52 protein-coding genes (1 of these 52 running past the window's edge) are annotated in these 57,127 nt (G+C 72.3%); 24 read left to right on the top strand and 28 right to left on the bottom strand.

Going from position 1 to position 57,127, the window contains the following annotated elements:
- The first annotated feature begins 33 nt into the window (after positions 1-33).
- The 13 genes from KUM38_RS36570 to KUM38_RS36510 all read left to right on the top strand — a co-directional run bounded on the left by KUM38_RS36570 (position 34) and on the right by KUM38_RS36510 (position 14,814).
- The gene (locus KUM38_RS36570; protein ID WP_217136193.1) at positions 34-720 is read left to right on the top strand and encodes a GntR family transcriptional regulator; all 687 of its coding nucleotides are present in this window, start codon (positions 34-36) and stop codon (positions 718-720) included.
- Positions 717-1,625: a dihydrodipicolinate synthase family protein gene (locus tag KUM38_RS36565; RefSeq protein WP_217136191.1), complete on the top strand. Its 909-nt coding sequence runs from the start codon at positions 717-719 to the stop codon at positions 1,623-1,625. Before KUM38_RS36570 ends, KUM38_RS36565 begins: the two co-directional genes overlap by 4 nt.
- Entirely contained in the window at positions 1,622-3,343 is a 1,722-nt protein-coding gene (gene araD / locus KUM38_RS36560; RefSeq protein WP_217136189.1) for an L-arabinonate dehydratase, read from the top strand. The genes KUM38_RS36565 and araD overlap by 4 nt, the downstream gene beginning before the upstream one ends.
- A gap of 96 nt (positions 3,344-3,439) precedes the next feature.
- Positions 3,440-4,372 (top strand): carbohydrate ABC transporter permease, encoded by a 933-nt coding sequence (locus KUM38_RS36555; RefSeq protein ID WP_217136187.1) that lies wholly within the window; start codon positions 3,440-3,442, stop codon positions 4,370-4,372.
- Positions 4,369-5,265: a carbohydrate ABC transporter permease gene (locus tag KUM38_RS36550; protein ID WP_217136185.1), complete on the top strand. Its 897-nt coding sequence runs from the start codon at positions 4,369-4,371 to the stop codon at positions 5,263-5,265. The genes KUM38_RS36555 and KUM38_RS36550 overlap by 4 nt, the downstream gene beginning before the upstream one ends.
- Positions 5,262-6,455 carry a Gfo/Idh/MocA family protein gene (locus KUM38_RS36545; protein ID WP_217136183.1) on the top strand — a complete coding sequence of 398 codons (1,194 nt, stop codon included), beginning with the start codon at positions 5,262-5,264 and terminating at the stop codon, positions 6,453-6,455. Before KUM38_RS36550 ends, KUM38_RS36545 begins: the two co-directional genes overlap by 4 nt.
- A complete protein-coding gene (locus KUM38_RS36540) occupies positions 6,452-7,297 on the top strand; it encodes a PmoA family protein (RefSeq protein WP_217136181.1) in 846 nt (281 codons plus the stop codon). The genes KUM38_RS36545 and KUM38_RS36540 overlap by 4 nt, the downstream gene beginning before the upstream one ends.
- The gene (locus KUM38_RS36535; RefSeq protein ID WP_217136179.1) at positions 7,294-8,823 is read left to right on the top strand and encodes a glycoside hydrolase 43 family protein; all 1,530 of its coding nucleotides are present in this window, start codon (positions 7,294-7,296) and stop codon (positions 8,821-8,823) included. The genes KUM38_RS36540 and KUM38_RS36535 overlap by 4 nt, the downstream gene beginning before the upstream one ends.
- A 73-nt stretch (positions 8,824-8,896) precedes the next feature.
- Positions 8,897-10,255 carry a sugar ABC transporter substrate-binding protein gene (locus KUM38_RS36530; RefSeq protein WP_217136177.1) on the top strand — a complete coding sequence of 453 codons (1,359 nt, stop codon included), beginning with the start codon at positions 8,897-8,899 and terminating at the stop codon, positions 10,253-10,255.
- A 147-nt stretch (positions 10,256-10,402) separates the two neighbouring features.
- Positions 10,403-11,200: a rhamnogalacturonan acetylesterase gene (locus KUM38_RS36525; protein ID WP_217136175.1), complete on the top strand. Its 798-nt coding sequence runs from the start codon at positions 10,403-10,405 to the stop codon at positions 11,198-11,200.
- A gap of 32 nt (positions 11,201-11,232) precedes the next feature.
- A complete protein-coding gene (locus tag KUM38_RS36520) occupies positions 11,233-12,567 on the top strand; it encodes a polysaccharide lyase family 1 protein (protein WP_217136173.1) in 1,335 nt (444 codons plus the stop codon).
- Positions 12,568-12,632: 65 nt separating this feature from the next.
- Complete coding sequence (locus KUM38_RS36515; RefSeq protein ID WP_217136171.1) at positions 12,633-13,754, top strand: pectinesterase family protein; 1,122 nt, start codon at positions 12,633-12,635, stop codon at positions 13,752-13,754.
- Positions 13,738-14,814 (top strand): dienelactone hydrolase family protein, encoded by a 1,077-nt coding sequence (locus tag KUM38_RS36510; protein WP_217136169.1) that lies wholly within the window; start codon positions 13,738-13,740, stop codon positions 14,812-14,814. Before KUM38_RS36515 ends, KUM38_RS36510 begins: the two co-directional genes overlap by 17 nt.
- Here KUM38_RS36510 and KUM38_RS36505 read toward each other — a convergent pair.
- From KUM38_RS36505 to KUM38_RS36490, 4 genes are all read right to left on the bottom strand, one after another.
- Positions 14,795-17,002, bottom strand: a complete 2,208-nt coding sequence (locus KUM38_RS36505; RefSeq protein WP_217136166.1) for a family 43 glycosylhydrolase — start codon at positions 17,000-17,002, stop codon at positions 14,795-14,797. The genes KUM38_RS36510 and KUM38_RS36505 overlap by 20 nt on opposite strands.
- Positions 17,003-17,305: 303 nt before the next feature.
- Positions 17,306-18,136, bottom strand: coding sequence for a pectate lyase (locus KUM38_RS36500; protein WP_217136164.1), 831 nt, complete (start codon positions 18,134-18,136; stop codon positions 17,306-17,308).
- Positions 18,137-18,221: 85 nt separating this feature from the next.
- Entirely contained in the window at positions 18,222-19,097 is an 876-nt protein-coding gene (locus tag KUM38_RS36495) for a hypothetical protein (RefSeq protein ID WP_217136163.1), read from the bottom strand.
- Complete coding sequence (locus KUM38_RS36490; RefSeq protein WP_217136161.1) at positions 19,094-19,699, bottom strand: SigE family RNA polymerase sigma factor; 606 nt, start codon at positions 19,697-19,699, stop codon at positions 19,094-19,096. Before KUM38_RS36490 ends, KUM38_RS36495 begins: the two co-directional genes overlap by 4 nt.
- 269 nt (positions 19,700-19,968) lie before the next feature.
- Here KUM38_RS36490 and KUM38_RS36485 point away from each other — a divergent pair, with 269 nt between their 5' ends.
- Positions 19,969-21,420: an NCS2 family permease gene (locus KUM38_RS36485; RefSeq protein ID WP_217136159.1), complete on the top strand. Its 1,452-nt coding sequence runs from the start codon at positions 19,969-19,971 to the stop codon at positions 21,418-21,420.
- A gap of 83 nt (positions 21,421-21,503) precedes the next feature.
- Here the strand turns inward: KUM38_RS36485 and KUM38_RS36480 are convergent, their stop codons facing one another.
- From KUM38_RS36480 to KUM38_RS36455, 6 genes are all read right to left on the bottom strand, one after another.
- Complete coding sequence (locus KUM38_RS36480) at positions 21,504-22,961, bottom strand: penicillin-binding protein 2 (RefSeq protein ID WP_217136157.1); 1,458 nt, start codon at positions 22,959-22,961, stop codon at positions 21,504-21,506.
- 96 nt (positions 22,962-23,057) lie between these two features.
- The gene (locus KUM38_RS36475; RefSeq protein WP_217136155.1) at positions 23,058-23,720 is read right to left on the bottom strand and encodes a response regulator transcription factor; all 663 of its coding nucleotides are present in this window, start codon (positions 23,718-23,720) and stop codon (positions 23,058-23,060) included.
- Positions 23,721-23,750: 30 nt separating this feature from the next.
- Complete coding sequence (locus tag KUM38_RS36470; protein ID WP_217136153.1) at positions 23,751-25,001, bottom strand: histidine kinase; 1,251 nt, start codon at positions 24,999-25,001, stop codon at positions 23,751-23,753.
- Positions 24,998-26,011 carry a hypothetical protein gene (locus KUM38_RS36465; RefSeq protein ID WP_217136151.1) on the bottom strand — a complete coding sequence of 338 codons (1,014 nt, stop codon included), beginning with the start codon at positions 26,009-26,011 and terminating at the stop codon, positions 24,998-25,000. The genes KUM38_RS36470 and KUM38_RS36465 overlap by 4 nt, the downstream gene beginning before the upstream one ends.
- 81 nt (positions 26,012-26,092) lie before the next feature.
- Entirely contained in the window at positions 26,093-26,566 is a 474-nt protein-coding gene (locus KUM38_RS36460) for a GNAT family N-acetyltransferase (protein WP_217136149.1), read from the bottom strand.
- Between the two features lie 3 nt (positions 26,567-26,569).
- Entirely contained in the window at positions 26,570-27,343 is a 774-nt protein-coding gene (locus KUM38_RS36455; protein ID WP_030224445.1) for an IclR family transcriptional regulator, read from the bottom strand.
- A gap of 142 nt (positions 27,344-27,485) precedes the next feature.
- On the opposite strand from KUM38_RS36455, the gene KUM38_RS36450 reads away from it, so the two are divergent.
- Positions 27,486-29,015, top strand: coding sequence for an aldehyde dehydrogenase (NADP(+)) (locus tag KUM38_RS36450; protein WP_217136147.1), 1,530 nt, complete (start codon positions 27,486-27,488; stop codon positions 29,013-29,015).
- A gap of 3 nt (positions 29,016-29,018) precedes the next feature.
- Here the strand turns inward: KUM38_RS36450 and KUM38_RS36445 are convergent, their stop codons facing one another.
- Together KUM38_RS36445 and KUM38_RS36440 are read right to left on the bottom strand one after the other, a co-directional pair.
- Entirely contained in the window at positions 29,019-29,681 is a 663-nt protein-coding gene (locus tag KUM38_RS36445; RefSeq protein WP_217136145.1) for a response regulator transcription factor, read from the bottom strand.
- A 90-nt stretch (positions 29,682-29,771) separates the two neighbouring features.
- Positions 29,772-31,490 (bottom strand): histidine kinase, encoded by a 1,719-nt coding sequence (locus KUM38_RS36440; protein WP_217136143.1) that lies wholly within the window; start codon positions 31,488-31,490, stop codon positions 29,772-29,774.
- Between the two features lie 219 nt (positions 31,491-31,709).
- Here KUM38_RS36440 and KUM38_RS36435 point away from each other — a divergent pair, with 219 nt between their 5' ends.
- The 4 genes from KUM38_RS36435 to KUM38_RS36420 all read left to right on the top strand — a co-directional run bounded on the left by KUM38_RS36435 (position 31,710) and on the right by KUM38_RS36420 (position 34,915).
- A complete protein-coding gene (locus tag KUM38_RS36435) occupies positions 31,710-32,306 on the top strand; it encodes a hypothetical protein (protein WP_217136141.1) in 597 nt (198 codons plus the stop codon).
- A 53-nt stretch (positions 32,307-32,359) separates the two neighbouring features.
- The gene (locus KUM38_RS36430; protein ID WP_217136138.1) at positions 32,360-32,968 is read left to right on the top strand and encodes a DUF1349 domain-containing protein; all 609 of its coding nucleotides are present in this window, start codon (positions 32,360-32,362) and stop codon (positions 32,966-32,968) included.
- Positions 32,969-33,055: 87 nt separating this feature from the next.
- Positions 33,056-33,766: a DsbA family oxidoreductase gene (locus KUM38_RS36425; RefSeq protein WP_217136136.1), complete on the top strand. Its 711-nt coding sequence runs from the start codon at positions 33,056-33,058 to the stop codon at positions 33,764-33,766.
- A 96-nt stretch (positions 33,767-33,862) separates the two neighbouring features.
- Positions 33,863-34,915 carry an aminotransferase class V-fold PLP-dependent enzyme gene (locus KUM38_RS36420; RefSeq protein ID WP_217136134.1) on the top strand — a complete coding sequence of 351 codons (1,053 nt, stop codon included), beginning with the start codon at positions 33,863-33,865 and terminating at the stop codon, positions 34,913-34,915.
- A gap of 167 nt (positions 34,916-35,082) precedes the next feature.
- On the opposite strand, the gene thpD is transcribed toward KUM38_RS36420, so the two are convergent.
- From thpD to KUM38_RS36395, 5 genes are all read right to left on the bottom strand, one after another.
- Positions 35,083-35,982, bottom strand: coding sequence for an ectoine hydroxylase (gene thpD, locus KUM38_RS36415; RefSeq protein ID WP_217136132.1), 900 nt, complete (start codon positions 35,980-35,982; stop codon positions 35,083-35,085).
- A gap of 6 nt (positions 35,983-35,988) precedes the next feature.
- Positions 35,989-36,387: an ectoine synthase gene (locus KUM38_RS36410; protein WP_217136130.1), complete on the bottom strand. Its 399-nt coding sequence runs from the start codon at positions 36,385-36,387 to the stop codon at positions 35,989-35,991.
- 35 nt (positions 36,388-36,422) lie between these two features.
- Complete coding sequence (gene ectB / locus KUM38_RS36405) at positions 36,423-37,694, bottom strand: diaminobutyrate--2-oxoglutarate transaminase (protein ID WP_217136128.1); 1,272 nt, start codon at positions 37,692-37,694, stop codon at positions 36,423-36,425.
- A 78-nt stretch (positions 37,695-37,772) separates the two neighbouring features.
- Positions 37,773-38,279, bottom strand: a complete 507-nt coding sequence (gene ectA / locus KUM38_RS36400) for a diaminobutyrate acetyltransferase (protein WP_217136126.1) — start codon at positions 38,277-38,279, stop codon at positions 37,773-37,775.
- Positions 38,280-38,719: 440 nt separating this feature from the next.
- Positions 38,720-39,820: an aminotransferase class V-fold PLP-dependent enzyme gene (locus KUM38_RS36395; protein ID WP_217136124.1), complete on the bottom strand. Its 1,101-nt coding sequence runs from the start codon at positions 39,818-39,820 to the stop codon at positions 38,720-38,722.
- Positions 39,821-40,006: 186 nt separating this feature from the next.
- Here KUM38_RS36395 and KUM38_RS36390 point away from each other — a divergent pair, with 186 nt between their 5' ends.
- From KUM38_RS36390 to KUM38_RS36375, 4 genes are read left to right on the top strand one after another with little or no spacing between them, the layout of a single operon-like run.
- A complete protein-coding gene (locus tag KUM38_RS36390; protein WP_217136122.1) occupies positions 40,007-40,858 on the top strand; it encodes an ABC transporter substrate-binding protein in 852 nt (283 codons plus the stop codon).
- A gap of 4 nt (positions 40,859-40,862) precedes the next feature.
- Positions 40,863-41,699, top strand: coding sequence for an amino acid ABC transporter permease (locus KUM38_RS36385; protein WP_217136120.1), 837 nt, complete (start codon positions 40,863-40,865; stop codon positions 41,697-41,699).
- Positions 41,696-42,487 carry an amino acid ABC transporter ATP-binding protein gene (locus KUM38_RS36380; RefSeq protein ID WP_217136118.1) on the top strand — a complete coding sequence of 264 codons (792 nt, stop codon included), beginning with the start codon at positions 41,696-41,698 and terminating at the stop codon, positions 42,485-42,487. The genes KUM38_RS36385 and KUM38_RS36380 overlap by 4 nt, the downstream gene beginning before the upstream one ends.
- A 21-nt stretch (positions 42,488-42,508) precedes the next feature.
- A complete protein-coding gene (locus tag KUM38_RS36375; RefSeq protein ID WP_217136116.1) occupies positions 42,509-43,600 on the top strand; it encodes an amidohydrolase family protein in 1,092 nt (363 codons plus the stop codon).
- Positions 43,601-43,752: 152 nt separating this feature from the next.
- Here KUM38_RS36375 and cobC read toward each other — a convergent pair whose 3' ends face one another.
- From cobC to cobM, 6 genes are read right to left on the bottom strand one after another with little or no spacing between them, the layout of a single operon-like run.
- Positions 43,753-44,820, bottom strand: coding sequence for an Rv2231c family pyridoxal phosphate-dependent protein CobC (cobC, locus tag KUM38_RS36370; protein WP_217136114.1), 1,068 nt, complete (start codon positions 44,818-44,820; stop codon positions 43,753-43,755).
- Positions 44,810-45,715, bottom strand: coding sequence for a sirohydrochlorin chelatase (locus KUM38_RS36365; protein WP_217136112.1), 906 nt, complete (start codon positions 45,713-45,715; stop codon positions 44,810-44,812). The genes cobC and KUM38_RS36365 overlap by 11 nt, the downstream gene beginning before the upstream one ends.
- On the bottom strand, positions 45,712-46,299 hold the full coding sequence (locus KUM38_RS36360) for a precorrin-8X methylmutase (RefSeq protein ID WP_217136111.1): 588 nt from the start codon (positions 46,297-46,299) through the stop codon (positions 45,712-45,714). The genes KUM38_RS36365 and KUM38_RS36360 overlap by 4 nt, the downstream gene beginning before the upstream one ends.
- Entirely contained in the window at positions 46,296-47,978 is a 1,683-nt protein-coding gene (gene cobJ, locus KUM38_RS36355; protein WP_217136110.1) for a precorrin-3B C(17)-methyltransferase, read from the bottom strand. Before cobJ ends, KUM38_RS36360 begins: the two co-directional genes overlap by 4 nt.
- Positions 47,975-49,210: a precorrin-6y C5,15-methyltransferase (decarboxylating) subunit CbiE gene (gene cbiE, locus KUM38_RS36350; RefSeq protein ID WP_217136109.1), complete on the bottom strand. Its 1,236-nt coding sequence runs from the start codon at positions 49,208-49,210 to the stop codon at positions 47,975-47,977. Before cbiE ends, cobJ begins: the two co-directional genes overlap by 4 nt.
- Positions 49,207-50,025, bottom strand: coding sequence for a precorrin-4 C(11)-methyltransferase (cobM, locus tag KUM38_RS36345; protein WP_217136108.1), 819 nt, complete (start codon positions 50,023-50,025; stop codon positions 49,207-49,209). Before cobM ends, cbiE begins: the two co-directional genes overlap by 4 nt.
- Before the next feature lie 95 nt (positions 50,026-50,120).
- On the opposite strand from cobM, the gene KUM38_RS36340 reads away from it, so the two are divergent.
- Entirely contained in the window at positions 50,121-50,849 is a 729-nt protein-coding gene (locus KUM38_RS36340; protein ID WP_217136107.1) for a ZIP family metal transporter, read from the top strand.
- A gap of 17 nt (positions 50,850-50,866) precedes the next feature.
- Here KUM38_RS36340 and cobI read toward each other — a convergent pair whose 3' ends face one another.
- The 5 genes from cobI to cobN form a co-directional block, all read right to left on the bottom strand.
- Complete coding sequence (gene cobI, locus KUM38_RS36335; protein ID WP_217136106.1) at positions 50,867-51,598, bottom strand: precorrin-2 C(20)-methyltransferase; 732 nt, start codon at positions 51,596-51,598, stop codon at positions 50,867-50,869.
- Positions 51,595-53,073 carry a cobyrinate a,c-diamide synthase gene (locus KUM38_RS36330; RefSeq protein WP_217136105.1) on the bottom strand — a complete coding sequence of 493 codons (1,479 nt, stop codon included), beginning with the start codon at positions 53,071-53,073 and terminating at the stop codon, positions 51,595-51,597. Before KUM38_RS36330 ends, cobI begins: the two co-directional genes overlap by 4 nt.
- On the bottom strand, positions 53,067-53,666 hold the full coding sequence (gene cobO, locus KUM38_RS36325) for a cob(I)yrinic acid a,c-diamide adenosyltransferase (protein WP_217136103.1): 600 nt from the start codon (positions 53,664-53,666) through the stop codon (positions 53,067-53,069). The genes KUM38_RS36330 and cobO overlap by 7 nt, the downstream gene beginning before the upstream one ends.
- Positions 53,666-55,666 (bottom strand): putative cobaltochelatase, encoded by a 2,001-nt coding sequence (locus tag KUM38_RS36320; protein ID WP_217136101.1) that lies wholly within the window; start codon positions 55,664-55,666, stop codon positions 53,666-53,668. The genes cobO and KUM38_RS36320 overlap by 1 nt, the downstream gene beginning before the upstream one ends.
- Positions 55,667-55,835: 169 nt before the next feature.
- Positions 55,836-57,127, bottom strand: the 3' portion of a protein-coding gene (gene cobN, locus KUM38_RS36315) for a cobaltochelatase subunit CobN (RefSeq protein WP_217136098.1). The gene runs 2,359 nt beyond the window's last position; the window shows 1,292 of its 3,651 coding nt (coding positions 2,360-3,651); its start codon lies off the right edge, out of view — the gene reads right to left on this strand; it ends in the stop codon at positions 55,836-55,838.

The following is a 57,127-nucleotide window of genomic DNA, read 5'->3' as shown; positions in this document are numbered from 1 at the left end:
CGCGAGATCCGACGCGAAATCCGAGAGGCGCGCATGACCTCTGTGCCCACGCCGATCCCCTCCCGCACGCAGTACGTGCGGGAGGAGATCAAACGCCGCATACTCACCGGCCGGTTCACACCGGGCCAGGCCCTGGTCGAGACCGACCTCGCCGCACAGTTCGGGGTGTCCAAGACCCCGGTGCGCGAGGCGCTCAAGACCCTGGCCGGCACCGGTCTGGTCGTGATGAGCCAGTACAAGGGCGTCACGGTGCGCATGGTCGACGCGGACATGGCACGCGAGGTCTACGACGTGCGGCTGCTCCTGGAACCCGAGGCGCTCAAGCGCGCCGTGCGCCGCGGCGCCTCCCTGGACGCCGCACGCGACGCGCTGACCCGCGCCGACGAGGCCGGTGACACGGCCGAACGGTCGCTCGCCAACCGCGAGTTCCACCGCGCCCTCTACGTGCCCTGCGGCAACCCGCTGCTCAGCCGGATGCTGGACGAGGTCCGCGACCAGGCCGCCCTCGTCTCGGCCGTCGCCTGGGCCGCCGACCCCTCCTGGGAACGGGAGGCGAGCGAGCACCGCGAGATCCTGCGGCTCGCGCTCGACGGTGACGCGGACGGCGCGGCCCGCGCTCTGCACTCGCACATCGCGTCGTTCGTGCGACGGGCCTTCCCCGAGGTCGAAGGGGACTTCGAGGCGGCCCCGGAAGCCCAGAAAGAGGACGGTCAGGCATGACAACGACGTTCGAGACCCAGCGGGCGGCCCTGGCCGACGTGGTGGCGATCCCGGTGACCCCGTTCGCCGAGGACGGCTCCGTCGACCCAGGCACCTACCGGGCCCTGCTGCGTCGTCTCCTCGACGGTGGCATCACGACCCTCACCCCCAACGGCAACACCGGCGAGTTCTACGCCCTGACCCCCGACGAGCGCCGGCTGGTCACCGAGCTGACCGTCGAGGAGGCCGGCGACCGCTCGGTGATCCTGGTCGGCGTGGGCCACGACGTGCCCACCGCCGTCGCCTCCGCACGGCACGCCCGGGAACTCGGCGCGCAGATGGTGATGGTGCACCAGCCCGTCCACCCCTACGTCTCGCAGAGCGGCTGGGTCGACTACCACCGCGCGATCGCCGAGGCCGTGCCCGAGCTCGGCGTCGTCCCCTACATCCGCAACGCCCAGCTCACCGGCGCCCGGCTCGCCGAACTCGCCGACGCCTGCCCCAACGTGATCGGCGTGAAGTACGCCGTGCCGGACGCGGCGAAGTTCGCCGCCTTCGCCCGCGACGCGGGACTGGAGCGGTTCGTGTGGGTCGCGGGGCTCGCCGAGCCGTACGCCCCCTCCTACTTCTCGGCCGGCGCCACCGGCTTCACCTCGGGGCTGGTCAACGTCGCCCCGTCCGTCTCGCTGAACATGATCGAGGCGCTGCGCTCCGGCGACTACCCGACCGCCATGAAGGTGTGGGAGCAGATCCGCCGCTTCGAGGAACTGCGCGCCGCCAACGGCTCCGCCAACAACGTCACCGTCGTCAAGGAGGCCCTCGCCTCCCTCGGCCTGTGCCGCCGCGAGGTCCGCCCACCGAGCAGGCCGCTGCCGGAGAGCGAGCGCGCCGAGGTCGCCGCCATCGCCGCGGGGTGGGCCATATGAAGTCCCCCGAGCAGCTCCGCAGCCACCAGTGGTACGGCACTGACGGACTGCGCTCCTTCAGCCACCGCGCCCGCACCCGCCAGCTCGGCTACCTGCCCGAGGAGCACCTGGGCAAGCCGGTCATCGCGATCCTCAACACCTGGTCCGACATCAACCCCTGCCACGTCCACCTGCGCGACCGCGCGCAGGCCGTCAAGCGGGGCGTCTGGCAGGCGGGCGGCTTCCCCCTCGAGTTCCCGGTCTCCACCCTCAGCGAGACCTTCCAGAAGCCGACCCCCATGCTCTACCGCAACCTCCTCGCCATGGAGACCGAGGAGCTGCTGCGGTCCTACCCGGTCGACGGCGCCGTGCTGATGGGCGGCTGCGACAAGTCCACGCCCGCCCTGCTGATGGGCGCCGCCAGCGCCGACCTGCCGACGGTGTTCGTGCCGGCCGGGCCCATGCTGCCCGGACACTGGCGCAACGAGGTCCTCGGTTCCGGCACCGACATGTGGAAGTACTGGGACGACAAGCGCGCCGGCCTGATCGGCGACTGCGAGATGCAGGAGCTGGAGAGCGGCCTGGCCCGCTCGCCCGGCCACTGCATGACCATGGGTACGGCGTCCACGCTGACCGCCGCCGCCGAGGCCCTCGGCGTCACGGTCCCGGGCGCGTCCAGCATCCCGGCCGTCGACTCCGGGCACGACCGGATGGCCGCCAAGGCGGGCCTGACCATCGTCGACCTGGTCCACAAGGACCGGAAACTGAGCGACATCCTCACCGCGGACGCCTTCGAGGACGCGGTGACGACCGTCCTCGGACTCGGCGGCTCCACCAACGCCGTCATCCACCTGATCGCCATGGCCGGACGCGCGGGCGTCAAGCTCACCCTCGACGACTTCGACCGCATCGCCCGCACCGTCCCGGTGCTGGCCAACGTGCGGCCCGGCGGACAGACGTACCTGATGGAGGACTTCCACTTCGCGGGCGGACTGCCCGGGTTCCTCTCCCGGATCCCGGACCTGCTCCACCTGGACCGTCCCACCGTCTGCCACGACACGATGCGCGAGCAGATCGCCGGCGCGCAGGTGCACAATGACGACGTCATCCGGCCCCGCGACAATCCGGTCGCGGACGAGGGCGGGGTCGCCGTACTGCGCGGCAACCTCTGCCCGGACGGCGCCGTCATCAAGCACATCGCCGCCGAACAGCACCTGCTGCGGCACACCGGCCGTGCCGTCGTCTTCGACGACTACAAGCAGATGCAGCGGACCATCAACGACCCGGCGTTGAACATCACCGCCGACAGCGTGCTGGTCCTGCGCAACGCCGGCCCCAAGGGCGGCCCGGGCATGCCCGAGTACGGGATGCTGCCCCTGCCCGACCACCTGCTCAAGCAGGGGGTGCGGGACATGGTGCGGATCTCCGACGCCCGCATGAGCGGGACGAGTTACGGCGCGTGCGTCCTGCACATCGCCCCCGAGTCGTACGTGGGCGGACCGCTGGCCCTGGTGCGCACCGGTGACTCGATCACCCTCGACGTCGAGAACCGGACCCTTCGGCTCGACGTCGACGACGAGGAGCTGGAGCGCCGCCGGGCGCAGTGGACGCCGCCGCCCGTGCGTTACGAGCGCGGCTACGGCGCGCTCTACAACGAGCAGATCACGCAGGCCGACACCGGCTGCGACTTCGAGTTCCTCGCCCGTCCGGGCACGGTCCAGGACCCGTACGCCGGCTGACCGGCCGCCCCTCCCGGACTCCGCACACCTACGAAGAAAGCGCTTCACCCGCTCACGCACCACACAGCACGACGTACCGAGAAACGGAGAACAGTCATGGCCCATGCCGCAGCCGTGGCGAAACCGCCCAGGCCACCCCGGCGGCGCCGTGCCTCCGCCACGCCCCGCAGGCTCCCGTACCTGCTGATCGCGCCGGCCGCCCTGCTCATGCTGGGTTTCATCGCCTACCCGGTCATCAGCGTCTTCTACTACAGCCTGCAGAACTACAACCCCACCAAGCCCTGGCGGAACGGCTACGCGGGCTTCGACAACTTCACCCACATCTTCACCGAGGACCCGCTGTTCTGGGACACCCTCGTCTTCAGCGCCAAGTGGGTCTTCGTCGAGGTCGGACTGCAACTGCTGTTCGGCCTGGCCCTCGCCCTCATCGTCAACCAGACCTTCGTCGGCCGCGCACTGGGCCGCGCCATGGTCTTCTCGCCGTGGGCCGTCTCCGGCGTGCTGACCTCCGCGATCTGGGTACTGCTCTACAACTCCCAGACGGGCATCACCCGTTACCTCGCGGACATGGGCATCGGCGACTACGGCGTCAGCTGGCTGTCGGACACCTCCACCGTCTTCCCGGCGGTGGTCGTCGCCGACCTGTGGCGCGGTGTCCCCTTCTTCGCGATCCTCATCCTCGCCGACCTCCAGTCCGTCTCGAAGGACCTCTACGAGGCCGCCGAGGTCGACGGGGCCAGCCGCATCAAGCAGTTCTGGCACATCACGCTGCCACACCTGAAGGACGCCATCATCCTGTCCACGCTGCTGCGCGCGGTGTGGGAGTTCAACAACGTCGACCTGCTCTACACGCTGACCGGCGGCGGACCCGCGGGCGAGACCACGACACTGCCGCTGTACATCGCCAACACCTCGGTGGACGCCCACAACTTCGGCTACGCGTCGGCCCTGACCACGGTCGCGTTCCTCATCCTGCTCTTCTGCTCGATGGTCTACCTGCGGCTGAGCAAGTTCGGAGGCGAGAAGTGATCACCAAGGAGGCCACCGTGGCCGCCCCTGCCCCCGCGCGCACCGCCCCCGAGCCGCCGCGGCCGAACAAGAAGCGCCGGGCCTGGGACGAGGCCCCCCGCTGGCAGATCTACCTGCCGCTGGGCATCTACCTCGTCTTCACCCTCATCCCCTTCTACTGGATCCTGCTCTTCGCGCTCCGCCCGGCCGGCTCCACCTCGCTGGTGCCCTGGCCGATGACCTTCGTCCACTTCGAGAAGGTATGGACGGACCGCAGCTTCGGCACCTTCTTCTACAACAGCGTGCTGGTCGGCGTCGCCACCCTGATCATGACGACGCTGGTCGCCCTGGCCGGCGGCTACGCCCTCGCCCGGTTCGACTTCAAGATCAAGCGGGGCTTCATGCTCGCCCTGCTCTGCTCCCAGTTCGTGCCCGGCGCGCTGCTCCTGGTCCCGCTGTTCGAGATCTTCGCCGAACTGCAGATGATCAACTCGCTCGGCAGCGTCATCATCGCCGAGACGGTCTTCCAGCTGCCGCTGTCGATCATCCTGATCAGCAACTTCATCAAGAACGTGCCGTACTCCCTGGAGGAGGCCGCCTGGGTCGACGGCTGCAACCGGTTCAAGGCCTTCCGGGTGATCGTCCTGCCGCTGCTGCGGCCCGGTCTGATCGCCGTCGGCTCCTTCGCCTTCGTCCACTCCTGGAACCACTTCCTGTTCGCCCTGATGTTCCTCAACAACCAGGAGAAGCAGACCATCCCGGTCGGCCTCAACACCCTGATGAGCGCGGACAGCGTCGACCTCGGCGCGCTCGCCGCGGGCGGCATCATCGCGGCCGTCCCCGTCGTGCTCGTCTTCGCCTTCATCCAGAAGTGGCTGATCACCGGGTTCAGCGCGGGGGCGGTGAAGGGATGACCGCACCTCGGACCGCACCCCGGACCGCGCCCGGCACCCCCCTGCCCGTCGTCCTCGCCGGCGCCCGCGGCCACGGCCGCTGGCACGTGGCGAACATCCGCCGCCTCGAAGCGGAGGGACTGCTGCGGCTCGCCGGGATCTGCGAACTCACCCCGCTCACCGAGGACGAGTTCGGCGGTGAACTCCCCGAGCAGTCCGCCGACTTCGGCGCGCTGCTGGAGTCCACCGGCGCCCGGATCGCGGTGATCTGCACCCCGATCCCGACCCACACCGACCTCGCCCTCGCGGCGGCCGAGCGGGGCGTGCACATCCTGCTGGAGAAGCCGCCGGCGCCGTCGTACGCCGAGTACCGCCGGATGGCCGACGGGGTCGCCGCGGCCGGGGTGGCCTGCCAGATCGGCTTCCAGTCGCTGGGCTCGCACGCCGTGCCCGCGATCCGCGAGCTGGTCGCCGAGGGCGCCGTCGGCCGGGTGGTGGGGATCGGCGGAGCCGGTGCCTGGGTGCGGCCCGAGGAGTACTTCCGGCGGGCGCCCTGGGCGGGCCGGCGCCGGCTGAACGGCGTCGACGTGGTCGACGGCGCGCTGACCAACCCGCTCGCCCACGCCGTCGCCACCGCCCTCGCGCTCGCCGACAGTACCCGCGCCGAGGACGTCGCCGGCATCGAGACCGAGCTGCTGCGCGCCAACGACATCGAGTCCGACGACACCTCCTGCGTACGGATCACCACCACGCGGGGCGGCTCGGTCACCGTCGCCGCGACCCTGTGCGCCGAGCGGGCCGACGAGCCGTACGTCCTGGTGCACGGCACCACCGGCCGGATCACCTTCTGGTACAAGCAGGACCGCGTCCTGCTCCAGCGCGCGGACCACGGCCCGGAGGAGACGCGGTTCGACCGGACCGACCTGCTGGAGAACCTCGTCGCCCACCTCACCGACGGCACCCCCCTGCTGGTCACCCCGGACGGGACGGGCGCCTTCATGCAGGTCGTCGAGGCGATCCGCAAGGCCCCCGACCCGGCCCCGCTGCCCGACGGAGCCTGGCGGCACGTCCCCGGTGAGAACCGACGGGTCGTGCCCGGCGTCGACGGCCTCGTCGCGGCCGCCGCCGACACCCTGTCCCTCTACTCCGAGCTGGGCGCCCCCTGGGCGCTGCCCGCCCACCACCTGCCGAAAGAGGTGAGCACCCGATGACCGGCAACGACTCCGTGGTGCTGCGCGTCGCGGGCCGGCCCGTCGGCCGGTACGTCACCCGGCCCGAACTGCCGGCCCGGCTCTCCCCGCGGCCGTACCTGCACCCCGTCACCACCCTGGCCGGCACGGCGGTCACCGAGCTGAGCCCCGCCGACCACGCACACCACCTCGGCGTCGGTGTCGCCGTTCCCGACGTCGAGGGGTTCAACTTCTGGGGCGGACGCACCTACGTCCGCGATCAGGGGCCGACCGAGCTCGACAACCACGGCTCCCAGCGGCACACCGCCTACCAGCTGCGCGACCCCGACGGGTTCGTCGAGGAGCTGCGCTGGATGGCCGCGCCGGGCGAGCTGCTGCGCGAGCGCCGCACGGTCGCCGCCACCGAACTCACCGGCGCCGCCTGGGCGCTGGACTTCACCTTCTCCCTCACCAACGTCACGAGCGCGCCGCTCTCCGTCGGCAGCCCCGCCACCAACGGCCGCCCCGGAGCCGCGTACGGCGGCTTCTTCTGGCGGGCCCGCAAGGAGGAGACGGCCCCGGACGTCTTCACCGCCTCCGCCGAGGGCGAGAGCGACGTGCACGGCCGGCCGGCCGACTGGGTCGCGCTCACCGGATCCACCTGGACGCTCGTCTTCGCGGGGGCCACCGAACAGACCAGGCGGGACCCCTGGTTCGTGCGCACCGCCGAGTACCCGGGCGTCGGCTCCTCCCTCGCCCACACCGCGCGGCTGCCGCTCCCGCCCGGGGAGACCGTGGTCCGCCGGATCGTCACCGTCGTCGCCGACGGCCGCCTCGACCGGAGCGCGGCCGCCGCCCTGGTCCGCAAGGCGGTGAGCCCGTGACCGCCGAGCAGACGGACACCGCCTACCGCAACCCGGTCCTGAACGCCGACTGGTCCGACCCGGACGTGATCCGGGTCGGCGACGACTTCTACCTGACCGCCTCCAGTTTCGGCCGCGCCCCCGGACTGCCCCTGCTGCACTCCCGCGACCTGGTCAACTGGACCCTCGTCGGCCACGCCCTCGAACGCCTGGAACCGGAAGCCGAGTTCACGACACCCCGGCACGACTGCGGGGTCTGGGCCCCGTCCCTGCGCCACCACGACGACCGGTTCTGGATCTTCTGGGGCGACCCCGACCAGGGCATCTTCCAGGTCAACGCCCCCGAGATCCGCGGCCCCTGGACCCGGCCGCTGCTGGTGAAGGCCGGCAAGGGCCTGATCGACCCGTGCCCCCTGTGGGACGACGAGACCGGCGAGGCCTACCTCGTGCACGCCTGGGCCAAGTCCCGCTCCGGCGTCAAGAACCGCCTCACCGGCCACCGGATGCACCCGCACGGCACCGAGCTCCTCGACGAGGGGAAGGTGATCGTCGACGCCGACCGCATCCCCGGCTGGTTCACCCTGGAGGGCCCCAAGCTCTACAAGCACGACGGCTGGTTCTGGATCCTCGCCCCCGCCGGGGGAGTGGAGACCGGCTGGCAGGGCGCCTTCCGCTCCCGCGCGTTCTTCGGGCCGTACGAGGAGAAGGTCGTCCTGGAGCAGAAGGACACCGACGTCAACGGCCCCCACCAGGGCGGCTGGGTGCGGACCCCGTCCGGCGAGGACTGGTTCCTGCACTTCCAGCAGCGCGGCCCGTACGGCCGTGTCGTGCACCTCCAGCCGATGAGCTGGGGGGCGGAGGGCTGGCCGGTGCTCGGGGACGACGGCGCCCCCGTCGCCGGACACCGCCGCCCGGACCTGCCGCCGCAGCCGCCCGCCGCGCCGGCCACCGACGACGACTTCCCCGGCGGACGGTTCGGCCGCCAGTGGACGTGGACCGCCAACCCGAAGGAGGGCTGGGCCACCCAGCACTCCGCCGACGGGCTGCGGCTGACCTGCGTCCGCTCCGCCGACGCGCACGACCTGCGCAGACTGCCCCACGTCCTGACCCAGCGGCTGCCCGGCGACCCGTGCACCGTCGAGGTGGAGCTGCGGCTCGACAGCGAGGAACCCGGGGCACGCGCCGGGCTCGCGGTCCTCGGGGACGCCTACCGCTGGATCGGGCTCCAGCGCGGCGCGGACGGAACGGTGCACCTGGTGCACCGGTTCGCCGAGACGGTCGCCGAGAGGGAACGCGACGCCGACCACCCGCGGCCCGCTCCCGGCGGCCGGGCCCGCCTCCGGGTCGACGTCGGCGCCGGGGCCCGCTGCCGCTTCTCCTGCGACACCGGGGACGGCTTCCGCCCCTCCGGCCAGGTCTTCGCCGCCACTCCCTGGCGCTGGGTCGGAGCCCTGCTCGGCCTGGTCGCCGTGGCACCCACCGGCCAGGGACACGCCGGTACCGCCACGTTCACCCGGTTCAGGATCAACACCCCGGCGCACGGCTGAACACCGCCGGACGGTCCTGACAGACCCCCCACAACTTCATAGTCCGTTGGATCCAGAAGAAGAGAGCCGACCAATGAAGATCAGCATTCTCAGAAACAGCAGAGGCGGACGCCGCGCGTCGGCCGCCGTCGCCCTGGGTGCCGTGCTCGCCCTGACCGCCACCGGCTGCGGCGACGACGGCGGCGGCACGGGCAGCGACGGTGCCGAGGGCGACGGCAAGGGCAAGATCGTCTTCTGGGACAACAACGGCGGTGTCCGCACCGACATCTGGAAGCAGGTCATCGCCGACTTCGAGAAGGCGAACCCGGACATCGACGTCCAGTACGTCGGTATCGCCTCCACCGAGTACCAGTCCAAGGTCGACACCGCCATCCAGGGCGGCGGCCTGCCGGACGTCGGCGGCATCAGCGCCTCGATGCTCGCGGGCTTCGCCGCCCAGGGAGCGCTCGACACGCTGGACTTCCGGCTGGCCAAGTCGCCGCTGAACGGCAAGCTCAACAAGGACATGATCGAGTCGATGCGGGCCGCCGGCGGCGGTGACGACAAGCTGTACTCGATCCCGACCTCGGCGAACAACGGCGTCCTGTACTACCGCACCGACCTGTTCGAGAAGGCGGGCCTGGAGGAGCCGACCACCTGGGACCGGTTCTACGAGGCCGCCGAGAAGCTGACGGACAAGGGCAAGAACGAGTTCGGCTACACCATCCGCGGCGGCGCCGGCTCCATCGCCCAGGCCCTGGACGCGATGTACGGGCAGTCCGGCATCACCTCGTTCTGGGACTCCTCCGGCAAGAAGACGACGGTCAACGACCCGAAGAACGTCGCGGCCCTGGAGAAGTACGCGGGCCTGTTCAAGAAGGCCACCCCCGCGGCCGACCTGAACAACGACTTCACCAAGATGGTCGCGCAGTGGGACTCCGGCACCATCGGCATGCTGAACCACAACCTCGGTTCGTACCAGGACCACGTCAAGGCGCTCACCACCGACAAGTTCCGCGGCATCCCGCAGCCGACCGGGCCCGGCGGCAAGCGGGTCCAGGTCTCCAACCCGGTCGACGGCGTCGGCCTGTTCAAGAGCTCCAAGAACAAGGAGGCCGCCTGGAAGTTCATCGAGTTCGCCACGTCGGCGCAGTCGAACTCGAAGTTCAACGAGTCGGCCGGTCAGGTGCCGGCGCACGCGGACGCCGCGAAGGACGAGTGGATCAGCAAGGCGGAGCCCACGAAGCTGGCCGCGGACGCGCTGAGCGACGGGTCCACGACCATCGTCCAGCTGCCGTACTACCTGCCGGACTGGAACACCATCTCCAAGGCGGACAACGAGCCGAACTTCCAGAAGGTCCTGCTCGGGGACATGAGCGCGAAGGACTTCCTGGACACGATGGCCGACCAGCTGAACGAGGCGCAGGCCGAGTGGCAGGAGCAGATGGGCTGATCAGCGGTTTCGCCGGGGGCGGCCCGTTTCGTTTTCGGCCGCGGGCCGTCCCCGGTTGCCCGCGCCCCCGCGGCGGAGCCGCACATCGATACAGTCCCGCGCCCCTGGAGGGGCGCTCCCGTCACCCCTTGTCGAAAGGCACAGCCTGTGTCAATCACACGTAGACAGGTTGCCGTTGCCGGGATCGGCGTTCCTCTCGCTCTCGCCATGACCGGGACCGCACAAGCCGTTCCCGGTCGGCGTTCCCGCACCCTCCACATCGCCGGTGATTCCACCGCCGCGCAGAAATACGCCGACGCCGCGCCCGAGACCGGGTGGGGGATGGCGTTGCCCTTCCTGCTCCACCGGCATCTCACGGTCGCCAACCACGCCGTGAACGGGCGGAGTTCCAAGAGCTTCGTCGACGAGGGGCGGCTCGAGACGATCCTCTCCTCGATCCGGCCCGGTGACTTCCTCCTCGTCCAGTTCGCGCACAACGACGAGAAGACCGCCGATCCCACCCGCTACACCGAGCCCTGGTCGACGTACCAGGAGTACCTGCGGATGTACGTCGACGGGGCCCGGGCCCGCGGGGCGCGGCCCGTGCTGGCCACCGCCGTGGAGCGGCGGCGGTTCGACGCGGACGGGCGCGCCGTGCCGAGCCACGGGGAGTACCCGGCGGCGATGCGGGCGCTGGCCGCCGAGGAGCAGGTCGCGCTGCTCGACGTCCAGGCGCTGTCGCTGGCGCTGTGGCAGGAGCTCGGGGCCGAGGAGACCAAGAAGTACTTCAACTGGACGGCGGCCGAGCAGGACAACACGCACTTCAATCCGCCGGGCGCGATCGCCGTGGCACGGCTGGTCGCCCGGGAGCTGCTGCGCACCCGGGTGCTCGCGCCGCGCGACGTGCGCCGACTGGACGACGAGATCCCCCCGTCGTGGATCACCTGGCCGGAGGCCGTCGCGTAACACCCCTGGACCACTCAAAGGAGAGCCGCACCATGAGCACATTCGGATGGCATGGGCATGCCACAGTGAGAGCCGCCTCGCTGGCCGGCTGCACCGCCCTCGTGCTGGCCCTGACCGGCACCGGCGCCCAGGCCCACTCCCCGTCGCACCACCGCCACGACCCCGCCCGGCAGACGCTGGGCGCGGGTGACGGCTGGGCCTCCTACGGCACCGGCACCACCGGAGGCGCCGCCGCCGACCGCGAGCACGTCCACACCGTGCGCACCTGGGCCGAGTTCAAGGCGGCCCTGGCGGACGGCGGAGACGCCCCGAAGATCATCAAGGTGAAGGGGACCATCGACGCGGTCGCCGAGGGCTGCGAGGCGTTCGCCGCGCCCGGCTACGACTTCGACGCCTACCTCGAGACGTACGCACCGGAGACCTGGGGCCTGGAGCAGGACCTGAGCGCCGAGCCCGACGACAGCCCGGAGGGGCTGCGCAGGGCGTCCGCCGCCGCCCAGGACACGGCGATCAAGGTGAACGTCCCCTCCAACACCACGATCATCGGCGTCGGCCGGAACGCCGGCATCAAGGGCGCCAGCCTGCAGATCAAGGGCGTGGACAACGTCATCGTCCGCAACCTCACCCTCGAGAGCCCGATCGACTGCTTCCCCCAGTGGGACCCGACCGACGGCAGCCAGGGCAACTGGAACTCCGAGTACGACACCGCCGTCGTTCACGGCTCCACCCACGTCTGGCTGGACCACAACACGTTCACCGACGGCGAGCACCCCGACAGCGAGGCCCCGGCCCACTTCGGCATGCTGTACCAGCAGCACGACGGCGAGCTGGACATCGTCAAGGGCGCCGACTACGTCACCGCCTCCTGGAACGTCTTCACCGAGCACGACAAGACGATCCTCATCGGCAACAGCGACGGCGAGTCCACCGCCGTCGGCGACCGGGGCAAGCTGAAGGCGACCTTCCACCACAACCTGTTCTCCGGCCTGGTCGAGCGCGCGCCCCGCGTCCGCTTCGGCCAGGTCGACGTGTACAACAACCACTTCGTGGCCACCGAGGGCTACTCCTACAGCTTCGGCATCGGCAAGGAGTCCCAGCTCGTCGCCGAGCACAACGCGTTCACCCTGGCGAAGGGCATCAGCCCGGCGAAGATCCTCAAGCGGTGGAACGACTCGCCGGTCACCGCCGCGCACAACCTGGTCAACGGCGAGCGGGTCGACCTGATCGCCGTGCACAACGCGGAGATCCCGGCCGAGACCCTGCGGTCCGGCGCCGGCTGGACCCCCACCCTGCGCACCGCCGTCCACCCGGCCCGCGCCGTCCCGTTCCTGGTCGAGCGCGGCGCGGGCGCCGGCCGTATCCGCTGACACCCGCGAGCACGGGCCGGGGCGGTCCGCCCCGGCCCGGCACCCGTCGCCGAAGGAGTCTCCACATGCCCTCGCCCCTGTCCCGAAGGAACTTCCTGCTCGCCGGCGCCACGGCCTCCGCCGCGCTCGCCCTCTCCGCCGCCCCGGCGCAGGCGGGCCACCGGCCCCGCGGCCCGTTCGGCCGGTACGGCTCACCGTCCGCCCGCCTCACCCCCGAGACCCTGTACGTCCACCCGCGCGGCGCCGGTGACTTCACCCGTGTCCAGGCCGCCGTCACCGCCGCCACCGGCACCGGACGCACCCTCGTCATCGCCCCGGGCACCTACCGCGAGACGGTCTCCGTCGACGCCGACCGCACCGGCATGACCTGGCTCGGCGCCTCCGAGGACCCCCGCGACGTGGTGATCGTCTACGACAACGCGGCCGGCACCCCCAAGCCGGACGGCTCCGGCACCCACGGCACCTCCGGCTCGGCCACCACCACCGTGCGCCCCGACGGCTTCACCGCCCGCTGGATCACCTTCGCCAACGACTGGCTGCGCACCGACCTCCCCGGCACCAGCGGCACCCAGGCCGTCGCCCTCAAGGTGCAGGGCGACCGCAGCGCCTTCACCCACTGCCGGTTCCTCGGCCACCAGGACACCCTGTACGCCGACTCCCTCTCCCTGGACACCTTCGCCCGCCAGTACTTCGCCCACTGCTACGCCGAGGGCGACGTCGACTTCGTCTTCGGCCGGGCCACCGCCGTCTTCGAGCACTGCCACTTCCGCACCCTGATCCGCCCCGACCTCACGGCCCCGCCGTACGGCTTCGTCTTCGCGCCCTCCACCGCCGGCGCCAACCCGCGCGGCTACCTGGTCACCCGGAGCAGGATCAGCAGCGAGGCCCCCGACGGCCACTACAAGCTGGCCCGCCCCTGGGTGCCCAGCTCCGACACCACCGCCCGCCCCATGCTCACCGTGCGCGAGACCCGCCTCGGCGCGGGCATCGACGCGGTCGCGCCCTACGCCACCATGCGGGACGCGTACCCCTGGCAGGACCAGCGGTTCGCCGAGTACCGCAACACCGGCCCCGGCGCCGTGATCACCGTCCCGGAGAACCGGCCCCAGCTCACCCGCGCGGAGGCCGCCTCGCACACCCGGGAGGCGTACCTCGGCGACTGGCGGCCGTATGACCGCCACCGGTGACCTGCCCGGCTTCCACACGGCGCTCAAGGACGAGCTGACCTTCCCGCTCGCCTGGGGCGCCTCGCCGGTCCGGGACTTCGACGCGTGGCGGCGCACGGCCCGCGCGGTGGTCGAGGAGCACCTCCTCGTCGACCGGCAGGACGGGACGCCGTACGCCCCGGAGTTCACCGCCCGCTCGGACGGCGACGGGTACACGCGGGAGCTGGTCACCCTCTCCCTCACCCGCTACGGACGGGTCCGCGGCGCCCTGCTCACCCCGCGGGGCGCCGGCCCGTTCCCGGCGGTCCTGCTGCTGCACGACCACGGGTCCCGGTTCGACATCGGCAAGGAGAAGGGCGTCCGGCCCTGGTACGACGACACCCGCCTCGCCTCCGCCGAGGAGTGGGCGGACCGGTACTTCGACGGGCGCTTCGTCGGCGACGAACTCGCCCGGCGCGGCCATGTGGTGCTCTGCCCGGACGCGCTCGGCTGGGGCGACCGCGGCCCTCTGGGGTACGAGCGGCAGCAGGCCCTGGCGAGCAACCTCTACCACCTCGGCTCCTCGCTCGCCGGACTCCACGCCCGCGAGGACCAGCGGGCCGCGGCCTTCCTGGCCGGCCTGGACCGGGTGGACGCCCGCCGGGTCACCGCCGTCGGCTTCTCCATGGGCGGTTACCGCGCCTGGCAGGCCGCCGCGCTCAGCGACCACATCGCGGCCGCAGCGAGCGTGTGCTGGATGACGGGACTCAAGGAGATGATGGTGCCCGGCAACAACACCCTGCGCGGGCAGTCGGCGTTCCACATGCTCCACCCGGGGCTCGCCCGGCACCTCGACATCCCCGACGTGGCGAGCATCGCCGCGCCGAAGCCGATGCTGTTCTTCCACGGCGGACTCGACGCCCTGTTCCCCGCCGACGGGGTGCGGGCCGCGTACGACAGGCTGCGCGCCGTGTGGCGCTCGCGCGGTGCCGGGGAGCGGCTGCGGCTGAAGACGTGGCCGGGGCGCGGCCACGTCTTCGACGCCGTGATGCAGGACGAGGTCTTCGCCTGGCTGGAGTCGGTCAGCGGCGCACCGGCCTGACCGACTCCAGGGTCGGCACGACCGGTTCGATGGTGCCGTCGGCGGCGAACTCCAGGCGGTCGACCGTGGTCTCCCGGTGCGTGCCGTCCCCGCCCGACCTCCCGGGGCCGTTCAGCGCGAACCGGTGGTAGACGATGTACCAGTCGTCGGTGCCGGGGGCGTTGACCACGGAGTGGTGACCGGTGCCGAGGATGCCGTACTCGGGGCGCTTGGACAGGATCGTGCCGCGCTCGGTCCACGGGCCGAGCGGGGACGGGCCGGTCGCGTAGGCCACGTGGTAGTTCTCGCTGCGGGTGTCGTCCTCGGACCACATGAAGTAGTACGTGCCGTCGCGCTTCACCACGAAGGAGCCCTCGCGGAAGTCGTCCGGGGTGATGTCCTTCACCCGGGAAGCGTCGAAGGACACCATGTCGTCGTTGAGCGGGACCACGTAGCCGTGCCCGTTGCCCCAGTACAGGTACGACCGACCGTCGTCGTCGGTGAACACGGACGGGTCGATCATCTGGCCGCTGAACTGCGTCTTCCCGATCAGCGGCTTGCCGAGCGCGTCCGTGAACGGGCCGGCCGGGGAGTCGGCCACCGCGACGCCGATCTGCTGCTCGGCGCAGAAGTAGAAGTAGTACTTCCCGTCGCGTTCCGCGATCGCGGGCGCCCAGGCGTTCCTGTCGGCCCAGGACACGTCGGGCCCGAGGTCCAGGATCACGCCGTGGTCCTTCCAGTGGACCAGGTCCTTCGACGAGAACGCCTTGAACCGCGTGCCGCCCCAGCCGGGGAAGCCGTCCGTGGTTGGGTAGATCCAGTACCGGCCGTCCATGTGGCGCACGTCGGGGTCCGCGTACAGGCCGGGCAGCACGGGGCTGCGGGTGGGCACCGCCTCGACGGTCCAGGTGCGCCTCGTGCCGTCGGCGGCCGTCACCGTGTACGCCTGCGGCTCGCGGAAGTCACGGCGCGCACCGGGCCTCGGGCTGACCGTCGCCCCCTCGCCCACCCACAGCTTCGGCGCGAGGTGCCGCAGGTCCGCGCCCGGCTCCATCGGCAGCACGACCCTGCCCGTCTCCTCGCTGACGACGGCGTACCCCTTCTGGCCGGGGGCCGTGGCGTCCACGACCGACGCGGGGCTCTCCGGGTACGCGGCCAGCAGCCGGTCGTACTCCGCCCGCGTCACCGGGATGACGGTGCCGTGCCGCGGACTCGCGGGCAGCTGGTAGTCCGTCGACGGGGTCCACTCGCCCGAGCCGAGGTCGGTGGTCTCGAAGGGGAGGTAGCCCCGGCCGCCGTACTCGTCGATGAACAGGTACCACTTCTCCTCGGTGTTCGACTTGAACACCGTCGGCCCCTCGCCCCGGCTCATCGCGCCGCTGCCGATGCAGTCGGAGACGAAGTCGTACGAGGTGTCGGTCAGCGACGCCGACTTCTCGCCGGTGATGAACTTCGAGCACGGGGAGCCGGAGGACGGGTCGCGCTCGTCCTTGGTGTAGCGGTAGTACGTGCCCTCGTGCTCGACGACGGTCGAGTCGATGACCGAGTAGCCCGGGTCGTTCCAGACCTTCGGCTCGCTGAAGGTGCGGAAGTCCTTCGTGGTCGCGTACAGCATCTTGTTGTACGTCGAACCGGTGTGGTCCGGGTCGTCGTCGGCGTACAGCTTGGACGCCCAGAAGACGACGTACGCGTCGAGCTCGTCGTCCCAGTAGGCCTCCGGCGCCCAGGTGTTGCCCGCGTTGTCCGGGGACACCTTCACCAGGCGCTGGTCGGTCCAGTGGACCAGGTCGGTGGACTCCCACACCATGATCGACTTGCTGCCGTGCCGCTGGACCTCGTCCCAGCTGCCGTTGCTGCCGCGGTACATCCGCAGGTCGGTGGCGATCATGTAGAACCGGTCGCCCTCGGGGGAGCGGATCACGAACGGGTCGCGCAGCCCCTTCTCGCCGATGGTGGAGGTCAGCACCGGCTTCCCCGCGTTCAGCTCGCGCCAGTGCAGGGCGTCGTTGCCGCGGCTGAGGGCGTAGCGGATCTGCTCGCCGTCGGCGGTGCCCTCGCCGGTGAAGTAGGCGAAGAGGTAACCGGCGTACGTGGGCTTCTTCACGGGTGGTGCTCCGGGGTGTGCGGTGCCCGGCGGGGCGGCGAGCAGGGCGAGGAGGAGGGCGAGGAACGGGACGAGAAGCGTGCGACGGGCGGTGTGGCGGCGCATGACACTTCCTGTCGGAGTCTGAGGGATTCTGTTGTTTCCCGGAGTGTCGCCAGGGGAGTGCGGGGCGTCAACCGATGCGGGTGGGACGGGCAGCGCCGAAAGTTTTCGGGTGTTTTCGCCGTTCGGAGCCTCGGACGAACGGCGAACGCCCCGCCGGGATGAACCGGCGGGGCGTCCTGGTGGCAGTCCGGATGGGGGTCCGGACCGCCGGGGGCACCGGCCGTCCGAGGGGGGCTCGGACGGTACCGGTCACCGGGCCGTCGGACGTCGAGACGGCGGCCCGGGGTCATGGGCCCGGAGGGATCACTTGTAGGTGATGTCCGAGGAGGAGAACTTGCAGTACTTCCCGTCGGCGCCGGAGCCGAGGTCCTTCGGCTCCTTGCCCGTGTTGTTGCCCTGGAAGCGGGTGCAGGTCTTGATCTTCTTCTTGCTGTCGCCCTGGATGCGGATCTGCGACAGCGTGGCGGTGTCACCGTAGTTGGTGTTGATGCCGACGAGGGACTTGCCGGGCGCGACGACGTCGATGTCCTTCAGCACGATCGTGCGCTTGTACTGCGTCGAGCAGTTGCCGCAGGAGCGCACCAGCTTGCCGAAGTCCTCGACCCGGAAGCCGCTCACGGTCAGCGTGCCGGCGCCGTTGAACTGCAGCACCTTGTCGTCGGCCTTCTTCGCGCCGCCGCCGATCACCTTGTACTGCGCCGACGAGGACTTCCCCTTGAAGCTGGCGGCGTCCTCGCCGACGTCCAGCCACCACACGTTCTGCAGGGTGCAGCTGCCCTTGCAGTGCACGCCGTCGGCGGCCGGGGTGCCGATGATCACGTTCTTCAGCGTGGCGCCGTCGGCCAGCTCGAAGATCGGGTCCTGGCCCTCGTCCTGGCTGTCGCCACCGAGGGCGCCGGTGCCGTAGAACTTCTTCATGCCGCCGTCGTAGACGCCGGAGACCGGAACGGTCTTCGACACCGGCTTGCCGCCGGTGTCCGAGGGCCAGGACGAGGCGGCGCCCGCGGTGGACAGCATCGTCGTGGTGACGATCGCCGCCCCCGTGATGCCGAGTGCGGAGACTCCGGCGATCACGGCCCGCCGCTTGGTGCTCCGGCGGCGGTGGGAGGCGGGCTGTTCGGGTCGTGCAGTCATGCGCGATGTCCTTGCGTGGAGAGGGTCTTTGCGTCTCCTGGTCGCCGCCGCCCCGGAAAGGGTTGCCGTCCCGGACGATCTTTTTTTACGCGTCCTCGTCGTCCTCGTCGTCCGCCGCGTCCTCGTCGTCCCGGTCGTCCTGCGCCGCGAAGTCGCCGCCGACCGCGAGCTCTTCGGAGCCGGTGCCGGCCCACGCCGTGTAGGTGTCCTCCCCGGCGTCCCGGCCGCCGCGCTCGTGGTCGTACTGCCCCGCGAAGAGCCACTCGCCGGGCTCGATCGTCAGGCCGTCCTTGAGCGTCCAGACGTAGACGAGGAAGCCGTCCCGCTCGTCCACCGAGAGCTCGAAGTCGTCCTCGGGCAGCGAGCGCCAGGCCCCCGTGGAGGTCACCCCGCCGGTCTGCGCGATCCGCAGCTCCACGGTGAGCGAGGTCAGCCGCTCGGTGGTCTTCAGGGTGACGTTGCTCTGCGCCCAGAACTCGTTGCTGTGCGGGTCCACCGAGCCGTCCGACCACAGCGGACCGTCCTCGACCCCGGCCGGCGGCCGGGCGGGGCCGTCGGACGGACTCCGCTTCCCCGCGGGCGGGGTGGCCGTGTTCCGGGACTGCTCCGGGGGGTCCGGCGTGGGGTTCACCGACGGCTCGGGCGGCCGGCTCGTCGCCTCCGGGGACCGCGTGGGCGTCGGTGAGGCGGCCACCTGCCGCTGCGGCGGCTTCTCGTCCTGCACCGACGACGCGACCGCGTAGCCGCCCACCGCCAGCACCCCGGCCACCGCGGCCGTCGCGCCCGCCACCCGGAACCAGCCGAACACCGGCCGGCGCGCGGCCCGGTGCTCGGGGCGGGCCGGTCCGGCCATGCCCCGCTCCACCCGGGCCAGCATGCGCTCCCGGTCGGGCTCGTGCGCCCCGGCCGCCTCGTGCAGCCGGGCGCGCAGCTCCTCGTGCACGTCCCGCCGCATCGTCATCGGTTCCTTCCCCTGGCCCCGGTGGGGCGTTTCCGCGCGTTTCCGACCGCTTCCCCGCCCGCGGTGGCCGCCACCGCCGCGTGCACCTGACGCGGTACCTCCCGCGTGCCCAGCAGCCGCTGCAGTTCGGCCATCCCCTTCGAGGTCTGACTCTTCACCGTACCCACCGAGACGCCCAGGGCCAGCGCGGTGTCCTTCTCCGACAGGTCGAAGGCGTGTCGCAGCACCACACACGCCCGCTTGCGGAACGGCAGCCGGCGCAGCGCCTCCTGCACGTCCACCACTCCCGGCACGTCGGGGTTCTCGATCCGTTCCTCGCGCGGCGACCAGAACAGCGCGATCCGCCGCCGTTCGCGCACCGCGCTGCGGATCCGGGTACGGGCCAGATTGGCCACCACGCCCCGGGCGTACGCCACCGGATGGTCGGCGGCGCGCACCCGGTCCCAGCGGTGCCACAGCGCCAGCAGCGCGTCCGCCGCCAGATCGTCGGCGGCGTCCGCCTCACCCGTCAGCAGATGGGCCAGCCGGGACAGTTCGGCGTAGTGGCGTTCGAAGAACGCGTGGAACTCCACGGCGGCGGCGTCGTCGACGACGGTGCCCACGGGCGACCTCCCCTCGCAGTGGCGTCGGGCGCCCGACGGGCACCGGTGACAGTGTGTGTCATGTAGATGACACGTGAAAATCCGGAGTGACCGGCGTGAGTTCCGGAGCGTAGCAGTGATCATGTACGGGCTCGTGCGGAGGGCCGAACGCTGTCTGGTCCGTCGGTGTACGAATCCGTAACACGAGCCGCACCTGAACGAGGTTCACCGCGGGCACGATTCAGCCAGTATCCGCCGGATCGATCTCCAGGCATCGAGGAGTGGTTGTCATGTCCGAGGCACAAAAGGCGACGGACCGTCAGAGAGCCGGGTTCTCCGCGGTGAACGGCCTCGACCGGTTCTTCCGCGTCTCCGAGCGGCGTTCCACGTTCGGCCGGGAGATACGCGGCGGCTTCGCCACGTTCTTCACCATGGCGTACATCCTCGTCCTGAATCCCCTCGTCCTGGGCAGCGCGAAGGACAAGTTCGGCGAGCAGCTCGACCCCGTCCAACTCACCACCGCCACCGCCCTGGTGGCCGCCGTGATGACCGTCGTCATGGGCGTCGGCGGCAATCTGCCGCTCGCGCTCGCCGCCGGACTCGGCCTGAACGCCGTGGTCGCCTTCCAGGTCGCCCCGCTGATGAGCTGGGACGACGCGATGGGCCTGATCGTCCTGGAGGGCCTGCTCATCTGCGTGCTGGTGGTGACCGGGCTGCGCGAGGCCGTCATGCACGCCATCCCGCAGCCGCTCAAGCAGGCGATCAGCGTGGGCATCGGCCTGTTCATCGCCTTCATCGGCTTCGTGGACGCCGGGTTCGTCAGCCGCGTCCCGGACGCGGCGAACACCACCGTGCCGGTCCAGCTCGGCGGCACCGGCACCCTCACCGGCTGGCCGATGCTGGTGTTCTGCCTGGGCGTGCTGCTCACCGTCGCCCTGCTCGCCCGCAAGGTGCGCGGCGCCATCCTCATCGGCATCGTCACCATGACCCTGGTGGCGATCGTCGTCGACGCGGTCGCCGACGTCCGCACCTGGGGACTCACCACACCCGAGTGGCCCGACCGGCTGGTCGCCACCCCCGACTTCGGCCTCATCGGCGAGTTCAGCCCGTTCGGCGCGTTCGGGCAGGTGAGCGTGGTCACCGTCGTCCTGCTGGTGTTCACACTGATCCTGTCCGACTTCTTCGACACCATGGGCACCGTCGTCGGTGTCAGTGCCGAGGCCGGGCTGCTGGACGAGCGGGGCGAGGTGCCGGGGCTCGGCCGGGTGCTGCTCATCGACGGTGCCGCGGCCGTCGCGGGCGGCGCCTCCTCCGCCTCGTCGGCGACCTCGTACATCGAGTCGGCGGCCGGTGTCGGCGAAGGCGCCCGCACCGGCTTCGCCAACCTGGTCACCGGCGGACTGTTCGCACTGGCGCTCTTCCTGACCCCGCTGCTGACCGTCGTCCCGCTCCAGGCGGCGGCCCCCGCGCTGGTCGCCGTCGGCTTCCTGATGATGACCCAGGTCAAGCACATCGAGTGGGACCGCTACGAGATCGCCGTCCCGGCGTTCCTGACCATCGCCGTGATGCCGTTCACGTACTCCATCACCAACGGCATCGGCGCCGGCTTCATCGCCCACGTCGTCATCAAGACGGTGCTCGGCCGGGCGAGGGAGGTCCACTGGCTGCTGTGGGGAGCCTCGGCGCTGTTCCTGGTGTACTTCGCGATCGACCCGATCGAGCAGCTCCTCGGCGCCGAGTAGCCGCGCGGGCGAGGCGACGGGCCGCCCCCGGGGGGAGGGGGGCGGCCCGTCGTCCGTACAGACGGCCTTCCGGCCGGGAGGGTTCAGTCCCGCAGCGCCGCCTCCATCGCCGCCTTGGCGACCGGGGCCGCCAGACCGTTGCCGCTGACCTCCGAGCGGGCCGCGTCGGACTGCTCCACCACGACCGCCACGGCGACCTCCTCGCCCGAGGAGTCCGACTTCGCGTACGAGGTGAACCAGGCGTACGGCGTCTTGCTGTTGTTCTCGCCGTGCTGCGCGGTGCCCGTCTTGCCGCCCACGGTGGCGCCGGAGATCCGCGCGTTCGACCCCGTGCCGTCGTCGACGACCGTCTCCATCGCCGACTGGAGCTGCTCGGCGGTCGAGGAGCTGACGATCCGCTCCGTCCCGGCCTCGTCGTCGTAGTCCTTCAGCACGTCGCCGCCGCTGTCGGTGATCCGGCTGACCAGGTGGGGCGACACCAGCTCCCCGCCGTTCGCGATCGCCGCCGACACCATCGCCATCTGCAGCGGGGTCGCGGTCACGTCGAACTGGCCGATGCCGGTGAGCGCGGTCTGCGACGGCTCCATGTCCGAGGGGTACACGCTGGTGTGGGCGCGCACCGGCACGTCCTGCGTCCCGTCGTTGAAGCCGAACTTCTCGGCCATCGCCCGCACCTTGTCCTGGCCCAGGGTGACGGCCGTCTTCGCGAAGACGTTGTTGCAGGAGTACTGCAGCGCGACACGGATCGAGGCGTTCTCACACGGCGCGTCCGGATTCTCGTTGGTGAGGTCCGTGACCGTGCCCGGCAGCGTGTACGGGTCGGGGCTGTCGGTCTCCTCGTCCACCGACGCGTACAGCCCGTCCTCCAGCGCGGCCGCCGCGACGACCAGCTTGAACGTCGAGCCCGGCGGCAACGGTTGGCGCAGCGCCCGGTTGGTGAGCGGCTTGTCCGGATCCGCGGTGAGCTCCTTCCAGGCCCCGCCCGCGGTGTTGGCGTCGGTCAGCGACGCCGGGTCGTACGACGGGGTCGACACCACCGCGAGGATCCGGCCCGTCTCCGGGTCGATCGCCACGGCCGCGCCCTTCTTGTCGCCCAGCGCCTCGTACGCCGCCCGCTGCACCGCCGGGTCGACGGTCGTCACCACGGTGCCCGGGTCGGCACGCCGGCCGGTGACGGTGTCCGTCACCGTCTTCAGCCGGGGGTCCGTGCCGTTGAGCAGATCCTGGTAGATGCCCTCCAGCTGCGTCGGCGCGTACGCCTGCGAGGCGTAGCCCGTCACCGCCGCGTACAGCGGGCCGTTCTCGTACGTGCGCTTGTACGCGAGGTCGCCCCTTTCCGTCCGCGCCGAGCCGGTGATCGACTCACCGGCCACGACGATGTTCCCGAGCGGCTCCGCGTACGTCTCGATCGCGTTGCGCCGGTTGTCACTGCTGTCCGCGAGTGCCCGGCCCTCGTGGAACTGCACCCAGGTCGCCCTGACCAGCAGGGCGAACACCAGGAGCAGGATGAAGACAGAGGCACGCCTGATCGTCCTGTTCATTCCGCTCGGACAGACGAACGGCAGGCGTCGGATCGTTCCCTTCCGCCCGGTTTCTCATCGGGCGTTCAGAAAGCCGGCCCCGCGTCGGGCACGGGGTCATACGCCGCGCAGGAAGCCCGACTCGTACGCCGCGATGACGGCCTGCGTGCGGTCCCGGGTGCCCGTCTTGGCCAGCACCGAGGCCACGTGCGTCTTCACCGTCGCGGCGCCGACCTCCATCCGCCGGGCGATCTCCGCGTTGGTCAGCCCGGCCGCCATGAGCCGCAGCACCTCGCTCTCCCGCCCGGTCAGCCGCGCCACCCACGCGGGAGGCGCGGGACACGCGCGTGCGTGCCCGGCGACGAGCGCGCGGACCGCCGCCGGGAACAGCAGGGTGTCGCTGCGGGCCACCAGCCGCACCGCCCCGACGAGCGCGTCGGCGTCCGCACGCTTCAGGAGGAACCCCGCGGCCCCCGCGCGCAGGGCGTCGTACACGTAGGAGTCGTTCTCGAAGGTGGTGACGACGACGATCCGGGGCGGTTCCTCCAGGCCGGCGAGGATCTGCTCGGTGGCGCGGATGCCGTCGGTCTCCGGCATCCGGACGTCCATCAGCACCACGTCGGGCCGCAGTTCCCGCACCACGGCGACCGCCTCCGCCCCCGTGGCCGCCTCGCCGACCACCTCCAGGTCGGCCTCCGCGGACAGGATGGCCCGCAGGGCGGTGCGCACCATGCGCTCGTCGTCGGCGAGGACGACACGGATCGGGGCGGGGCCGGTCATGGGATTCCTCGAGGTGGTGGGCGGGCCGGGTCAGGCTGTCGCGCGGGTCGGGAGGCGTACGTGCAGGCGCCAGGTGTCCCCGGCCGGGCCCGCGTGGGCCGTGCCGCCCAGGACGCGGGCACGGGACTCGATGCCGGGCAGACCGTGGCCGCCGCCGGCACGGGTGGCGGGAGCGGACGGAAGGGGGTTCTCCACGGTGAGCTCCAGACGGCCGTCGCCCAGTGCGACGCGCAAGCTCACCTCGGCCCCCGCGCCGGCGTGCTTGAGGGCGTTGCCCAGGCCTTCCTGCACGATGCGGTAGGCCTCGCGGGACAGCACCGGCGGCAGGGCCCCGAGCGGTGCCCCGACCGCGGCCGTCACCTTCAGCCCGGCCGCCCGGGTGCGGCGCAGCAGACCGTCCAGGTCGGCGGCGAGCGTGGGCGCCGGGGCCGTACCGGGGGCGGCGCCGTCCCGCAGCAGACCGAGTACCGCGTCGAGTTCGCCCACTGTGCGGCGGGTGGTCTCCTCGATCGCCGCGAGGGCCTCGCGGACGAACTCCGGGTCGGCGTCCAGGACCCGGCGGGCCGCGCTCGCCTGCAGGGTCACCGCGCTCAGCGCGTGCCCGACGCAGTCGTGCAGCTCCCGCGCCAGGCGGTTGCGCACGGCCAGGTCGGCGGCGCGTGCCTCGGCGACGGCGAGCCGGTCCTCGGGGGTGGGACCGAGCAGCGCGGGCGCCCAGCGGGCCAGCAGCGCCCCGGCCCCCGCCGCGCAGCACGCCAGCGCCAGGAGCGACGCCACGCCCGCGACCGGGGCCAGCGCCCACGCCCAGGTGTGGCCGAAGACCTCCCAGGGCTCCGGACGGGAGGCGCCCGTCTCCGCCGCGAGCGGCATCACGATCAGTACGGCCGCGAACGGCGGCACCGCCAGCGACATCCCGGCGACGACCCCGCCGAACCCCAGGTGCAGCGTGAACCAGAGCGCCGTGCGGCCCTTGGCGGCCCGGCCCCGGGCGGGCCCGTCGGCGAGCCGGTCCGCGTCCACTCCGCACAGCCAGCGCACCGCGGCGCTCTCCAGCGGCCGGGTCAGCGGGAACAGGGACGTGACGGCGGCCAGCGGCAGACCGACGCCGAACGAGGCGAGCTGGAGGCCGATCGACGTGAAGACGGCGGTGCCGTCGGACAACGGCCCGACGACGACCGCGCCGACGAAGACGTAGGGCATGGCGAGCGCCCCGCCCAGGATCAGGTGGATCCAGCGCAGCCGCGCCCGCCGGCCGAACAGCAGCCGCGCGAACGCCCTCACGTCACCGGGCGCTCGACGGTCCTCGCGGACCGCGCCGCGAGGAAACGGGCGCCGACGGTGGCGACGAGGAGACCGGCGATCATCTGGCCAGCGTAGGTCAGCAGCATCAGCCCCGTGGGGCGGTCGGCGGGATCTCCTCCGGAGACCAGGGCCGCCAGCGCCATCCAGCCGCCCCAGCAGGCCACGGCGGCGGAGCAGACCCCGGCGAGGGCGAGCGGCACCCGCACCGGCAGCGCCGGAGCGCGCCGGAAGGCCAGGAGCGCTCCGCCGGTGACCGCGGCGAGGAGGTGGACGACGTACAGCGACTCCAGGACGTGGAAGTCGCTGCCCCGGTCCGCGACGGCGCCCGCGCTCAGCCCGGTCGTGCCCCCGCAGGCCCACATGATCCGCATCGCCAGCGGGAACAGCGTGAACACGGCCGCCGCCACCGCGGTGACCCGCTGCGCCGCCCCCGCCGGTGCGGCCGGCGGGTCCCCCATCCGGCCGCGCCACAGATGACCCCAGCGGTCCCGGGCGTACAGCAGGAACAGCGCGCCCAGTGCCAGGCCCTGGACGATGAAGCCGCCGTAGACGACGGCGAACACCCACTCGTGCAGGAAGGGATCGCCTCCGCCGCCGGAGGTGCCCGCGGCGCTCCCGCCGAGCGCGCGCACCAGCAGCTGGAGCGGATAGCCGGCCATGACCGGCGCCAGCAGCCCGGTAGCGATCCACATCGGCGCCGCGAGCAGCCACGTGGGCACCCTGCGGCCCCACGGCCGGGTCAGCAGGAGCACGAGCACGATCACCGCGCCGTCCATCAGGATCGTCAGGACGTTGGCGGCGATCATCTCGGCGTGATAGTCCAGCAGCGGGCTGTCCGCCGGCACGCCGACGTGACTGCCCGCCACCCAGGCCGCCTTGAGGGTGAGGTACGGCAGGCAGGCCACGACGGCGACGGCGCGCAGCAGCCTGCGGGAGCGGGGAAGAGCGGGGCCGGCGGTGGCGACGGCGGGGGTGAGTGTCCGCGACATGCCCTCAGCCTCGCGCGCGGCCGCCCGCCGGCACCTCCTGCGCGGCGACGATCCGCCTCCGCCGCGCGGGGGAGGACCGGGTCAGCCTCCCAGCGTGAGCACGAGCTCCTCGATCTCCGTGCCCCGCGCGGGCGCGTACGCCGTGGCCCGCGCGGAGACCTCGAAGCCGCACCGCTCCAGCACCCGCCGCGACCCCGCGTTGTCCGCGGCCACGCGCGCGTGCAGCGGGCGTTCGCCCACCTCCGTCAGCAGCCCGCGCAGCGCGGCGGTGGCGATGCCCTCGCCCCAGTGGGCGCGGTCGACCCAGTACGTCACCTCGCGCTCGCCCGGCTCCCCGTACACCGCCGCGTGCCCCACCACGTCGCCGTCGCCCAGGACCGTGCGCACCACGATCCCCGGCGAGCTGCGGACGCGCGCCCAGTGGGCGTCGAAGCCGGCCCGGTCGGCGGGGTCCTCGGGGGTGAAGGCCGCCATGCGCAGCGCCTCCGGGTCGTTCAGCTGCCGGTAGAAGACCGGCAGGTCGCTGTCGTGCACCGGTCGCAGGGCGATGTCCACGGGTCAGAGCCTCCGGGTGGCCAGGGTCAGCCGGTCGCGGGCGTCGAACAGGGCGTCCTTGACCATCTGCTCGTGCGCGGGCGTGAGCCGCGCCACCGGCACCGAGCAGCTGATCGCGTCCCGCGCGGGGGTGCGGTACGGGATCGCCACACCGAAGCAGCGCAGCCCCAGCGTGTTCTCCTCGCGGTCCACGGCGAAGCCCTGCTCCCGCACCAGGTGCAGCTCCTCGATGAGCTTCTCCCGGTCCGTGATGGTGTGCTCGGTCAGCGCGGGCAGCGTCTCCGGGAGCATCTTGCGCACCTGCTCGTCCGGATACGTGCTCAGCAGCGCCTTGCCCAGCGACGTCGAGTGCGCGGGCAGCCGGCGGCCGACCCGGGTGAACGGGCGCAGGTAGTGCTGCGACTGGCGGGTGGCGAGGTAGACCACGTTGGTGCCGTCGAGCCGGGCGAGGTGGATGGTCTCCGTGGTGTCGTCGGAGAGCCGGTCCAGGGTGGGGCGGGCCGCCGCGACGACCTCGTCGCCGTCGATGTACGACGTGCCCACCAGCAGCGCCCGCACGCCGATGCCGTACCGCGTGCCCGTCGCGTCCGTCTCCACCCAGCCGAGGTCCACGAGGGTGCGCAGCAGCATGTAGAGGCTCGACTTGGGGTAGCCGACGGCCTCCTGGACCGCCGCCAGGGAGTGCATGCCGGGGCGCCCGGCGAAGTATTCGAGCAGTTCAACGGTCCGTACCGCGGACTTGACCTGCGCCCCGCCGCCCGTCTCGCCAGCCGACATCGCCCTTGACCCCTTCGTTCGCCTGGAAATAGTCTCCGAAGCACATTCACCCACAGAGACAGTGTTCAGTATATCGAACAGCTCTGTGGGGCGACGTACATACTGCGGCATTGCATGCGGCAATCAAGTGGAGGGACCCGCGGTGGCAGCAGCACCAGTCTGGAGTGTCGACCCCCGAACCGGGAAGCAGCGTGAACAGGTTGCGGTGGAGGCCACGGGCCAGGAGGTCGACGCCGCCGTCCGCGCCGCGCACGAAGCGCGCGGCGCGCTGACGGACCGCACCGTCCGCGCGGCCTTCCTGCGCACGGCCGCCGACGAGCTCGAAGCGGCCAAGGAGCAGCTCGTCGAGGCCGCCGACGCGGAGACCGCGCTCGGCCCGGTCCGGCTCACCGGAGAGCTCGCCCGCACCTGCTACCAGCTGCGGGCCTTCGCCGGCATCGTCGAGGAGGGCGCCTTCCTCGACGTCGTCATCAACCACCCCGACGACACCGCGACCCCGCCCGTCCCGGACCTGCGCCGCTACAAGATCCCGCTGGGCGTCGTCGCCGTCTACTCGGCGTCCAACTTCCCCTTCGCCTTCTCCGTGGCGGGCGGCGACACCGCGAGCGCCCTCGCGGCCGGCTGCCCGGTCGTCGTCAAGGCCCACCCGGACCACCCCGGACTGTCCGAGCTGGTCGCCAAGGTGCTGCGCCGGGCCGCCGCCCGGCACGACATTCCCGAGGGCGTGCTCGGCCTGGTGCACGGCTTCGAGGCCGGCATCGAGCTCATCAAGCACCCGCTGGTCTCGGCGGCCGGTTTCACCGGATCGATCCGCGGGGGCCGCGCCCTCTTCGACGCGGCCGCCGCCCGGCCCGTCCCGATCCCGTTCCACGGTGAGCTGGGCTCCCTGAACCCGGTCGTCGTCACCGAGGCCGCCGCCGCCGAGCGCGGCGAGGCGATCGGCGCCGGGCTCGCCGGTTCGATGACGCTGGGCGTCGGCCAGTTCTGCGTGAAGCCGGGCCTGGTCCTCGCACCGGCCGGCGCGGCCGGTGACGCGCTGGTCAAGTCGCTGACGGAGGCCGTCAGCGACACCGACGCCGGCGTCCTGCTCGACCACCGCATGCGCGACAACTTCGTCGCCGGGGTCGCCGAGCGCGCCCAGCTGCCCGACGTGGAGTCCCCGGTGACCCCGGGCGCGGGCGGCGAGCACACGGTCAGCGCGGGCTTCCTCACCGTCCCGGCGAGCCGGCTGGCCCAGGAGGGCGAGCACGACCTGCTGCTCGAGGAGTGCTTCGGGCCGGTCACCGTCGTGGCCCGCTACGAGGACGACGCCGAGGTGCGGGGCGTGCTGTCGCGGCTGCCGGGCAACCTCACGGCGACCGTGCAGCTGTCCGCCGGGGAGGCGGCGGGGGAGGGCCGCGGGGCGGAGCTGGTGCAGGAGCTGACGCCGCTGGCCGGGCGGGTCCTGGTCAACGGCTGGCCGACGGGCGTCGCGGTCGCCCCGGCCCAGCACCACGGCGGCCCGTACCCGGCGACGACCTCCACCTCCACGTCGGTGGGCGGCACGGCCATCGAGCGGTGGCTGCGGCCGGTCGTCTACCAGGGGACGCCCGAGGCCCTGCTGCCCGCGGAACTCAGGGACGACAACCCGCTGGGGCTGCCCCGGAGGTTCAACGGCAGGCTGGAGCGCTGAGGTTCACCCCGCGCTCGGCTCCAGGCCCGCGTCGCGGGCCAGGAGCGCCGCCTGCACCCTGTTGTCGCAGTCGAGCTTGGTCAGGATGCGGCTGACGTACGTCTTCACCGTGGCCTCGCTCATGTGCAGGCGGGCGCCGGCGTCCGCGTTGGACAGGCCCTCACCGAGCAGGGCCAGCACCTCGCGTTCGCGTGCCGTCAGCCCGGCCAGGCGGCGCCGCGCCTCCTCGCCGCGCACGGTGGCGGCGGGGGAGGCGAGGGAGTCCACCACGTGCCGGGTGGCGGCCGGGGACAGATAGGCGTTGCCGGCCGCCGCCGCGCGGACCGCGTGGATCAGCTCCTGCGGCGCGGAGTCCTTCAGCAGGAAGCCCGCGCTGCCGTGGCCGAGCGCCCGCAGGACGTTGTCGCGTTCCCCGAACGTGGTCAGGATCAGCACGCGTACCCCCGGCGCGGCGCGGCCCAGCTCGGCCAGCGCGGTGAGCCCGTCCATCACGGGCATCTGGATGTCCAGCAGGGCCACGTCGACCGCGGTGCTGCGGGCGGCCTCCACCGCCTCCCGGCCGTCCCGGGCCTCGGCGACGACGTCGATGTCGTCGGCCGAGGTGAGGATCATCCTGATGCCGGCCCTGATGAGCGGCTCGTCGTCGGCGACGAGGACCCGTATCACGCGGCCTCCTGCGCGGTGTCGGTGTGACAGGCGGATGGTGGAGCCCGCCCATCATGCCCGATCCGGTCGCGGGTGCGGCCACGGGCCGCGTCATGCCTCGTACGTGTAGGACTCCTTCGAGGACAGCTTCCCGTCGCGGAAGCAGAACCGGTAGACGATGTCCTTCTCGTCGTCCACGAAGTGCTCGCAGACGGCGTCCTCGGGCAGCGGCGGGCCGTCCTTCTCCACGCCGTCGGTGAGCAGCGAGTCGCCTTCCGGGAACTTCTCCCGGAGGTCCGCCTCGTCGTCGCCGACCCGGGCCGACTCGTACACGCTCGCCGGGATGATGCCCTTCTCCACCTCGTCCATCAGTTTCGACACCCCCCACACCAGGAGGACGCCGGCGCCCACGACGAGGACCACGGCGGTGAGGGCGCATCCCAGGGCGGCGTTCTTCTTGCTGCTCATGATGGTGGTGAACTCCTTCTGCGGATCGGTGCGTTCGATGACGTCACCACCGTCGCCCGCGGAGCCCTCGTCGATCTGCCCCCGGAAGTCGTCGTCCGCAGCGACCGAAGTCGCGCCGTCCGGACGGGACCGCCGCTCGCCGTCGCCGTACGGCAGCACACCGGCGAGCCGGAAACCCCCGTCGGGGGTGGGGCCGGTGTGCACCATGCCGCCGACCAGCCGGGCCCGCTCCCGCAGACCCGTCAGCCCCTGGCCGCCGCTGATCGCGGGCGGCCCGGCCGGCGCCCCGGCCGGCACCGGCCCGTTGGCCACCTCGACCACCAGGCTGTCCGGTTCATAGCGCAGCGCCACGGTGATCGGGGCGCCCGGCGCGTGCTTGTGCGCGTTGGTCAGGCCCTCCTGGGCGATGCGGTACACCGCGTGGTCGGCGGCGGGCGCGAGGGCCCGTTCGGTGCCGGACCGGTGCAGTTCCACCGTCGCGCCCGCGGCCCGCGACGACGCGACCAGCTTGTCGACGGAGGCCGCCGCGCGGTCCGTCGAAGGCCCGGTCTCCTCCGGGCCGGGCGCGGACGCCTCCACGCCGTCCCGCAGGATGCCCACCGCCTCGCGCAGCTCTCGCATCGCCGACCTGGAGGCCTCCCGGAGGATGCCCACCCCTTCCCGCTGGCGGCCGTTCAGCTCCGGGTCCACCTCCAGCGCCCCGGTGTGCACGGCGATCAGGGCGAGCTGGTGGCCGAGGCTGTCGTGCATGTCCTGGGCGATGCGCTGCCGTTCCAGCAGCCGGGCCTGTCGCGCCACCATCGCCTGTTCGCGCACCAGTTGGGCGTTGTGCCGTTGTAGGGCGTCGAGCAGGGCGTGGCGCTGGGCGCGGTACCGGGAGGCGAGCCCCGGCACGACCGCCAGCACCAGGAACGGGCTCCCGCCCAGCACGGCCGTCATCAGCAGCGACATCCCGAGCCCGTCGTCGCCCGCGGTGGTGACGGCGAGGACGAGGTGGAGCGCGAGCCCGGCCGCGTACGCGGCCAGCGCGCGCGCCGGGCGCTTGATGCGGCTGCCCGCCGACCAGCTGGCGCAGATCAGCAGCGCGAACGTACCGACGACCGCCCCGGCCAGGGCCGACGAGACCATCAGCACCGTCGCCGGCAGGGCGCGGCGGGCCAGGGACAGTACGGCGACGAGCAGGGCCAGGGCACCGCCCCGCGCCACGGATCCGGTCTCCGTCGTGTAGAGGAGGCCCGCGATCCCGGAGAGCGTCACGGCGAGTACGGCCTCCCCGGCGATCCGCTTGCGGGGCCAGGGGGAGGCGGCGGCGAGCCGGGAACGGAGCGGCAGGCCGGTGCGGGGTGTTTCTGCTACGTCCACGCGCAGACGATAGAGGGCCGCCCCCGGACGCCCGCGTCCCCCCTTCGGCGCGGCCTCGGACGACGAAAGTGGACTCCCGGTCGCCAAGGGGCCTGTCCTCTTTGGTCGTTGCCGGTGACGACTTACGGAGACTGCTCCGGGGCGGGGCACACGGCGACGATGGCTCCGCCGGACGCACACGGGCGACGGCGCGGGACCGACGACTCGGGGAGCGGAACAGTGGACAGTGCGAAGCAGTGGACCGGCGGACGTTTCACCGTGCGGCAGAAGGTCGCCCTCGCGACCTACCGGTACACCGTGAGCGAGTTGCTGCCGGACGGCTCCGACGGCGGGGTCCTCGCCTTCGCCGAGCTGAAGCGGTTCTCGCTCAAGGACGAGGTGACCTTCTACGCCGACGAGTCCAGGACGCGGGTCTCCTTCACCGTCAAGGAGCGCAGCCTCTCCGACGTCGACGACGGCTACGACGTGCGGGACGCGGAAGGCAACCCCATCGGCGCGTTCGAGGAGAAGACCCTCGCCTCCCTGCTGCGCTCGACGTGGGTTCTGGACCAGCCGGGTTCGCCCGCGGCCGTCGGACGGGAGCGCAACCGGTTCGTGGCCGTGTTCCGCCGCGTCTGGGGCTTCCTGCCGCTGGACCAGGTGCCGTTCCTGTGGCCGTACCACTTCGACTTCGAGACGGACGGCAAGCCGGTGATGACGGTCGACAGGAAGTTCGGGCTGCGCGACCGCTATGTGGTGGACATGATCGCGCCCGATCTGGACCCGCGCCTCGCCATCGCCCAGGCCGTGGCCCTGGACGCGTTCCAGGACCGCTGACCGGGACCACCCCCGGGCCTCCGGCGCCGGGCCCGGCCTGGAAGACTTCCGCCATGGACCTGGACATCCCCGAACTGCCCTTCCCCCTGCGCACCTACGGCCCCGACGGCCACTGGTCCCACGAGGACGGCGTCCTCACCGGATGGGCCGGACCCCGGCAGGACCGTTTCGTGCCGCCCACCGACGAGGCCCTGGACCCCGCCTCCGACGCGCCGCGCCTGCTGGGCGCGCCCGAGGGCGACTTCCAGCTGATCGCCCGCGTCACGGTCGGCTTCGCCGCCTCCTTCGACGCCGGCGTCCTCTACGTCCACGTGGGTGAGCGGGCGTGGGCCAAGCTCTGTCTGGAGTACTCGCCGGCCGTGCCCACCGTCTGCACGGTGGTCACCCGGGGTCACTCCGACGACGTCAACTCCTTCACCGTCGACGGCAGTTCCGTCTGGCTCCGGGTGAGCCGCACCGGGCGTGCCTTCGCCTTCCACACCTCCCGGGACGGCGAGCGCTGGACCTTCGTCCGTCTCTTCACCCTCGGTGACGAGAAGGAGACCGGGGCCGCGCTGGTCGGCTTCATGACCCAGTCGCCGATGGGAGAGGGCTGTGTGGTGACGTACGACCACATCGAGTACCGGCCCCACTGGCCGCGTGATCTGCGGGACGGCAGCTGAGGGAAGGGAATGAAGGCGGCTCGTTGAATGTTCACGTAGTCGCCGGAGGGAGTCTCCGTACCCGTACGAGCTGGAGTGCCGATCACGATGCGCGTCGAAATCTGGTCCGATATCGCCTGCCCCTGGTGCTATGTCGGAAAGGCCCGCTTCGAGAAGGCGCTGGCCGCCTTCCCGCACCGTGAGCAGGTCGAGGTCGTGCACCGTTCCTTCGAGCTGGACCCGGGCCGCGCCAAGGACGACATCCAGCCGGTGATCTCGATGCTCACCAGGAAGTACGGCATGAGCGAGGCGCAGGCCGAGGCCGGCGAGGACAACCTGGGCACCCAGGCCGCCGCCGAGGGCCTGCCCTACCGCACCCGGGGCCGCGACCACGGCAGCACCTTCGACATGCACCGCCTGCTGCACTTCGCCCGCGAGCAGGGCCGCCAGGTCGAGCTGCTCGACCTGCTGTACCGGGCGAACTTCGCCGAGGAGCGGTCCGTCTTCAACGACGACGAACGGCTCGTCGAGCTCGCCGGAGCGGCCGGCCTCGACGCCGACGCGGTGCGCAAGGTGCTCGCCGACCCGGAGGCGTACGCCGACGAGGTGCGCGCCGACGAGCGCGAGGCCGCGCAGCTCGGTGCGAACGGTGTGCCGTTCTTCGTGCTGGACCGCACGTACGGTGTCTCCGGCGCCCAGCCGGCCGAGGTGTTCACCCAGGCGCTGACGCAGGCCTGGGGCGAGCGCTCGCCGCTGCGGCTGATCGACGGCGACGCGGAGGCGTGTGGCCCGGACGGATGCGCGGTGCCCCAGAACTAGGAGGCGCAGGTCAGCGCGTACGCATAAGCCTTCCTTTGCGATATCGCGCGGAACTCGGCAATGGACGGGGAGGTCCCGGGGCCGCAGAGTGGTTCCATGGAGACCTTCGAGAACCTCGTCCGTGCCGAGTTCACCCCGAAGAACACCTACCTGAACACCGCGAGCAGCGCCCTCCTGCCCGCCCGTACCGTGGCCGCGCTCCAGGACGCCGCGCGGCTGCGCGCGGAGGGCCGTGCGCTGGATCCGCTGTTCGCCGACGTCGAGGCGTGCCGGGCCGCGTACGCCCGGCTGGCCGGCGTCCCGGCCGAGCGGGTGGCGGCCGGGGCCACGGTCGCCCTGCACTCCTCACTGGTCGCGGCCTCGCTGCCGCCGGGCGCCGAAGTCCTCACCGCGGAGGGTGACTTCACCTCCGTACTGAACCCCTTCCACACGCGCGGCGACCTCAAGGTGCGGGCCGTGCCGCTGGAGCGGCTCGCCGACTCCGTCCGGCCCGGCACCGCGCTGGTCGCCGTCAGCGCCGTGCAGTCCGCCGACGGCCGGATCGCCGACCTGCCCGCGCTGAGCGAGGCGGCCCGGAACCACGGGGCGCGCACCTACGTCGACTTCTCCCAGGCGGCCGGCTGGCTTCCGGTGGCGGCCGACACGTACGACTACAGCGTCTCCATCACCTTCAAGTGGCTGCTCGGCCCGCACGGCGCGGCCTTCCTCGTCGTACCGGAGGACTTCGGTGATCTGACGCCGGTGCAGGCGGGCTGGGTCGCGGGGGAGAGCCCGTGGGACAGCTGCTACGGCCCCGTCACCGAACTCGCCCACTCCGCCCGGCGGTTCGACTCCAGCCCCGCCCTGCTGGACTACGCGGGACTGCGGGCCTCCCTCGGACTCGTGGAGGAGATCGGCGTGGACGTCATCCGCGCCCACGACCTGGCCCTCGCCGACCGGTTCCGCGCCGGGCTCGCCACCCTGGGCCACACGCCCGTGCCCGCACCCGGCTCGCCGATCGTGTCCGTGCCCGGACTGGGCCGTCTGCAGCCGGAGCTGGCCGAGGCGGGCGTGCAGGTGTCGAACCGCGCGGGCAATCTGCGGGCGTCCTTCCACCTCTACAACACGGCCGCCGACGTGGACCGGCTGCTGGACGCGCTGTCCGGCTGACCACGGGCGGACACACGGGCACACGGCAGCGGGCCGGTGCCTCCTTGTCCCACACGAGGAGGCCCGGCCCGCGGTCTGTGTCACGCGGCTACTTCACCGGCGTGAAGTCCCGCGCCCCGATGCTGTGACGCCCGGGGGCAACCCCCGGACCCCCGGCCGGGTCGGGCTCACCGGACGGGAGTGAAGTCCCGCGCCCCGATGAACTCCGGCCGCCGGATCGGTGCCGCGAACGGCTCGACCGCCGTGTTCTCCACGCTGTTGAAGACGATGAACACGTTGCTGCGCGGGAACGGCGTGATGTTGTCACCCGAGCCGTGCATGCAGTTGCAGTCGAACCAGGTCGCCGAGCCGGCCTTGCCGGTGAACAGCTTGATGCCGTACTCCGACGCCATCCTCGTCAGCGCCTCGTCGGACGGCGTCCCCGCGTCCTGCATCTGCAGGGACTTCTTGTAGTTGTCCTTCGGCGTGGCCCCCGCGCACCCGAGGAACGTCTTGTGCGACCCCGGCATGATCATGAGACCGCCGTTGGTGTCGTGGTTCTCGGTGAGCGCGATCGAGACCGAGATGGTGCGCATGTTCGGCAGGCCGTCCTCGGCGTGCCAGGTCTCGAAGTCGGAGTGCCAGTAGAAGCCGCTGGCCCCGAAGCCCGGCTTGACGTTGATCCGCGACTGGTGGACGTAGACGTCCGAGCCGAGGATCTGCCGGGCCCGCCCGACCACCCGCTCGTCGCGCACCAGGTTCGCGAAGACCTCGCTGATCCTGTGCACTTCGAAGACGGACCGGATCTCCTTGGACCGCGGCTCCACGATCGAGCGCTCGTCCTCGCGAATCGCCGGGTCGGTGATGAGCCTCTCCAGCTCCCGCTGGTAGACGCCGACCTCGTCCGGTCCGATGAGCTGGTCGACGGCGAGGAAGCCGTCGCGCTCCAGGGCCTGCAGGTCACCGGCCGAGACGGGACCGGGCGTGTCCGGGGAGCCCCAGACGACCGGGTCCTGCCGGGGCGTCGCCACCTCGGTGGCGCCGCGGGTGGGGTAGAGGTCGGTGACGTTCGTGGTCGTGGTGGTCACGGTGACTCACACCTCCTCGGTGAGCAGCGGGTAGACGCCGTTCTCGTCGTGGTCCTCCCGTCCGGTGACGGGCGGGTTGAAGACACAGATGCAGTGGAAGTCCTCCTTGACCTTGAGCGTGTGCCGCTCGTGGCCGTCCAGGAGGTACATGGTGCCGGGCGTGATGGTGTACGTCCGACCGGTCTCGCGGTCGGTCAGTTCGGCCTCGCCCCGGGTGCAGACGACGGCCTCGATGTGGTTCGCGTACCACATCGACGTCTCCGTACCCGCGTACAGGATCGTCTCGTGCAGGGAGAAGCCGACCTTCTCCTTGGCGAGGACGATGCGCTTGCTCTCCCAGGTGCCGGACGCCGATTTCACGTGCCGGTCGGTGCCTTCGATCTCCTTGAACGAACGGACGATCACGGTGTTGCGATGCCTCCTCGGCTCGGATGTGTCTTTCAGGCGGTTTCCCGGACGGCGCGGGCGAGAGTGGTCAGACCCTCGTCCAGTTCGTCCGGGGTGATGGTCAGGGACGGCAGCAGCTTGACGACCTCGCTCTCGGGGCCGGACGTCTCGATGAGCAGCCCCAGCTCGAAGGCGCGCTGGGCGATGCGGCCCGCGCGCTCCTTGTCGTGGAACTCCATGCCCCACACCAGGCCGCGGCCGCGGTACTCCTTGACGTCGGCGAGGTTCTCCTCGGTGATGGCGATCAGCGCCCGCTCGACCTGCTCGCCGCGCGCACGGGTCTGCTTCTCCATCGCGGAGCCGTCGGCCCAGTACGCCTCCAGAGCGGCGGTGGCGGTGACGAAGGCGGGGTTGTTGCCGCGGAAGGTGCCGTTGTGCTCGCCCGGTTCCCAGACGTCCAGTTCGGGCTTGAACAGGGTGAGCGCCATGGGCAGCCCGTAGCCGCTGATCGACTTGGAGACGGTGACGATGTCGGGCGTGATGCCGGCCTCCTCGAAGGAGAAGAAGGCGCCGGTGCGGCCGCAGCCCATCTGGATGTCGTCGACGATCAGCAGCATGTCCTGGCGCTCGCACAGGTCGGCCAGGGCGCGCAGCCACTCGGGCCGGGCGACGTTGATGCCGCCCTCGCCCTGCACGGTCTCGACGATCACGGCGGCGGGCTTGTTGAGGCCGGAGCCCTGGTCCTCCAGGAGCCGCTCGAACCACAGGAAGTCCTCGACCTTGCCGTCGAAGTAGTTGTCGAACGGCATCGGCGTGCCGTGCACCAGCGGGATGCCGGCGCCGGCCCGCTTGAAGGCGTTGCCGGTCACGGCGAGCGAGCCCAGCGACATGCCGTGGAAGGCGTTGGTGAACGACACGATCGCCTCGCGCCCCTTCACCTTCCGGGCCAGCTTCAGCGCGGACTCCACGGCGTTGGTGCCCGTCGGGCCCGGGAACATGACCTTGTACGGCAGGTCGCGCGGGCGCAGGATCCAGTTCTGGAAGGACTCCAGGAACGCGCGTTTGGCCGTCGTCGACATGTCGAGGCCGTGGGTGACGCCGTCGCGCTCCAGGTAGTCGATCAGGGCCCGTTTCAGCACGGGGTTGTTGTGCCCGTAGTTGAGTGAGCCGGCTCCGGCGAAGAAGTCGAGGTACTCGTGGCCGTCCTCGTCGTACATGCGGCTGCCGTGCGCACGGTCGAAGACGGTGGGCCAGCCGCGGCAGTAGCTGCGCACCTCGGACTCGAGGGTCTCGAAGACACTGAGGTCGGGCTGGGTGATGGTCACGACGAATCGCTCCTCGGTGGTGTGGGAGGTCAGAGGGAGTCGGAAGAAGTCGGAAGATCAGGGGTCCGGGCCGCGCGGTCAGCGGGTGAGCGGCCCGATGCGGTACAGCACCTCGGGGTCGTGCGGTCCGTCGGGGAACTGGCCGGCGTCGAACAGCACCTCGCGCTCCAGCAGGGCGCCGTGACGCTCCGCGAACGCGGTGAACAGGCGCTCGGACGCGGTGTTGCCCGGCGTGATGGTGGTCTCCACGGTGTCCACGCCGTGCTCCTCGGCGGTCCGGGCGGCCAGTCCGTCGAGCAGGGCGGCGGCGAGGCCGCGGCCGCGGTACGACGCGTCGACCGCGACCTGCCAGACGAGCAGGGTGCGCGGGCTGTCCGGCCGCAGGTATCCGCTGACGAAGCCGATCGGCTCTCCGCGCTCGTCGCGAGCGACGGCCGAGGTGGCGGCGAAGTCACGGCACCACAGCAGATAGCTGTACGACGAGTTCAGGTCGAGGACCTTCGAGTCCCTGGCTATCCGCCACAGCACGGCTCCGTCCGCCACGGTGGGGCGGTCGATTTGCAGGTCTGTTTGTGCGGCAGTCATGCGAATTGAACTTACCCAGGTAAATTCGAAATTGCATCGTCTGCCGGGGTTACGTGCCGACTTGGTCTGTGTTATCGCGCGGGCGGGCGGGTCCGCGCGAGAACTCGACCGGATGCACCATTTGTCCTGGTGGATAAGGTGCAAATCGTGCGCGCTGTGGAACCGGTCACACCTGCGTAACTCCCGAAACTCCTTGCTTGCCGTTCACGAAATCGTGGCGTTTAGGGGCGAGGAAAGCGGGCAGAAGAAGACGGGAAGCTGCTCCGTGGAATAATCGAAAAATAAGCGAAAGAATGCCGCCGAACAATTCCGGAATCAGTGTTCTCCGTCAGCCCGTCCGGCGTTCGGGGACGAGGCCCGAAGGGCCGAAGGGAATCCGGGGGCGGGAAGGGGAAGGAGCGGCGGGGGCGAGGAACCACGCCCACGCCCCCGCCCAGGGCTCAGCGCCAGGCCTTCTCGGCCGCGCTCAACGCCGCCGGCAGGTCCACGACCGCACCCGCCTCCGCCAGCGCGGTCCCCAGCCCCGTCAGACACGCCCGCACCGCCCCCGGCGTCGCCTCGGGGCCGTAGTGGTTGACCCGGATCATCTCCTTGGCGAGCGCGCCCCCGCCCGCGGCCAGCGGAAGGGCCGGGTCGGCGGCCAGGGCGCGGGCGACCAGGTCCGCGGCCACCGTGCCGGACGGGGCCCGCAGGGTCGTGGCGACGGGCGCCGCCTCCGCCGCGTCACGGACGTACGGTTCCAGCCCCCCGCCCAGCGCGAGCGCACCCGCGCGGGTGGCCGCCGCGGCCGCCGCGTGCCGGGCCATCACGGTGTCCAGCCCCGCCGCCTCGATCCGCTCCACGCACGCCTCGAGCGCCAGCATCTCCAGCTGCGCCGGAGCGTGCAGCAGCGTCTTGCGGCCGCCGTCGATCCAGCGTTCCTTCCAGTCCAGCAGCGACAGGTACGAGCGGCGCGGCGCCCGCGGGTTCGCCGCCATCCGCTCCCACGCCCGCTCGCTCACCGACACCGCCGAGACCCCGGCGGGACCGCCCATCGCCTTCTGCGCCCCGATCACGCACAGGTCCACGCCCCACGCGTCCGGCAGCACCGGCTCCGCCCCGATCGACGCCACCGCGTCCAGGTAGAACAGCGCCCCGTGCGCCCGCACCACCTCGCCGATCTCCGCGACCGGGTTGGTGTTCCCGGTCGCCGCCTCCGCGTGCACCAGGGACACGAAGTCGATCTCCGGGTGCTCCGCGAAGGCGGCCCGGACCTGCTCGGCCGTCACCGCCGTGTGGAACGGCACCGCCAGATCGATCACGGTGGCGCCGCAGTCCCGCAGCCAGTCGCCGAAGGTCTGCCCGTAGGGGCCGGTGATGACGTTCAGCGCGGTCGTGCCGGGACCGGCCGTCGCGCGGATCGCGCCCTCCAGCGGCAGCAGGGCCTCACCCTGCATGATCACGACGTCCTGCCCGGTGCCCAGCAGCCGTGCCACCCGGTCCTCGATCGAGGCGAAGCGCGCGGCGCCCAGCGGGGGCAGATCGAGGAGGAGGTGGGTCACGGCGGTGCTCTCTTTACTTCGCGACTGCGCGGGTACGTACGACGAAGTCGAGGGTAAACCTTCGCCCGGGGTGCGGCCCGACCGCAGGGTTCTCAGGCCGGGCGACCCCGCGACCATCGGTTTGGTTTGAGGCCCTCAAACCTCTCCTTATAATCGGAACTCACAGTTCCCTGACAGGAGGCTCCCGTGAAGACGCTCCTCGGCCGCCGGACCCGTGTTCTGGCCGCCACCACCGCGACGGCCGGGCTGGTCCTCCTGTCCGCCTGCACCTCCAGCGACGACGGAGGCAGCGGCTCGAAGACCGCCGCCGGCGGGGTCGAGCTCGTCAAGGCGGGGCAGCTCACCACCTGCACCCACCTCCCGTACCCGCCCTTCCAGTCGGAGATCGACGGCAAGGTGCAGGGCTTCGACGTCGCGCTGATCGACCTGGTCGCCGACGACCTGGGCGTGAAGCAGGAGATCCTCGACACGCCCTTCGAGAACTTCAAGACCGGCGCCTTCCTCAACTCCGGCGAGTGCGACCTGGCCGCGGCCGGCATGACCATCACCGAGGAGCGGAAGAAGAACGTCGACTTCTCCGACCCGTACTTCAACGCCACCCAGGCCGTCCTCGTCGACAAGAAGAGCGGCGTCAGCTCCCTCGCCGACGTGAAGTCCGAGAACGTCAAGCTGGGCGCGCAGGCGCAGACCACCGGCGAGGACTACGTCAAGGGGCAGGGCTTCGACCCGGTCTCCTTCGAGTCCTCCGACGCCGTCCTCAACGGCCTGCGCACCGGCCAGGTCAAGGCCGTCGTCATCGACTACCCGGTCGTCCAGGGCTGGCTGAAGGACAAGGCCAACGCCGACGCCTTCGAGGTCGCCGAGCAGATCGACACCGGCGAGCAGTACGGCTTCACGGTGAAGAAGGGCAACACCGAGCTGCGCGAGGCCGTCGACAAGGCGCTCGCGGACGCCAAGGCCGACGGCACGTACAAGAAGCTCTACGAGCAGTGGATCGGCCCGTACGACGAGTCCGCCGCCTCGCCGGCCGCGTCCTGAGCCCATGACCGACACGGAGAAGCAGCGACTCCAGCCGAAGAAGAAGGGCCTGACGCGGCGCCAGAAACGCGGTCTGTCGCGCGGCATCCAGTACGCCGTCTTCGTCGCGGCCGTGATCGCCTTCGCGGTCACGGCCGACTGGGACCGGCTGCAGAACCAGTTCGCGCAGGCCGACATCGCCGAGCGGATGTTCCCCGACGTCATCACGCTGGCGCTGAAGAACACCGTGCTCTACACGGTCACCGGCTTCGCCGTCGGACTCGCCCTCGGCATGGTGATCGCGCTGATGCGGCTCTCGTCCGTCGGGCCCTACCGCTGGCTGGCCGGCGTCTACATCGAGATCTTCCGCGGCCTGCCCGCCCTGCTGATCTTCATCTTCATCGGCGTCGCCGTGCCGCTCGCCTTCCCCGGCACGGAGATCATCGGCGGCACCTACGGCAAGGTCGCCCTCGCGCTCGGCCTGGTGGCCGCCGCGTACATGGCGGAGACGATCCGGGCCGGCATCCAGGCCGTGCCCAAGGGACAGATGGAGGCGGCCCGTTCGCTGGGCTTCTCGCCCGCCCGGGCCATGGTCTCCATCATCATCCCGCAGGCCTTCCGGATCATCCTCCCGCCGCTCACCAACGAACTCGTCCTGCTCTTCAAGGACTCCTCGCTGGTGCTGTTCCTCGGCGTCACCCTCGAGGAACGCGAACTCTCCAAGTACGGCCGCGACCTCGCCAGCCAGACCGCCAACTCCACCCCCATCCTGGTGGCCGGGCTGTGCTACCTGCTGATCACCATCCCGCTCGGCTTCGTCGTGCGCCGCATGGAGGCCAAGGCCCAGGAGGCCGTGAAATGAGCCGACCGGAGATCCGCGTCAGCGGTCTGCACAAGTCCTTCGGCGACAACCGGGTGCTGCGCGGCATCGACCTGGAGATCGGCCAGGGCGAGGTCGTCTGCGTGATCGGCCCGTCCGGGTCGGGCAAGTCGACCCTGCTGCGGTGCGTGAACCTCCTGGAGGAGCCCACCGGGGGCCAGGTCTTCGTCGGCGGTACCGAACTCACCGACCCGGACGTCGACATCGACGCCGTACGCCGCCGCATCGGCATGGTCTTCCAGCAGTTCAACCTCTTCCCGCACCTCACGGTGACCGAGAACCTCACGCTGCCGCAGCGCAGGGTGCTGGGGCGGGACAAGGCGCAGGCGGCGAAGGTGGCCGCCGAGAACCTCCGGCGGGTGGGGCTGGCCGAGAAGGCCGACGCCTACCCGTCCTCCCTCTCCGGCGGCCAGCAGCAGCGCGTCGCCATCGCCCGCGCACTGGCCATGGGCCCCGAGGTGATGCTGTTCGACGAGCCGACCTCGGCGCTCGACCCCGAGCTGGTCGGCGACGTCCTCGCCGTCATGCGGATGCTCGCGGACGAGGGCATGACGATGATGGTCGTCACCCACGAGATGACCTTCGCCCGCGAGGTCGCCGACCGGGTCGTCTTCATGGACGGCGGAGTGATCGTCGAGGACGGCACCCCCGAGCAGGTCATCGGCCGCCCCCGGCACGAACGCACCCGCCACTTCCTCTCCCGCCTCCTCGACCCCGCCATGGCGGACGTGGAGGAGGAGACCTCGGACCAGGTGGGCGGGTCCGGGTAGCGCCTCATTAGGGTGCCGGGTATGAGCGAACGAGCGGTGCTGCACGTGAAGGGGCGGATCCTCGTCGGCCCGGACGAGGTCCGCGACGAACTGTGGGTCGTCGACGGGCGGATCTCCTACGACCGTCCCGCCGGCGCCCGCGACATCCGCACCGTCACCGGCTGGGCGCTGCCCGGCCTGGTCGACGCCCACTGCCACGTGGGTCTCGACCGGCACGGCGCGGTCCCCGCGGACGTCGCCGAGAAGCAGGCGCTCACCGACCGCGACGCCGGCGCCCTGCTGCTGCGCGACGCGGGCTCGCCCTCCGACACCCGCTGGATCGACGACCGTGACGACCTCCCGAAGATCATCCGGGCCGGTCGGCACATCGCCCGCACCCGCCGCTACATCCGGAACTACGCCTGGGAGGTCGAACCCGACGACCTCGTCGCGTACGTCGCCCAGGAGGCCCGGCGCGGCGACGGCTGGGTGAAGCTGGTCGGCGACTGGATCGACCGCGACCTGGGCGACCTGTCCGCCTGCTGGCCGCGCGGCGCCGTGGAGGCGGCGATCGCCGAGGCGCACCGGCTGGGCGCCCGTGTCACCGCGCACTGCTTCGCCGAGGACTCCCTGCGGGACCTGGTCGAGGCCGGCATCGACTGCGTCGAGCACGCCACGGGCCTCACCGACGACACCATCCCCCTCTTCGCCGAACGGGGCGTCGCGATCGTCCCCACCCTCGTCAACATCGCCACCTTCCCCGCGCTCGCCGACGGCGGCGAGTCCAGGTTCCCCCGCTGGTCGGCCCATATGCGCCGGCTCCACGCACGCCGCTACGACACCGTGCGCTCCGCCTACGACGCCGGCGTCCCCGTGTTCGTCGGCACGGACGCCGGCGGCACCCTCCCGCACGGCCTGGCGGCCGACGAGGTCGCGGAACTGGCCAAGGCCGGCATTCCGCCGGTCGAGGCGCTGGCCGCCGGGACCTGGGCGGCCCGCGCGTGGCTGGGCCGCCCCGGCTTGGAGGAGGGCGCCCCGGCGGACCTGGTGGTCTACGACTCCGACCCGCGCGCGGACGTCCGCGCGCTGACGGATCCGCGCCGGGTGGTGCTCAACGGGCGCGTGGTCGGATAGGGCGGGGCGCCGTGCCCCGGAACCGGAACCGTTTCCACGCTGGGTGCACGATCGCTCCCCCCGCCGCCCCTTCCCGTCCCGAACCTGGGGCTCCGCCCCGGACCCCGCTCCTCGAACGCCGGAGGGGCTGATTTTCAGCCCGCGGGGGCGCATCAGGCTGTTTCCAGCACCTGCCCCAGCGCGCACAGGAACCCGTCCACCGTCCCCCGGTCCCGCACCGCCAGCCGCAGCCACCCCTCGTCCAGCCCCGGGAACGTGTCCCCACGGCGCACCGCGTAGCCGAGGGCGCGCAGCCGTCGTCGTACCGTCGCCGCGTGCGGCAGCCGGACCAGGACGAAGGGCCCCTCGGCGGGTTCCACGACCCGCAGACCGTGGACGGCGAACTCCCGCAGCCCCGCCACCAGATGCGCGCGGTCCGCCGCGACGAGGCGGGCCGCGCCGGCCGCCTCCGCGAGGGCCGCCGCCCCCACGCACGCCTCCGCCGCCGCCAGCGCCGGCGTGGACACCGGCCACAGCGGCTGCGCGCGCTCCAGGTCCGCGACGGTCTCCGGGGCCGCCAGGACGTAGCCGACGCGCAGCCCCGCGAGGCCCCACGTCTTGGTGAGGCTGCGCAGGACGACGAGACCGGGGACGTCCGTCCGCCCGGCCAGCGCCTCGCGCTCGCCCGGCACCGCGTCCATGAACGCCTCGTCCACCACCAGCGTCCGCCCGGGGCGGGCCAGCCCGGCGACGGCGGCGGCCGGGTGCAGCACCGACGTCGGGTTCGTCGGGTTGCCGATCACCACCAGGTCCGCGTCCTCCGGCACCGCCGCCGGGTCCAGCCGGAAGCCGTCCGCCTCCCGCAGCAGCACCCGGTCCACCGTGTGCCCGGCGTCCCGCAGCGCCGCCTCCGGCTCCGTGAACTGCGGATGCACCACCACCGGCCGCCGCACCTTCAGCGCCCGCGCCAGCAGCACGAACGCCTCCGCCGCCCCGGCCGTCAGCAGCACCCGCTCCACCGGCAGCCCGTGCCGCGCCGCCACCGCCGCCCGCGCGGCCCGCCCGTCCGGGTAGGCGGCGAGCCCCGACAGCGACCCGGCGATGTGCTCCCGCAGCCACCCCGGAGGCGTGTCCGCGCGGACGTTCACCGCGAGGTCGACCAGCGCGGAGCCGTCGTCGCGGACCTCGGCGTCCCCGTGGTGCCGCAGATCGTGCCCGCCGGCCGTCGGCTCAGTGCGCATGGGAGTGCGCGTGGCCGTGCCCGTGATGGTGGTGGCCGTCGTCGTCCGGGTGGAAGTGCGGCTGCTGCGGCTGCCCCACCTTGTCCTCGAAGCCGGGCAGCGCGATCCGGTACACGCACGAGTCGCAGTTCATCCGCAGATCACCCTTCACGGCCTCCTCGTACCGCTCCCACACCAGATCCAGCAGCTCCGGCTCGGGCCCGATGACGTCCGCAGAGCGCACCTCCGTCTCCGGGTGCGCCGCCGCCCACTCCTCGGTCTGCAGCCGCACCCGGTCCGGCAGGATCCCGGTGAACAGGAAGTACGGCAGGACCACGACCCTGCGCGCCCCCAGCCGCGCGCAGCGGTCCAGGCCGCCCGGCACGTCCGGCGCCGCCAGCGACACGAACGCCGTCTCCACGCCCGCGTACCCGCGCCCCTCCCACAGCAGCCGCGCCGCCTTGAACACCTCGGCGTTGGCGTCCGGGTCCGTCGATCCGCGCCCCACCAGGAGCACGGTCACCTCGGCGGGGTCCCAGGAGGGGTCGACCGCCTCCGCCAGCCGCCGCTCCAGCACGCTCAGCAGCGCGGGGTGCGGGCCCAGCGGACGGCCGTAGGTGTACGAGATCCCGGGGTGCCGTTCCTTCTCGCGGGCCAGCGCGGCCGGAATGTCCCCCTTGGCGTGCCCGGCGGACACCAGCATCAGCGGCACGGCGGCGAACCGCCGCGCCCCCCGCTCCACCAGCTCGGCGACGGCCTCGCCCAGCGGCGGCGGGGACAGCTCGATGAAGCCGCCCGCGACGGGCAGTCCGGGGTGGCGGCGCCCCAGCTCCCGCACGAAGTCACGGAACGCCTCCGCTCCGGCGTCGTCCCGGGTGCCGTGGCCGGCGATGAGCAGGGCGGGCGGGGTGGTCACAGGTTCTCCTCGGACGAAACGGTGTGGTACAGCAGGGCGTTGAGCGCGGCGGCGGCGACCGCCGACCCGCCCTTCTCGGACACGTTGCTCACGGCGGGCAGCCCGCTCTCCCGCAACGCGGCCTTGGACTCGGCCGCGCCGACGAAACCGACGGGCAGCCCGATGACGAGCGCGGGGGAGGCGTCCAGGGTCAGCAGTTCCTCCAGGGCGGTCGGCGCGCAGCCGATCACCCACAGGGCACCGGGCCCGACCTCCTCGTACGCCAGCCGCACGGCGTGCGCCGAACGCGTCAGGCCGGGACCGGCGACGGCGTCCCTCAGCCGGCACACGGTCTCCCGCCGGGTGATCCCGGCCGCGACCATCTCCACGTCCACCACGACCGGCGCCCCGGCGTGCAGCGCGGCGTGCGCCTTCGCCAACTCGCCCTCGTCCATGACGAGGTCGGACGCGTACTCCAGGTCGGCCGCGGAGTGGACGACCCGCTCCACGACCGCCCGGGTCAGCGGCGGGAAGTGCGAGGTGTCGAGGCGGGCGCGCAGCCGCCGGAAGGACTCCTGCTCGATGGGGTGCACCACGCGGTTCACCGCGCCTCCTCCTGCCAGCGGTAGCCACGCGGGGTGACCATGCGCCCCGCGATCTCACGGGTCGCCGTGTTGCCCACGGTCACGACCGTCATCATGTCGACCGTCGCCGGATCGAGCGCGGCCAGCGTGGTCAGCCGGCTCGACTCGTCCGCGCGGGACGCGTTGCGCACGACCCCGACCGGTGTGGCCGGCTCCCGGTGCTCCGCGAGGATCGAGAGCGCCTTCGGCAGCTGCCAGTCACGGCCCCGGCTGCGCGGGTTGTAGAACGTCACCACGAGGTCCGCCTCGGCCGCCGCCCGCACCCGCCGCTCGATGACCTCCCACGGTGTGTGCAGGTCGGACAGGCTGATCGACACGTGGTCGTGGCCCAGCGGCGCCCCCAGGACCGCCCCGGCCGCCAGCGCCGCCGTCACACCGGGCACCCCGACCACGTCGATGTCGTCGGACGCCTCCGCGAGCGCCGGGGACGCCATGGCGTACACCCCGGCGTCCCCGCTGCCGATCAGCGCGACCGCCTGTCCGCGCCGGGCCTCGGCGACGGCCGTGCGGGCCCGCTCCTCCTCCGCCCCGAGCCCCGACTCCAGCACCCGCGTGCCCGGCCGCAGCAGATCGCGGATCTGGTCGACGTACTGGTCGAGCCCCACCAGCACGGAGGCGCGCCGCAGTTCGGCCTTCGCCCGCGGGGTGAGCAGGTCCCGGGCGCCGGGCCCCAGCCCCACCACCGCGAGCCGCCCGCGCCCCGGCCGCCGTACGACGGCACAGGTCGCCATCGCGGGCCGCGCCGCCGACTTCCGCTTGGGCACGAGCAGTTCGCCCCCGCCCACCAGCGCGGCGGCCTCCGCGACCGACGGGGTGCCGACGGCGGCCAGCGGCGCGTCCGACGGGTTGGGCACCTCGACCCGCGCCAGCTCCTCGGCCGCGTACGTCACCAGGGGCACCCCGAGCCGCCGGGCCGCCGCCACGATGCCGGGCTCGTCGGCCTTGGCGTCCACGGTGGCCAGCCCGGCGAGCGACGCCGCCGACAGCCCGGCCCCGCGCAGGGCGTCCTCGATCAGGCCGAGCACCTCGTCCGCGGGGGCGCCCTTCGAGGCGCCGACGCCGACGACGAGCGTGGGCGGCCGCAGCACCGCCTCCCGCTCGCCCGGCTCGACCAGCCGGTCCGTGACCCGGATCGTGTACGACCCCCCGTCCGCGACCGGCAACGGCGGCAGCGGCCAGGCCACCTCGGCGCGCAGCGCCACCGCCTCGCCGTCCAGCAGGGCCCGCGACACGGCGGCGACGTTCCCCTCCACCGGCAGACCGAGGGTGTCCAGACCCGGCAGACCGGCCGCGTCGGTCGCCGTCGTCACCACCGGCTCGGCGCCCAGCACCTCGCCGACCGCGCGGGCCAGCTCGTTCGCCCCGCCGCCGTGCCCGCCGACCAGCGACACCGCGAACCGTCCGCCCTCGTCGACACAGACCACGCCCGGGTCGCTCGCCTTGTCGTCCAGCAGCGGTGCCACCAGCCGCACCACGGCCCCCGTGGCGAGGAAGCACACGAGCTGCTCGCACTCGGCGAACGCGGCCCGTACGGCGTCCGGCACGGGACCCTCGTACACGCGCGTACGGTCCGGCCACACGGCGGCCAGCCGGTCCCGCGCAGCCGCTCCGGCGGCGGTGGCGGAGATGAGGCCGATCACTCGTCGACTCCTTCTTTGTGCGCCGGGAGCCTGACGCCCCACAGCAGGAAAACGGGATTGGTCGCCGCGAGCCGGGTCACGTCCCCCGGCAGCGGCGCGAGCCGCGACGACTGCACCAGCACGCCGTCGCAGGAGAAACCGGCGTCCGTCAGCGCCGCACGGGCCGCCGGAACCCGGTCGAGGGCCGCCATGGCGATCACCACGGTCCGTCGGGCCCGCCGCGCGCACGCCGTGACGACGGCCGGCAGCTCCCGCCCGCCCCCGCCGACGAACACCGCGTCGGGGTCCTCGTCGAGGCCGGCCAGCACATCCGGCGCCGCCCCGTGCACCACGCGCACGTCGACCCCGTGCGCGGCGGCGTTGGCGCGGACCCGCTCCACCCCGTCCGCCGCCTTCTCGACGGCGGTGACGGCGGCCCCCAGCCGCGCGCACTCCACGGCCACGGACCCCGACCCCGCGCCGACGTCCCACACCAGCTCACCGGGGCGCGGCCCGAGCCGGGCCAGGGCCAGGGCCCGCACCTCGAACTTGGTGATCATGGAGTCGCGGTGGTCGAACTCCGCTTCGTCCAGCGCCCAGCCGGCGGGCTGCCCGACGCCGCCCGCGACGGTCCGTACGGGCCCGAGAGCCCGCGCCTCGTCCAGGCACAGCACCACGCTCACCGCCGCACCCCAGTCCCGCGCGGCGGCCTCGGCGGGCGTCACCCGCTCCACCCGCTCCCGGTCGGAACCGAGCGCGGAGGCGACGACCAGCACGCGCCCGGTGTCCCGCAGCGCCGCCCCGAGCTCGGCCGGCCCCGCCCCAGGACCCGTCAGCACGGCGACCTTCGGATGCGCCCGGCACAGATGCACCGCCGTACGCGGATCCCGCCCGTGCGCGCTGACCACCACGGCGTCGTCCCACGTCAGCCCGGTCCGCGCGAACGCGGCGGACACGGAGGAGACACCGGGCCGCACGTCGAGCCGCTCCGGACCGAACCGCTCGGCCAGCGCCCGCACGATCCCGAAGAACCCGGGGTCCCCGGAGGCCAGCACCACGACCGGCCGCTCCTCGGCCACGTACTTCCCCACGGTGTCGAGCGCGGGCGCCAGCGGCCCGAGCACGACCTGCTCGGCCCCCTCCGGAAGCCGTACGGCGTCCAGGTGCCGCCGCCCGCCGACGACCAGTTCCGCCCCCGCCGTCACCTCGGCGTCGACCGTCGCCCCGGCCCCCATCCCGACGACGGTGATCACGTGCTCGCACCCCGCGAACGCAACGCCCGGCGCGCCTCGGGATCGGCCTTGCGGAAACCGTGGAAGTGACCCGGGTGGTACAGGTGCGAGCGGGTGCCGTGCGCGGCGAGCGCCGGACCGACCAGGAACAGCGTGTGCTTCCACAGCTTGTGCTCCTTGACCGTCTCCTCCAGCGTGCCGATCGTGCACTTCACGACCAGCTCCTCCGGCCAGGTCGCCTGGTACGCGACGACGACCGGCGTGGACGTCGGATAGCCGCCCTCCAGCAGCTCCCGCACCAGCTGCCCGCTGCGGGCGGCCGACAGGAAGACCGCCATGGTGGTGCCGTGCCGCGCGAACTCGCGGACCTCCTCACCCGGCGGCATCGGCGTCTTGCCGCCGCCGAGCCGGGTCAGCACGACCGACTGCGCCACCTCGGGAATGGTCAGCTCGCGCTGCGCGAGCGCCGCGACGGCCGAGAAGGACGACACCCCGGGCACGATCTCCGTCGCGATGCCGAGCTCCGCGCACCGGTCGACCTGCTCCTGCGTCCCGCCCCACAGCGCGGGGTCGCCCGAATGGATCCGCGCGACCTTCAGCCCTTCCGCGCGGGCCCGCTCGTAGACGGCCACGACGTCCTCCAGGGACATCGTCGCCGAGTCGAGGATCTCCGCGCCCTCCCGAGCGTGCTGGAGGACCTCCTCCTGCACCAGGCTGGCGGCCCAGATCACGACATCGGCCTCGGCGATGGCGCGGGCGGCGCGGAACGTCAGCAGATCGGCGGCGCCGGGCCCGGCCCCGACGAAGGTCACCTTGCCGGTGGGGGCGTCGGCCATGGGAATCGGTCCTCTCCTGTGCGTGGTCAAAGTCGGTGGGCGGTGAGCGGCTGTCACGCGTGCGCGACCGGCCGTCGATCGGATACGAAGAACACATGGCGGTCCTCGTCGCGCTCGGCGCGTTCCTGATGACGCTGGCCGGCGGCTGGGCGGCGCACCGCGTGACCGACCGCCGCCACCTGGTGCTGGGCCTGGCCGGCGGCCTGATGCTCGGGGTCGTCGGCCTCGAACTCCTCCCGGAATCCCTGGAGGCGGCCGGCACCGAGGTGTACGGCGTCCCCGCGGCCCTGCTGTTCTTCGTCGCCGGTTTCCTGCTGGCCCATCTGGTGGAACGCCTGCTGGCCCACCGGCAGGCCGCGCACGGCGCCGAGGAGAGCAACGGCCGCACGCCCGAAGTGGGCCTCACCGCCGCCGCCGCGATGGTCGGCCACAGCGCCATGGACGGCGTGGCGATCGGCGCGGCCTTCCAGGTCGGCGGCGGCATGGGCGCCGCCGTCGCGGTGGCCGTGGTCGCCCACGACTTCGCGGACGGCTTCAACACGTACACGCTCACGCGCGTCTACGGCAACGCCCGCCGCCGCGCGCTGACGATGCTGTTCGCGGACGCGGCGGCACCGGTCGTCGGCGCGGCGTCGACGCTGTTCTTCACCCTCCCGGAACCGCTGCTCGGCGGCTACCTCGGCCTGTTCGGCGGGGCCCTGCTCTACCTCGCGGCGGCCGAGATCCTGCCCGAGGCCCACCACGAACACCCGGCCCGCTCCACCCTGCTGTGCACGATCGCGGGGGCGCTGTTCGTCTGGCTGGTGGTGGGCGCCGCGCACTGAGCACCGCCTGCCCCCGCTCACAGCTTGCCGCCCCGCCCGCCGTCCCGCCGCGGCGGCGCGATGAGCGTCGACAGATACGGCAGCGGCGCCCCGTCCAGCTCGGCGGCCGGCCGGACCGACTCCTCCGGCAGCCCGAGCGCCGACCCCCACACCGCGTCGCCGATCCGCCCGGTCTCCCGCAGCGCCTCGGCGACCTCACCGGCCTGCCGCCCGAACTTGTACGCGACGACGGTCCCGGGCCCGGCCAGCGCGTCCTTCAGCACGGCGGCCCCCGCGGTCACCGGAACCAGCGTGAGCGGCTCGGTCCCCTCGGTCAGCACGGCCCCGGAACGCGCCGCGAGCTCCTGCATGGCGGTGATCCCCGGAACGGTCTCGACGACGGTGTCCGGCACCAGCTCCACGATGGTCTGGGCGAGATACGTGAACGTCGAGTACACGTTGGGGTCCCCGATGGTCGCGAAGGCGACGGACCCGTGCTCCCGCAGCAGCCCGGCGACCCGCTCACCGGCGGCGTCCCAGGCCGCCTCGCGCCGCGCCCGGTCGGTCCGCTCGTTCAGCGCGAACACCACCCGGACGACCTTCTCGGCGGGCGCGTAGTGCAGCACGGTCGCCTCGGCCCGCCCCCGCTCGCCGGAGTCCATGACGGGCACGACGACGACATCGGCCGCACGCAGGGCATTGACCCCCTTGACGGTCACCAGCTCCGGATCCCCGGGCCCCACCCCGACCCCGATCAGCCTGCTGCTCATGATGTCCGGCACCTCTCCACGAACCGACGGGCGACACCGGGCTCGGACGCCCAGTGCGTGTGCAGATAGCTCGCGTGCACACCACGCTGTACGAATCCCTCGACGCGCCGCTCGGGCGCCCGCATCCCCCAGGCGGGCCGCGCCCCGGCGCCGGGCTCGACGACGGTCCGGTGGAACTCGTGCCCCCGCATCCGCGTCCCGGCGGCGGCCAGCGCGCTGTCGCCCACGGCCACGGCGTCCCGGTAACCCAGGGTCAGCCGCTCCGACATCCGCGCGGAGGCGTCCAGCACCCCGCACATGGGCAGCCCGTCCAGCTCCCGGCACAGATACAGCAGCCCGGCACACTCGGCGGCGACGGGAGCACCGCTCAGGGCCAGCTCGGCAACGGCCTTGCGCAACGACTCGTTGGCGGACAACTCGGAGGCGTACACCTCGGGAAACCCCCCACCGATGACCAGCCCGGCGGTCCCCTCGGGCAGCTCCTCGTCCCGCAACGGATCAAAGCCGACAACCTCGGCCCCGGCAGCGGTCAGCAACTCGGCATGCTCGGCATACGAGAACGTGAAGGCGCTCCCACCCGCGACGGCAACCCTCACAGCCCGTCCGGCACCATCCAGCCCGTCCGGCGTTTGAGGACGAGGCCCGTCCAGGGCCGAAAGGGGGTCTGGGGGCACAGCCCCCAGGGACGGGACGGGAAGGGGCGGCGGGGGCGAAGAAACCAAAGCCTCACCCGCATCCAAAGCCTCACCCGCATCCCAAGCCGCACAGGGCAACGCCCCCGCACTCCGCGCAAGCGCGACCAACGCCGACAGATCACACCCGGAGGCCACCTGCGCGGCCATCGCGGAAACAGCCTCGACAGCCACAGAGCCCCGCTCGGCAACCGGCACCAACCCCAGATGCCGAGACGGCGTCTCCACCTGAGCAGCCCGCCGCAAGACACCGAGCACCGGCACCCCGACAGACTCCAACGCCTCCCGCAACAACCCCTCGTGCCGATCCGAAGCGACCTTGTTCAGGATCACGCCCCCGACCCGCACCTCCGGATCCCAGCTCACGAACCCGTGCACCAGCGCCGCGACCGACCGCGACTGCGACGACGCGTCGACGACCAGCACGACCGGCGCCCGCAACAACTTCGCCACCTGCGCGGTCGACGCCAGCTCCCCTTCCCCCGCGGCCCCGTCGTACAGCCCCATCACCCCCTCGACGACGGCGACGTCACACCCCCGCGCACCGTGCGCGAACAGCGGAGCCACCAGCTCCGGCCCGCACAGATACGCGTCGAGGTTCCGCCCCACCCGGCCGGTGGCCAGCGAGTGATACCCGGGATCGATGTAGTCGGGCCCCACCTTGTGCGGAGACACGGCGAACCCCCGCGCGGACAGCGCGGCCATCAACCCCGTGGCGACGGTGGTCTTGCCGCTCCCCGACGAGGGCGCGGCAATCACCAACCGGGGAACAGAGCTCACCACTCGATGCCCCTCTGCCCCTTCTGCCCGGCATCCATGGGGTGCTTCACCTTGGACATGTCGGTCACGAGGTCGGCGAACCCGACCAGCTTCTCCGGCGCGTTCCGCCCCGTGATCACCACGTGCTGCGTCCCCGGCCGCTCCCGCAGCACGGACACGACCTCGTCGGTGTCCACCCACCCCCAGTGCATCGGGTAGGCGAACTCGTCGAGCACGTACAGCCTGTACGTCTCGGCGGCGAGATCCCGCTTGACCTGCTCCCAGCCCTCGCGGGCCTTCTCCTCGTTGTCCATCTGCTGATCGCGCTGCACCCACGACCAGCCCTCACCCATCTTGTGCCAGTCGACGGTCCCGCCCTCACCGCTGGCACCCAGCACGCGCAGCGCGTTCTCCTCGCCGACCTTCCACTTCGCCGACTTGACGAACTGGAACACCCCGATCGGCCACCCCTGGTTCCAGGCCCGCAAGGCAAGACCGAAGGCAGCGGTGGACTTGCCCTTCCCCACACCCGTGTGCACGACGACCAGCGGCCGATTACGTCGCTGACGCGTCGTCAGCCCGTCATCGGGTACGACACTCGGCTGTCCCTTCGGCATTACGCGGCCCTCCTCGACGTCCCCTGCACATCCCTGACCAGCCCGGCGATCGAGTCGGCCCGCAACTCGTCCAGCGTCACGGCACTGCCGCCCAGCTCACCGGCCAGCCGTCCGGCAAGCCCCAGCCGTACCGGCCCCGACTCGCAGTCCACGACCACCGACGCGACCCCCTCGGCCGCGAACAGCCGCGCCGCACGCGAGGCCAGCGCGACCGGCTCGGGCCCACCGGTCGCCCGCCCGTCGGTCACCACCACGACCAGCGCCCGCCGCGCCGGGTCCCGCAACCGCTCCACCCGCAGCACGTCGTGCGCCTTGAGCAGCCCCGCCGCCAGCGGGGTCCGCCCGCCGGTCGGCAGCGACTCCAGCCGGGCCGCCGCGGCGTCCACCGACGACGTGGGCGGCAGCGCCACATCGGCCGCCGACCCCCGGAAGGTCACCAGACCCACCTTGTCCCGCCGCTGGTAGGCGTCGAGCAGCAGCGACACCACGGCACCCTTCACGGCACTCATCCGCTGCCGCGCCGCCATGGACCCGGAGGCGTCCACGACGAACAGCACGAGGTTCGACTCACGCCCCTCGCGCGTGGCCTGCCGCAGATCGTCCCGGCGCACCACAAGACCCGGCCCGGACCGCCCCCGCGCCCGCTGATGCGGCGCCGCAGCCTGGACGGTGGCGGCCAGGTGCAGCTTGGTCAGCGCACCGTTCGGCCGTCGTGCCCCCGTCGTCCGCCCGTGCTCGGTCCGCGCCCGCGACCGCCGCCCGGCGTCACCCTCACCGATCCCGGGCACGCTCAGCACCTTGGTACGGAACGGCTCGGCGGCACCCACCGGGGACCGCTCACCGGAGCCGGCCCCCGCGGGCTGCTCGACCTCCCCGGCTTCCCCGGCCTCGGCCGGAGCCTCCGCGTCACCACCGCCCTCCGGACCCTCCACGGGCGGCTGCCCGCCACCCCCGTCGGGCCCGTCCGGATCGGTGTCGGGATCGTCGTCGCCCCCGAACTCCTCCAGCGTCTCGTCGAGCTTGTCCTCGTCGAGGCCCGGCGCATCGAAGGGATTCCGCCTGCGCCGGTGGGGGAGGGCCAGCAGCGCCGCCTGCCGCACGTCCTCGGCGAGCACATCCGTCCGCCCGGCCCAGGCGGCCAGCGCGGTCGCCGTACGCGCCATCACGATGTCGGCCCGCATGCCGTCCACCTCGAACGCACTGCACACCGTCGCGATCTGCCGCAGCGCCGAGTCACCGAGGCGCACCTGCGGCAACAACGAGCGGGCGGCGATGATCCGTTGCCGCACCGCGGCCTCCTCGTCGACCCAAGACGCGGCGAAGGCGGCCGGATCGTCGTCGTACGCCAGACGCCGCCGGACGACCTCCACCCGCTGGTCGGGTTCGCGCGAGGCGGCCACCTCGACGGTCAGCCCGAACCGGTCAAGCAACTGGGGCCGCAGTTCGCCTTCCTCGGGATTCATGGTCCCGACGAGCAAAAAGCGAGCGGCATGCCGTACGGAGACACCCTCGCGCTCGACGTACGAGGCACCCATGGCGGCAGCGTCGAGCAACAGGTCGACCAAGTGGTCGTGCAACAAGTTGACTTCGTCGACGTAGAGGATCCCCCGGTGTGCCTGCGCCAGCAGACCCGGCTCGAAGGCCTTCACACCCTCGGCCAGCGCCCGCTCGATGTCGAGCGCGCCGACCAGCCGGTCCTCGGAGGCGCCTACGGGCAGTTCGACCATGCGGGCGGGCCGTGCGGCACCGCCGCCGGTTTCGTGCGGCCCGTCAGGACAGGCCGGGTCCGGAGTCGAGGGATCACAGGAGAAGCGACAGCCGGGCACCACGGCGACCTCCGGCAGCAGCGCCGAGAGCGCGCGCACCGCCGTCGACTTCGCCGTGCCCTTCTCACCGCGCACCAGCACGCCGCCGATGTTCGGTGCGACAGCGTTGAGAAGCAGGGCGAGTTGCAGATCCCGCTGACCGACGACGGCTGTGAAAGGGAAATGCGTGCTCACGCGGTGTTCCCTCCTACGAGTGAAAGGGGATGGGAAAGGTGGCTCCAAGGGGCCTGGCCGGGCAGCTTGGACGGGTGCTCCCGGCTTGTGCCGGGATGGTCCGGCCGTGAGCCCCGCGGTTGGTGGCGTGCTGGTGTGCTCCCCGCACACGCGGGGATCGGGCGGAAGGTCACTCGTCTCCCTCCAGATCTCCCTCAAGTTCGAGGTAGGTCGCCCGGAGCCGGTCCAGGGTCTCCTGGTCCGGCTCCGCCCAGAGGCCACGGTCCGCCGCCTCCAGAAGGCGTTCCGTGATGCCCCTCAAGGCCCACGGGTTGGACTTCTTCATGAAGTCCCGGTTCTCCGGGTCGAAGACGTACTCCGCGCTGAGCTTCTCGTACATCCAGTCGTCCACGACCCCGGCCGTGGCGTCGTACCCGAAGAGGTAGTCGACGGTCGCCGCCATCTCGAAGGCACCCTTGTAGCCGTGCCGCCGCATCGCCGCCATCCAGCGCGGGTTGACCACGCGGGCGCGGAACACCCGGTGCGTCTCCTCGCCGAGCGTCCGGGTCTTCACCTGGTCCGGGGTGGCCGAGTCACCGACGTACGCCTCCGGACTCGACCCCGTCAGGTGTCGCACCATGGCGACCATGCCGCCGTGGTACTGGAAGTAGTCGTCGGCGTCGACGAGGTCGTGCTCGCGGGTGTCCACGTTCTTCGCGGCGACCGCGATCCGCCGGAACGCCGTCTCCATGTCCCCGCGCGCCGCGCGCCCGTCGAGCCCGCGCCCGTAGGCGTAGCCGCCCCACACCGCGTACACCTCGGCGAGGTCGGCGTCGGAGCGCCAGTTCCGCGCGTCGATCAGCGGCAGCAGACCGGCCCCGTACGCGCCCGGCTTGGAGCCGAAGACGCGCGCCGTGGCCCGCCGCCGGTCGCCGTGCTCGGCGGTGTCCGCGTCGGCGTGCGCCCGTACGTAGTTGGACTCGGCGGGCTCGTCCAGCTCCGCCACCGCCCGCACCGCGTCGTCGATCAGCCCCACCACGTGCGGGAACGCGTCCCGGAAGAACCCGGAGATGCGGACCGTGACGTCGATGCGCGGCCGGCCCAGCTCCTCGAGGCCGACCACCTCGAACCCGGTCACCCGCCTCGACGCGTCGTCCCACACCGGACGGCACCCCAGCAGCGCGAGGATCTCGGCGATGTCGTCGCCCTGGGTGCGCATCGCGGACGTGCCCCAGACCGTGAGGCCGACGGACTTCGGGTACTCACCGGTGTCGCTCAGGTACCGCTGGATCAGCGAGTCCGCCAGCGACTGCCCGACCTCCCAGCTCAACCGGGACGGAATGGCCTTCGGGTCGACGGAGTAGAAGTTCCGCCCGGTCGGCAGCACGTTGACCAGCCCGCGCGTGGGTGAACCCGACGGACCCGCCGGGACGTAACCGCCGTCCAGCGCCCGCAGGATGTGCCCGATCTCGTCCGTCGTCC

It is taken from the genome of Streptomyces sp. AC558_RSS880, assembly GCF_019049255.1.
Taxonomy (GTDB): Bacteria; Actinomycetota; Actinomycetes; order Streptomycetales; family Streptomycetaceae; genus Streptomyces.
This window is presented reverse-complemented; position numbering and strand designations above follow the sequence as displayed.

What these genes read in the sequence shown, in the direction of transcription:
- cobC (WP_217136114.1), bottom strand. Translation starts at nt 44,820, where the DNA reads ATGCGCACTGAGCCGACGGCCGGCGGGCACGATCTGCGGCACCACGGG.
- KUM38_RS36565 (WP_217136191.1), top strand. Translation starts at nt 717, where the DNA reads ATGACAACGACGTTCGAGACCCAGCGGGCGGCCCTGGCCGACGTGGTG.
- KUM38_RS36555 (WP_217136187.1), top strand. Translation starts at nt 3,440, where the DNA reads ATGGCCCATGCCGCAGCCGTGGCGAAACCGCCCAGGCCACCCCGGCGG.
- ectA (WP_217136126.1), bottom strand. Translation starts at nt 38,279, where the DNA reads ATGACTGCCGCACAAACAGACCTGCAAATCGACCGCCCCACCGTGGCG.
- KUM38_RS36385 (WP_217136120.1), top strand. Translation starts at nt 40,863, where the DNA reads ATGACCGACACGGAGAAGCAGCGACTCCAGCCGAAGAAGAAGGGCCTG.
- KUM38_RS36520 (WP_217136173.1), top strand. Translation starts at nt 11,233, where the DNA reads ATGAGCACATTCGGATGGCATGGGCATGCCACAGTGAGAGCCGCCTCG.
- KUM38_RS36480 (WP_217136157.1), bottom strand. Translation starts at nt 22,961, where the DNA reads ATGAACAGGACGATCAGGCGTGCCTCTGTCTTCATCCTGCTCCTGGTG.
- KUM38_RS36545 (WP_217136183.1), top strand. Translation starts at nt 5,262, where the DNA reads ATGACCGCACCTCGGACCGCACCCCGGACCGCGCCCGGCACCCCCCTG.
- KUM38_RS36425 (WP_217136136.1), top strand. Translation starts at nt 33,056, where the DNA reads ATGCGCGTCGAAATCTGGTCCGATATCGCCTGCCCCTGGTGCTATGTC.
- KUM38_RS36430 (WP_217136138.1), top strand. Translation starts at nt 32,360, where the DNA reads ATGGACCTGGACATCCCCGAACTGCCCTTCCCCCTGCGCACCTACGGC.
- KUM38_RS36570 (WP_217136193.1), top strand. Translation starts at nt 34, where the DNA reads ATGACCTCTGTGCCCACGCCGATCCCCTCCCGCACGCAGTACGTGCGG.
- KUM38_RS36380 (WP_217136118.1), top strand. Translation starts at nt 41,696, where the DNA reads ATGAGCCGACCGGAGATCCGCGTCAGCGGTCTGCACAAGTCCTTCGGC.
- KUM38_RS36495 (WP_217136163.1), bottom strand. Translation starts at nt 19,097, where the DNA reads ATGACGATGCGGCGGGACGTGCACGAGGAGCTGCGCGCCCGGCTGCAC.
- KUM38_RS36375 (WP_217136116.1), top strand. Translation starts at nt 42,509, where the DNA reads ATGAGCGAACGAGCGGTGCTGCACGTGAAGGGGCGGATCCTCGTCGGC.
- cobI (WP_217136106.1), bottom strand. Translation starts at nt 51,598, where the DNA reads ATGAGCAGCAGGCTGATCGGGGTCGGGGTGGGGCCCGGGGATCCGGAG.
- KUM38_RS36530 (WP_217136177.1), top strand. Translation starts at nt 8,897, where the DNA reads ATGAAGATCAGCATTCTCAGAAACAGCAGAGGCGGACGCCGCGCGTCG.
- KUM38_RS36465 (WP_217136151.1), bottom strand. Translation starts at nt 26,011, where the DNA reads ATGTCGCGGACACTCACCCCCGCCGTCGCCACCGCCGGCCCCGCTCTT.
- KUM38_RS36485 (WP_217136159.1), top strand. Translation starts at nt 19,969, where the DNA reads ATGTCCGAGGCACAAAAGGCGACGGACCGTCAGAGAGCCGGGTTCTCC.
- KUM38_RS36420 (WP_217136134.1), top strand. Translation starts at nt 33,863, where the DNA reads ATGGAGACCTTCGAGAACCTCGTCCGTGCCGAGTTCACCCCGAAGAAC.
- cobM (WP_217136108.1), bottom strand. Translation starts at nt 50,025, where the DNA reads ATGGCCGACGCCCCCACCGGCAAGGTGACCTTCGTCGGGGCCGGGCCC.
- KUM38_RS36540 (WP_217136181.1), top strand. Translation starts at nt 6,452, where the DNA reads ATGACCGGCAACGACTCCGTGGTGCTGCGCGTCGCGGGCCGGCCCGTC.
- KUM38_RS36500 (WP_217136164.1), bottom strand. Translation starts at nt 18,136, where the DNA reads ATGACTGCACGACCCGAACAGCCCGCCTCCCACCGCCGCCGGAGCACC.
- KUM38_RS36505 (WP_217136166.1), bottom strand. Translation starts at nt 17,002, where the DNA reads ATGCGCCGCCACACCGCCCGTCGCACGCTTCTCGTCCCGTTCCTCGCC.
- KUM38_RS36475 (WP_217136155.1), bottom strand. Translation starts at nt 23,720, where the DNA reads ATGACCGGCCCCGCCCCGATCCGTGTCGTCCTCGCCGACGACGAGCGC.
- KUM38_RS36455 (WP_030224445.1), bottom strand. Translation starts at nt 27,343, where the DNA reads ATGTCGGCTGGCGAGACGGGCGGCGGGGCGCAGGTCAAGTCCGCGGTA.
- cobO (WP_217136103.1), bottom strand. Translation starts at nt 53,666, where the DNA reads ATGCCGAAGGGACAGCCGAGTGTCGTACCCGATGACGGGCTGACGACG.
- KUM38_RS36340 (WP_217136107.1), top strand. Translation starts at nt 50,121, where the DNA reads ATGGCGGTCCTCGTCGCGCTCGGCGCGTTCCTGATGACGCTGGCCGGC.
- KUM38_RS36510 (WP_217136169.1), top strand. Translation starts at nt 13,738, where the DNA reads ATGACCGCCACCGGTGACCTGCCCGGCTTCCACACGGCGCTCAAGGAC.
- KUM38_RS36515 (WP_217136171.1), top strand. Translation starts at nt 12,633, where the DNA reads ATGCCCTCGCCCCTGTCCCGAAGGAACTTCCTGCTCGCCGGCGCCACG.
- araD (WP_217136189.1), top strand. Translation starts at nt 1,622, where the DNA reads ATGAAGTCCCCCGAGCAGCTCCGCAGCCACCAGTGGTACGGCACTGAC.